The 53,510-nt window shown below is 59.4% G+C and carries 48 protein-coding genes and 1 tRNA gene; 10 read left to right on the top strand and 39 right to left on the bottom strand.

Annotated features, from left to right (window positions below; translation table 11 throughout):
* Nucleotides 1–120: 120 nt before the first annotated feature.
* On the bottom strand, nt 121–1,791 hold the full coding sequence (locus DXX99_RS08275) for an ATP-binding protein (RefSeq protein WP_115793026.1): 1,671 nt from the start codon (nt 1,789–1,791) through the stop codon (nt 121–123).
* Between the two features lie 26 nt (nt 1,792–1,817).
* A complete protein-coding gene (locus DXX99_RS08270) occupies nt 1,818–2,696 on the bottom strand; it encodes an N-acetylmuramoyl-L-alanine amidase family protein (protein ID WP_115793025.1) in 879 nt (292 codons plus the stop codon).
* Between the two features lie 163 nt (nt 2,697–2,859).
* Between DXX99_RS08270 and DXX99_RS08265 the strand changes: the two genes are divergently transcribed.
* On the top strand, nt 2,860–3,480 hold the full coding sequence (locus DXX99_RS08265) for a L,D-transpeptidase family protein (RefSeq protein WP_115793024.1): 621 nt from the start codon (nt 2,860–2,862) through the stop codon (nt 3,478–3,480).
* Here the strand turns inward: DXX99_RS08265 and DXX99_RS08260 are convergent.
* The 17 genes from DXX99_RS08260 to DXX99_RS08180 all read right to left on the bottom strand — a co-directional run bounded on the left by DXX99_RS08260 (nt 3,477) and on the right by DXX99_RS08180 (nt 22,034).
* Nucleotides 3,477–4,376: a quinate 5-dehydrogenase gene (locus tag DXX99_RS08260; protein ID WP_115793023.1), complete on the bottom strand. Its 900-nt coding sequence runs from the start codon at nt 4,374–4,376 to the stop codon at nt 3,477–3,479. The two genes, DXX99_RS08265 and DXX99_RS08260, sit on opposite strands and share 4 nt — an antisense overlap.
* A gap of 15 nt (nt 4,377–4,391) precedes the next feature.
* Nucleotides 4,392–5,570: a S41 family peptidase gene (locus tag DXX99_RS08255; RefSeq protein ID WP_115793022.1), complete on the bottom strand. Its 1,179-nt coding sequence runs from the start codon at nt 5,568–5,570 to the stop codon at nt 4,392–4,394.
* 105 nt (nt 5,571–5,675) lie between these two features.
* The gene (locus tag DXX99_RS08250; RefSeq protein WP_115793021.1) at nt 5,676–6,794 is read right to left on the bottom strand and encodes a murein hydrolase activator EnvC family protein; all 1,119 of its coding nucleotides are present in this window, start codon (nt 6,792–6,794) and stop codon (nt 5,676–5,678) included.
* A gap of 12 nt (nt 6,795–6,806) precedes the next feature.
* Nucleotides 6,807–7,697 carry a permease-like cell division protein FtsX gene (ftsX, locus tag DXX99_RS08245; RefSeq protein ID WP_115793020.1) on the bottom strand — a complete coding sequence of 297 codons (891 nt, stop codon included), beginning with the start codon at nt 7,695–7,697 and terminating at the stop codon, nt 6,807–6,809.
* The gene (gene ftsE / locus DXX99_RS08240) at nt 7,687–8,376 is read right to left on the bottom strand and encodes a cell division ATP-binding protein FtsE (RefSeq protein ID WP_115793030.1); all 690 of its coding nucleotides are present in this window, start codon (nt 8,374–8,376) and stop codon (nt 7,687–7,689) included. Before ftsE ends, ftsX begins: the two co-directional genes overlap by 11 nt.
* A 109-nt stretch (nt 8,377–8,485) precedes the next feature.
* Nucleotides 8,486–9,442: a transketolase family protein gene (locus tag DXX99_RS08235; RefSeq protein ID WP_115793019.1), complete on the bottom strand. Its 957-nt coding sequence runs from the start codon at nt 9,440–9,442 to the stop codon at nt 8,486–8,488.
* A gap of 12 nt (nt 9,443–9,454) precedes the next feature.
* The gene (locus DXX99_RS08230) at nt 9,455–10,276 is read right to left on the bottom strand and encodes a transketolase (RefSeq protein WP_115793018.1); all 822 of its coding nucleotides are present in this window, start codon (nt 10,274–10,276) and stop codon (nt 9,455–9,457) included.
* Between the two features lie 17 nt (nt 10,277–10,293).
* Nucleotides 10,294–11,157: a YitT family protein gene (locus tag DXX99_RS08225; protein WP_115793017.1), complete on the bottom strand. Its 864-nt coding sequence runs from the start codon at nt 11,155–11,157 to the stop codon at nt 10,294–10,296.
* Between the two features lie 12 nt (nt 11,158–11,169).
* Nucleotides 11,170–12,304 (bottom strand): peptide chain release factor 2 gene (prfB, locus tag DXX99_RS08220; RefSeq protein ID WP_115793016.1). Its coding sequence is split into 2 segments (ribosomal slippage): nt 11,170–12,234 and nt 12,236–12,304, totalling 1,134 coding nucleotides; the frame shifts between segments, so codons are not numbered across the junction.
* Nucleotides 12,305–12,308: 4 nt separating this feature from the next.
* Nucleotides 12,309–14,975: a preprotein translocase subunit SecA gene (gene secA / locus DXX99_RS08215; protein WP_115793015.1), complete on the bottom strand. Its 2,667-nt coding sequence runs from the start codon at nt 14,973–14,975 to the stop codon at nt 12,309–12,311.
* 80 nt (nt 14,976–15,055) lie between these two features.
* Nucleotides 15,056–15,709: a hypothetical protein gene (locus DXX99_RS08210; RefSeq protein ID WP_115793014.1), complete on the bottom strand. Its 654-nt coding sequence runs from the start codon at nt 15,707–15,709 to the stop codon at nt 15,056–15,058.
* 12 nt (nt 15,710–15,721) lie between these two features.
* Nucleotides 15,722–16,252, bottom strand: coding sequence for a ribosome hibernation-promoting factor, HPF/YfiA family (gene hpf, locus DXX99_RS08205; RefSeq protein WP_115793029.1), 531 nt, complete (start codon nt 16,250–16,252; stop codon nt 15,722–15,724).
* Nucleotides 16,253–16,332: 80 nt separating this feature from the next.
* Nucleotides 16,333–17,034: a ComF family protein gene (locus DXX99_RS08200; RefSeq protein WP_165847783.1), complete on the bottom strand. Its 702-nt coding sequence runs from the start codon at nt 17,032–17,034 to the stop codon at nt 16,333–16,335.
* A 16-nt stretch (nt 17,035–17,050) separates the two neighbouring features.
* Entirely contained in the window at nt 17,051–18,763 is a 1,713-nt protein-coding gene (locus tag DXX99_RS08195; protein ID WP_134642975.1) for a sensor domain-containing diguanylate cyclase, read from the bottom strand.
* 111 nt (nt 18,764–18,874) lie between these two features.
* On the bottom strand, nt 18,875–19,246 hold the full coding sequence (locus DXX99_RS08190; protein WP_165847782.1) for a YlbF/YmcA family competence regulator: 372 nt from the start codon (nt 19,244–19,246) through the stop codon (nt 18,875–18,877).
* Nucleotides 19,247–19,378: 132 nt separating this feature from the next.
* Complete coding sequence (locus tag DXX99_RS08185) at nt 19,379–20,890, bottom strand: GAF and HD-GYP domain-containing protein (protein ID WP_115793010.1); 1,512 nt, start codon at nt 20,888–20,890, stop codon at nt 19,379–19,381.
* On the bottom strand, nt 20,871–22,034 hold the full coding sequence (locus tag DXX99_RS08180; protein WP_115793009.1) for a DUF2225 domain-containing protein: 1,164 nt from the start codon (nt 22,032–22,034) through the stop codon (nt 20,871–20,873). Before DXX99_RS08180 ends, DXX99_RS08185 begins: the two co-directional genes overlap by 20 nt.
* 257 nt (nt 22,035–22,291) lie before the next feature.
* On the opposite strand from DXX99_RS08180, the gene DXX99_RS08175 reads away from it, so the two are divergent.
* The 3 genes from DXX99_RS08175 (at nt 22,292) to pstA (ending at nt 25,045) form a co-directional block, all read left to right on the top strand.
* A complete protein-coding gene (locus DXX99_RS08175) occupies nt 22,292–23,164 on the top strand; it encodes a phosphate ABC transporter substrate-binding protein (protein ID WP_165847781.1) in 873 nt (290 codons plus the stop codon).
* 112 nt (nt 23,165–23,276) lie between these two features.
* Nucleotides 23,277–24,164 carry a phosphate ABC transporter permease subunit PstC gene (pstC, locus tag DXX99_RS08170; RefSeq protein ID WP_115793028.1) on the top strand — a complete coding sequence of 296 codons (888 nt, stop codon included), beginning with the start codon at nt 23,277–23,279 and terminating at the stop codon, nt 24,162–24,164.
* Nucleotides 24,161–25,045, top strand: coding sequence for a phosphate ABC transporter permease PstA (gene pstA / locus DXX99_RS08165; RefSeq protein ID WP_115793007.1), 885 nt, complete (start codon nt 24,161–24,163; stop codon nt 25,043–25,045). Before pstC ends, pstA begins: the two co-directional genes overlap by 4 nt.
* Here pstA and DXX99_RS08160 read toward each other — a convergent pair.
* A complete protein-coding gene (locus DXX99_RS08160) occupies nt 24,980–26,248 on the bottom strand; it encodes a SpoVR family protein (protein WP_115793006.1) in 1,269 nt (422 codons plus the stop codon). The two genes, pstA and DXX99_RS08160, sit on opposite strands and share 66 nt — an antisense overlap.
* A 120-nt stretch (nt 26,249–26,368) precedes the next feature.
* Between DXX99_RS08160 and DXX99_RS08155 the strand changes: the two genes are divergently transcribed.
* Nucleotides 26,369–28,180 carry a DUF342 domain-containing protein gene (locus DXX99_RS08155; RefSeq protein ID WP_115793005.1) on the top strand — a complete coding sequence of 604 codons (1,812 nt, stop codon included), beginning with the start codon at nt 26,369–26,371 and terminating at the stop codon, nt 28,178–28,180.
* Here the strand turns inward: DXX99_RS08155 and glgA are convergent.
* Both glgA and galT read right to left on the bottom strand, forming a co-directional pair.
* Entirely contained in the window at nt 28,177–29,667 is a 1,491-nt protein-coding gene (glgA, locus tag DXX99_RS08150; protein ID WP_115793004.1) for a glycogen synthase GlgA, read from the bottom strand. The two genes, DXX99_RS08155 and glgA, sit on opposite strands and share 4 nt — an antisense overlap.
* Nucleotides 29,660–30,685 (bottom strand): galactose-1-phosphate uridylyltransferase, encoded by a 1,026-nt coding sequence (gene galT / locus DXX99_RS08145; protein WP_115793003.1) that lies wholly within the window; start codon nt 30,683–30,685, stop codon nt 29,660–29,662. Before galT ends, glgA begins: the two co-directional genes overlap by 8 nt.
* Before the next feature lie 178 nt (nt 30,686–30,863).
* Here galT and DXX99_RS08140 point away from each other — a divergent pair, with 178 nt between their 5' ends.
* Nucleotides 30,864–31,475 (top strand): septum site-determining protein MinC, encoded by a 612-nt coding sequence (locus DXX99_RS08140; RefSeq protein ID WP_115793002.1) that lies wholly within the window; start codon nt 30,864–30,866, stop codon nt 31,473–31,475.
* On the opposite strand, the gene DXX99_RS08135 is transcribed toward DXX99_RS08140, so the two are convergent.
* Nucleotides 31,466–32,008, bottom strand: a complete 543-nt coding sequence (locus tag DXX99_RS08135) for an NUDIX domain-containing protein (RefSeq protein ID WP_115793001.1) — start codon at nt 32,006–32,008, stop codon at nt 31,466–31,468. The genes DXX99_RS08140 and DXX99_RS08135 overlap by 10 nt on opposite strands.
* A complete protein-coding gene (locus tag DXX99_RS08130; RefSeq protein ID WP_115793000.1) occupies nt 31,992–32,609 on the bottom strand; it encodes a DUF3786 domain-containing protein in 618 nt (205 codons plus the stop codon). Before DXX99_RS08130 ends, DXX99_RS08135 begins: the two co-directional genes overlap by 17 nt.
* A gap of 129 nt (nt 32,610–32,738) precedes the next feature.
* Between DXX99_RS08130 and DXX99_RS08125 the strand changes: the two genes are divergently transcribed.
* The gene (locus tag DXX99_RS08125; protein ID WP_115792999.1) at nt 32,739–33,191 is read left to right on the top strand and encodes an Hsp20/alpha crystallin family protein; all 453 of its coding nucleotides are present in this window, start codon (nt 32,739–32,741) and stop codon (nt 33,189–33,191) included.
* Between the two features lie 26 nt (nt 33,192–33,217).
* On the opposite strand, the gene DXX99_RS08120 is transcribed toward DXX99_RS08125, so the two are convergent.
* The 14 genes from DXX99_RS08120 to DXX99_RS08055 all read right to left on the bottom strand — a co-directional run bounded on the left by DXX99_RS08120 (nt 33,218) and on the right by DXX99_RS08055 (nt 50,591).
* Nucleotides 33,218–33,949, bottom strand: coding sequence for a type 1 glutamine amidotransferase (locus DXX99_RS08120; RefSeq protein ID WP_115792998.1), 732 nt, complete (start codon nt 33,947–33,949; stop codon nt 33,218–33,220).
* Complete coding sequence (locus tag DXX99_RS08115) at nt 33,921–35,312, bottom strand: Mur ligase family protein (protein ID WP_115792997.1); 1,392 nt, start codon at nt 35,310–35,312, stop codon at nt 33,921–33,923. Before DXX99_RS08115 ends, DXX99_RS08120 begins: the two co-directional genes overlap by 29 nt.
* Nucleotides 35,313–35,322: 10 nt before the next feature.
* Nucleotides 35,323–38,130 carry a ribonucleotide reductase N-terminal alpha domain-containing protein gene (locus DXX99_RS08110; RefSeq protein ID WP_205664674.1) on the bottom strand — a complete coding sequence of 936 codons (2,808 nt, stop codon included), beginning with the start codon at nt 38,128–38,130 and terminating at the stop codon, nt 35,323–35,325.
* Between the two features lie 80 nt (nt 38,131–38,210).
* Nucleotides 38,211–38,804 carry a DedA family protein gene (locus tag DXX99_RS08105; protein WP_115792995.1) on the bottom strand — a complete coding sequence of 198 codons (594 nt, stop codon included), beginning with the start codon at nt 38,802–38,804 and terminating at the stop codon, nt 38,211–38,213.
* A gap of 14 nt (nt 38,805–38,818) precedes the next feature.
* Nucleotides 38,819–40,576, bottom strand: a complete 1,758-nt coding sequence (pyk, locus tag DXX99_RS08100; RefSeq protein WP_115793027.1) for a pyruvate kinase — start codon at nt 40,574–40,576, stop codon at nt 38,819–38,821.
* A gap of 22 nt (nt 40,577–40,598) precedes the next feature.
* Nucleotides 40,599–41,561 (bottom strand): 6-phosphofructokinase, encoded by a 963-nt coding sequence (gene pfkA / locus DXX99_RS08095; RefSeq protein WP_115792994.1) that lies wholly within the window; start codon nt 41,559–41,561, stop codon nt 40,599–40,601.
* Nucleotides 41,549–42,529, bottom strand: a complete 981-nt coding sequence (locus DXX99_RS08090) for an acetyl-CoA carboxylase carboxyltransferase subunit alpha (RefSeq protein ID WP_115792993.1) — start codon at nt 42,527–42,529, stop codon at nt 41,549–41,551. Before DXX99_RS08090 ends, pfkA begins: the two co-directional genes overlap by 13 nt.
* A 19-nt stretch (nt 42,530–42,548) precedes the next feature.
* Nucleotides 42,549–43,349: an acetyl-CoA carboxylase, carboxyltransferase subunit beta gene (gene accD, locus DXX99_RS08085; RefSeq protein ID WP_338065875.1), complete on the bottom strand. Its 801-nt coding sequence runs from the start codon at nt 43,347–43,349 to the stop codon at nt 42,549–42,551.
* A 54-nt stretch (nt 43,350–43,403) separates the two neighbouring features.
* A complete protein-coding gene (locus DXX99_RS08080) occupies nt 43,404–43,592 on the bottom strand; it encodes a glutamate decarboxylase (RefSeq protein WP_115792991.1) in 189 nt (62 codons plus the stop codon).
* 26 nt (nt 43,593–43,618) lie between these two features.
* On the bottom strand, nt 43,619–43,855 hold the full coding sequence (gene mtrB / locus DXX99_RS08075) for a trp RNA-binding attenuation protein MtrB (protein WP_205664673.1): 237 nt from the start codon (nt 43,853–43,855) through the stop codon (nt 43,619–43,621).
* A 65-nt stretch (nt 43,856–43,920) separates the two neighbouring features.
* A complete protein-coding gene (locus tag DXX99_RS08070; protein WP_240610877.1) occupies nt 43,921–47,331 on the bottom strand; it encodes a DNA polymerase III subunit alpha in 3,411 nt (1,136 codons plus the stop codon).
* Between the two features lie 36 nt (nt 47,332–47,367).
* Nucleotides 47,368–48,108: an NlpC/P60 family protein gene (locus DXX99_RS08065; protein ID WP_115792989.1), complete on the bottom strand. Its 741-nt coding sequence runs from the start codon at nt 48,106–48,108 to the stop codon at nt 47,368–47,370.
* A gap of 4 nt (nt 48,109–48,112) precedes the next feature.
* Nucleotides 48,113–48,571, bottom strand: coding sequence for a tRNA (uridine(34)/cytosine(34)/5-carboxymethylaminomethyluridine(34)-2'-O)-methyltransferase TrmL (trmL, locus tag DXX99_RS08060; protein WP_115792988.1), 459 nt, complete (start codon nt 48,569–48,571; stop codon nt 48,113–48,115).
* Nucleotides 48,572–48,641: 70 nt separating this feature from the next.
* On the bottom strand, nt 48,642–50,591 hold the full coding sequence (locus DXX99_RS08055; RefSeq protein WP_115792987.1) for a glycoside hydrolase family 15 protein: 1,950 nt from the start codon (nt 50,589–50,591) through the stop codon (nt 48,642–48,644).
* Nucleotides 50,592–50,688: 97 nt separating this feature from the next.
* On the opposite strand from DXX99_RS08055, the gene DXX99_RS08050 reads away from it, so the two are divergent.
* From DXX99_RS08050 to DXX99_RS08040, 3 genes are all read left to right on the top strand, one after another.
* A complete protein-coding gene (locus tag DXX99_RS08050) occupies nt 50,689–51,435 on the top strand; it encodes a DUF4912 domain-containing protein (RefSeq protein WP_115792986.1) in 747 nt (248 codons plus the stop codon).
* A complete protein-coding gene (locus DXX99_RS08045; RefSeq protein WP_115792985.1) occupies nt 51,436–53,022 on the top strand; it encodes a glycoside hydrolase family 57 protein in 1,587 nt (528 codons plus the stop codon).
* Between the two features lie 122 nt (nt 53,023–53,144).
* Nucleotides 53,145–53,219: transfer RNA gene (locus tag DXX99_RS08040), tRNA-Ala, on the top strand.
* A 151-nt stretch (nt 53,220–53,370) separates the two neighbouring features.
* On the opposite strand, the gene DXX99_RS08035 is transcribed toward DXX99_RS08040, so the two are convergent.
* On the bottom strand, nt 53,371–53,510 hold a 140-nt coding region (locus tag DXX99_RS08035; protein ID WP_476692342.1), incomplete at its 5' end, for an EF-Tu C-terminal domain-related protein.

The following is a 53,510-nucleotide window of genomic DNA, read 5'->3' as shown; positions in this document are numbered from 1 at the left end:
GACCTCACCCTCCTGAGTGGTTGGATTGTCAACTACTCGTCCCTGGCAAAAGGACGGTGAGGTCTCTTCTTCTTTTTCTCCTCCCTCGGCTCCTGCAAGAACTCCTACGGTAACTTTACACTAACAGTCTTCTTCTTTGGGCACCTTTCGGGGAACCTTTATCCTGAACTTGCTTCCTTTCCCTTCTTCGCTTTCCACCTCTATACGCCCGCCGTGCATTTTCGCTATCTGGTAGCTTACGGCCAAACCTAGCCCTGTGCCCCCTCGCCGGGTGGTGAAAAAGGCCTCCCCAAGGCGGGGAAAGTGCTCCGGCGGGATGCCCACCCCCGTGTCTTCCACCTCGATTACCACCCACTCATCTCCTTCGGGGTAAAGCCGGAAAAACAGCTTACCGCCCTGAGGCATGGCCTGCAGCGCGTTCTGGGCCAGGTTCAGAACCGCCTGCTTGATAAGATCCGGATCGGCCAAGATCACGGGAGTGCCGGGGTGGGAGTCGTAGCTCACCTCGACATGGGCGGCTTTAGCCTGGAGCTCCACCATAAGAACAATATCCTTCAGCAAAACATTGAGATCGGTCGGCACTGGATGGTAATCTCGGGGACGAGCAAAATAGAGAAAGTTACGGATTATCCTCACCGTACGGTCGAGCTCCCCCAGCACCACTTCCAGGTAGCGCCTTTCCGGATCTTGATCGTCCCGTTTTTCGTAAAGGAGCTGGAGCACCCCCTTGATGGAAGTCAAGGGATTGCGGATCTCGTGAAAAAGGGTCGTGGCCAGCTTCCCCATGGCGGAATCGCCGGTGTCCAAAGCAGAAGCGGCATCCTCTACCCGTCTTCCTACCAGGCTGTAAGCCCGGAGGTAAGCTCGCGAGATTTCCTGCTGGAGGTAATCCCTCACCGCCTCCAGTATATTCCTGCCAGCCAACTCGTCCGGACGAGAAGCCTTGTGGCGCGCCAGCCCCGCCGCCTGACGAAGTTGCAGATAGCTGAATTTAAAGCGCTGGCTCACCTCTTTCAAGGTGGCACCCAGGGGAGCTTCGCCCAACCCCGCCACCAACACCCCTACGGGGTACCTGGCCCCGAAGAACTCCAGGAAAACGGGCGCCGCTCCCAACAGGAGCCCGCCGGGGCAAGGGAGATAAATAGAGCGCCTCTCCCCTACCGCCCTTATTCCGCTAAGCCAGTGGGCGTAGCGGCAGAGGGAAAAACCCCGGTCCCCGGTGATCGTCAGCAGGGTCCGGCAGTAGGGGCTGTCTACGTATTCCCACTCGTTTTCTGGGTGAAACTCCGGGAAATGGCGGGGCAAAAGAAGGATGACCGCCGTGCCCAGAGACTCCTTAAGCAGACTCAGGAGCCTGTCCAAAGCCTCTTTGCCTAAACCTCTGGGGAGATCCACTCGCAAGGGAGTAACCAACCCGGAAGAAGAAAAGAAAGGGGCAGCGTCGTCCGGGATCCCTTTAGGGATCTGCCTCCGGACGGCCGCCACCCGCAAAAGATTGGCTACCCGTACCTTTATCTCTTCCGGCTGGGGCGGAAGGAAGTCATCCACCTCTTCTACAGGCGGTGGAGGAGAAACGGCGTTCTTCTCCACCACTGCCACCAGCGCTGGTGTTTTCTGCTTGATCTCCCGGCAGAGCCGCCAGTTCCCATCCTCCGCCCTTTCCCTACTAAGAATCACCAGATCAGCTTCTTCCCAGTCTTCCCCAACGCGTGCCCCGAACTCTTGCACCAAAATACCGATCAGTCTTTCCTCCAGCTCCTTCTCCGAAGGAAGAAGTATTTTAACCGTCAAAGGTGCTTAAACCTCCCTGCTTGAGACTAGGAGGAGAAGTACCGCTCCAAACCGTCCGCCAAAGCCTTGGCCGCCTTCGCCTGAAACTCGGGAGTCTTAAGGAGTGACTCCTCGTAGGGGTTAGAAATAAAACCTATCTCCACTAGAGCTGCCGGCATCTGGGTGTACTTGGTCACGAAGAAGTTGGCCGTGCGCACCCCCAGATCCGGCAGCTGGAGCTCTCCAACCAGAGCTTTTTGTAGACACTGAGCCAAGCGGCAGCTTTCCTCAGGATTGCCCCCAACCGGGCAGTACCAGGTGCTGAGTCCAGCGACCGAAGAATCGGTAGAAGCGTTGGCATGGACGGAGAGGAAGACATCGGCCCCCCAGTCGTTGGCCATCCTGACCCGGGCACGAAGCCCCACGTCCGTATCTCTGTCCCGGGTGAGAAGCACCTGCGCCCCGCGCTCCCTGAGCCTCACCGCCAGCAGCCGGGCCACCCCTAAAGTGAACTCCTTTTCCTGGAATCCGGTGGGGCCAACGGCGCCGGGATCGGAGCCCCCGTGGCCCGGGTCAAGGGCTATCTTCTTCCCCGCCAGTGCCGAGGGGATGAGGCGCTCTTCTCCTCCGCGGCTGGGAGCAGCTTCTCCCAGGGGACGCGCCAGCCAGCCGGCGATGAAAGCCCGCCGACCGTCGGGCAAAACCACGTTGTACCAGCCCCGCGCCTCCCCTATCACCGCCAGCAACGTGCCCCGGCTAACCTGCCCGATCACCGGATAATCCGTGCCCGGGCCCGCCCGCAAATTGACCACCGAACCGCTGACCTCTACCCGGGTGGCAGCACGGGCCACCAGAGGAAGAGCGAGTAAGAAGAGAAGGAACAGAGGGACGCCAGAGAGGAGCCGCCTTCCGAACCATGGTCCCATGCCGGTACTCCACCTCCTTTCTCTAACGCGGTAAAGTTTTGTATCTGTTATTCGGCACCGCTCGACAAAACCCTTCCCCGCGAAGACAAAACTTTCCTGGTAAGAGGCGAACGTCTTCCGGAGAATAAAAGGGCAGGAAGAAGTCCAACGGAGGGAATCGGAGTTGAAAGGTTTTTTACTGGCCCTAATGCTTCTTTACCTGCCGACGGGGAATTCTGAGGCCAATCCTTCCCTCTTCCTGGTAGTGGACACCTGGCAGTGCCGTCTTCTGGTCTTCAGCGAAGACCGCCTGGTAAAAATCTACCCGGTAGCCGTCGGCAAAGCAGGGACCCCCACGCCGGTAGGCAGCTGGCGCGTCATCCGCAAGGCGATGAACTGGGGTTCCGGCTTCGGCACCCGCTGGATAGGGCTCGATGTCCCTTGGGGAATTTACGGCCTGCACGGCACCAACAAGCCCTGGAGCATAGGGCGGCACGAAAGCCAGGGATGCATCCGGATGTTCAACCGAGACATAGAAGAGCTTTACCCCCGCGTGCAGCCGGGAACACCGGTTATAGTGGTGGGCGAGATTTTGCGGGGACCCCGCGTCTTGCGGGAAGGGGATTGCGGCAGCGATGTCATGGAGGTGCAGCGGGTGCTCCAGCGCCAAGGCTTTTACGCTGGCCCCATTAGTGGCCGCTTCGATGCCCGGACAAAGGAGGCGGTGCGCCGCTTTCAGCAGCACTACCGCCTTCCCTCGCTAGGCGAAGTGGACGAAAAAACTTACGAACTTTTGGGGCTTTAGTTCAGCACTCTCACGGTGGGGGTCAGGTTCAGCCGACGGATGAGTTCCAGATACTCTTCGGGGCGGGCCTCCTCCCAGCGCTTGCCCAGGATGGCCAGGAACATCGCTTCCAGAACATTGGTGCCGAAGGAACGCCCCTCTATCACGGGAGTGGTGGTCACGAGCATCCGGACGCCCCGCTCTCTTAAGAGGGCCTCATCCTCCTTGGTGGTGGTATTGGTGAGGATGATTTTGCCCTCCAGGCGAGGCGGGAGGTAGCGTCTTATATAGTGAAAGTCGCCGGCTATAACCTCCCCCCAAGCGAAGAAGCGCTCATACTTCGGCTTAGGAGCCTCCTGCTTCTTGCCTGTGGGGTAGATCCACTTGAAGGGGAGCATGCCTACCACGGGTAGGACGAAGTGAGCCAGAAAAGCCACCGTGCGCAGGCTGTAAAGAGGGATGGGGATGCCCAGCGCGAAGATGAGGTCGCCGAAACAGACCCGCGCGCCTTTCTCTACCAGAGCCTCAGCCATGCCGAAGCGATCCACTGCGCTTACCAGGAGAACTTTCTGTCCGGGGTACATTATCCCCTCCCGGAAGAGGTGTTTTACCACCTCCCGCTCCAGCGTGTGCTTGAGCCCGGAGCCGTCGCATACGGGGGTATGTTTAACCGCCCTTAAAAGCTTGAGCCCGTCCCTTACCGGATACCTTTTCCCTCCCGCCACCAGGTAAACATCGATGCCTCCTAAACCGATAGCGTCTACTTTACCGTCGAGCTCCTTCAGCAGGCTTATGGCCCGCTCCAGGCTGCCGTCCGTCCCCTTTCGGCTTATGAGGAAGCGCTCACCCAGGAGTTCCACTTCTACGGTATGATCCCGACGGGATGAGCCTAGGCTCACACTCACTACCTTTTTCATGCTCCTTACCTTCTTTTAGCTGGCCTTTAGTCCGAGCTTTCGCCCGGCAGTCTGAGAGATTTTTTGGAGGAGTATTTCCTGCGCCTTGGAGAGCTGCAGGTCGGTGGAAGCGTCCGACGGCTGCTCCACTTTAACATCAGGTTCCACCCCGATTTTATTGATATCGTGTTTAAGCGGCGTTAGATAGCGGGCCGTGGTAAGCTTGAGCCCGGCACCGTTGCGCAGGGGATAAACGGTCTGCACCACCCCCTTACCGAAGGTTCGCGTACCCACCAAGACTCCGGAACGGGTTTCTTTTATGGCCGCCGCCACGATCTCCGCCGCACTGGCGCTGTTACCGTTAACCAGCACCACCAAGGGGAGGTCTATGCGGCGCCCGCTGGCCCGGTAGACACTGGTTTCCCGATTGCGGTAGTCGATATAAACCACCGGACCCGCCGGCACGAAGAACTCCGCCACCTTCACCGCCGCCTCGAGTTCCCCGCCAGGGTTGTTGCGCAGATCCAGGATGAGTCCCGCTGCACCCTTTTCCTGAAGCTCTTTCAGCGCCTGGGCCAGCTCCTCCGGCGTGCGCTCCGTGAACTGGCTTATGGCCACATAGCCCACTTTGTCGGCTAACATTTTCGCCTCCACAGTGGGCACAGCGATTTCCTCCCGCCGGAGAGTGAGTTCAAAGGAGCCCTTTTGCGGGCGGTAGAGGGTTAAGGTAACCTCGGTTCCCACCGGCCCTCTTATCAAGCCCACCGCCGTTTCCAAGTCTATCCCCTTGGTCTGCCGCCCATTTATAGAAGTAATAACATCCCCCGGCTCTATCCCCGCCCTGCCTGCCGGGGTATTGGGGAAAGTGCGCAGGACGGTGAGCTGCTGATCCTTGAGCCCCACCACCAGGCCCACCCCACCGAAACTTCCCCTTATCTGCTCGCGCAGCTGGGCGAAGGTAGAAGGATCGAGGTAGGCCGAGTAAGGGTCGTGCAAAGACCCCACCGCCCCCTTTATCGCCCCCTCTATGAGCCGCGACCAGCTGACCTCTTCCACATAGTTTTGGCGGATAAGACGCATGACTTCCAGAAGGTTGGCCAGTTCCCCGCTCCTGCGGGCTCCCAAACCCAGGTAAAGCCCTACTCCCAGACCCAGGAGGAAGAAGATCAACGCCAGGATAACGCTCAAAAACCAGCGTTTGTTCGAGTTATACACTTTCGCCAAAAACCTCCTACCCCGTTACCATCTCTGCATTTTCAAAATAAAATACTCGCTCCCTCTGCTTTTAAGAGCTTGTGGAGCGAGTGCTACTTTCTAAAATTATACGTAGCCGGTGGGATCCTGCGGAACGCCGTTCACTCTCACCTCAAAATGGAGGTGCGGGCCGGTAGCCAAACCGGTAGCCCCCACCGAGCCTATGCGCTGGCCCTTCTTCACTTCCTGCCCTTCGCTTACCGCCGCGGCCGAGAGGTGAGCGTAGAGGGTAGCAAGTCCTCCGCCGTGATCGATCATCACCACCAGCCCATAGCCCCGGAGAGTGCCCACATAGATGACCGTTCCGTCCTGAGCGGCCACCACCGGCGCCCCGGTAGGAGCGGGAATGTCGATGCCGGAGTGGAAGCGGATATCGCCCAGTATGGGATGACGGCGGTAGCCGAAGCCGGAAGATATGGAATAGTAGCCGGGAACCGGCCAGAGCAGGGCCCCTTCGGCCCGGCTCGTCCGATGAGCTCTTGTCAGGGCGATCTGACGGAGAATCTCCCTTTCCTGCGCCTCCAGAGCGTCAAGCTCCGCCTGGAGCCTGCTGAGCTCGCTCTGGGCCTGAGCCAGCAGAGCCTTTTTTTCCTCTTGCCGGGCAGCCAGCGTCCTTATAACCGCTTCTTGCTGATTACGCAAGGTCAGCAGGCGCTGGTGCTGAGCCTGCACCCTGGCTTTATAGGCCTCAAGCTCCGCACGCTGGGCCTTAATTTCTTTAACCAGCGCGGCATCAAAGGCCAGAACATGGCGCAGCAGCTCCAGCCGGGTGATGAAATCGCTGAAGCTGTTGGCCCCCAAGAGCACTTCCAGGTAGCTTACCTGTCCCTCTTCGTAGAGGCTGCGCAGCCGCATGTTAAAAACCTCTTCTGCTTCCCGCAAGCGCGCCTCGGCAAGCCTGACCTGCTCCTCCGCCCTTTTGAGCTCCTCTTCCACCTGCTGGAGTTCTTTCTCTAGCGCCTGCCGCTCTCTCTCTTTGGCCTCGATGGAAGCGTTGAGGGAGGAAAGCTGGGCGCTGAGGCTTTCTATGGTCATCTTGGTAGCATTGGCTTCCCGGCGCTTCTCCTGAATCTTGTTGCGGGTCTGCTGCAGGTGATCGGTCAAGCTCTCTCCCCAGGCGGTGGACCAGAAAAAGGTAGTTAAACTCAAAGTCACCAGAAGTGCGAAGGCGACGAGACGGCGCACGCTCTCCCCCCTTCAAACCGCCAAGAAGCGGCGTACAGAGATAAACGAGGAAATCCCTCCCAACAAAACCCCGCTAAAAAGCAGGGAAAGATACAAGGTGATCAAGGTTCTGGCTTCGCTTACCGGGCGGAAAAAGAACAAGGTTGTCTCCTCCAGGTGCCAGAGCAGGGACCAGTAGCCCCAAGCCAGGAAACCGGTGGCTAGGCCGGCGCCCAAAAAGCCTATGAGCAACCCTTCGCACACGAAGGGGCCACGCACAAACCAGTTGGTGGCCCCCAAGAGCTTCATGATACTTATCTCCTCGCCCCGGCTGAGGATGGAGAGACGGATGGTGGTCACAGTGAGAAAAACGGCCGCTACCGCAAAGAGCAGCACCAAACCCGCCGCCGCCCAGCGTATCCAGTTGGTGACGCGCAACAGCTTCTCCACCACCCCTTCGCCGTAACGAACTTTTTCTACTCCCGGCAGGGCGGCTGCCTCTTTGGCTATGAGGGGCACGAGCTGAGGCTGCTTGGGGAACAGGCGAAAGGAGTCGGGCAGAGGGTTGTTCTTGTCCAGACCCCGCAAAAGGTCGCTGTTCTCCCCCAGCTCCCGGCGCAGCTTCTCCAGAGCCTCCTGGCGCGAGACGAATTCCACTTTAGCCACGCCTTCTATCTGAGCCAACTTCCGGGCCAGTTCCTCGCGCTCGGCTGACTTGAGCCCGTCTTTAAGAAAGACGGCAATTTCCAAACCTTTTTCCACCGTGCGTGCGAAGTGAGCAGCATTGAGGGCCAGAAGAACGATGAAACCCAGAAGGAAAACCGCCACCGCTATCATGCCCACGGCAGAGGTGGCCAGCCAAAGGTTGCGCACCAGGTTGACGATCGCCTCTTTAACCCAGCGCCAGAAGAACCTAAGTGCCATAACGGTAATTCCCCCAGGCCGGAAGTTCCTCGGTCAGGCGTCCCTCCTGTAGGCTTATCACTCGCTTGCCCACGGCGTTTACCAGGTCCCAGGCGTGGGTCACCATGAGCACAGTAGTTCCTTCCTCATTAATTTTAAGAAGAAGCTGAAGTAAGTCCCAGGAGGTCTGGGGATCTAGGTTCCCCGTAGGCTCGTCAGCCATGAGAAGGAAGGGGCGGTTAACCAAGGCTCGCGCTATGGCCACCCGCTGCTGTTCACCGCCGGAGAGTTGGTGGGGAAAGCAGCGGGCTTTGTCGGCCAATCCCACTCTGGCCAAAACCTCCGGCACCCGTTTGCGGATTTCCCGCCACGAAGCTCCGGCTATCTCTAGCGCCAGGGCCACATTTTCAAAGACTGTCTTACGGGGCAAGAGGCGAAAATCCTGAAAGACCATGCCGATACGCCGGCGCAGGTTGGCTACCTCACTCGGGCGCAAGCGCGCCACGTTCCTTCCGTTCACCAGCACCTGCCCGCGCGTGGGCAACTCCTCCCGGCAAATGAGCTTGGTGAGGGTGGTTTTGCCCGCACCGCTCGGACCCACAACGAAGACGAATTCCCCCCGCTCTATGCTGAAACTCACGTCGACCAGAGCCCGTACCCCGTTAGGATAAATCTTGGTAACATTGCAAAATTTTATCAAAGGAACCACCTCCCGGGCGCGGGGGTTTTTCTCTTTATTCGACATCGGGAAGGCGACTCCTTTCTTTACGGTCGTAAACAAATATACATTTCATCGAAAGTTAAAGGGGCTAGAAGGGGGAGAAGCTCTTCTTGCGCTCAAGGACCTCCTTAACCGCTTCTGCCAGATGGGTGGGGGTTAGACCATATTTTTCTAGTAACTCCTCCGGCTTACCCGACTCGCCGAAAACATCCCTTATGCCCACCCGCTTTAAGGGGACGGGGCACTCTTCGCCCAGGATCTCTGCTACCGCACTGCCCAGGCCCCCGATAATGCTGTGCTCCTCCGCCGTGACCACCGCCTTCGTTTCCAGGGCCGCCCGGACCACCGCGGCAACGTCGAGGGGCTTGAGCGTGTGCATGTCGAGCACCCGCACCTCTATTCCCTCAGCGGCCAAAGCCTGCGCCGCCTCCAAGGCCTGGGCTACCATAATGCCCGTGGCTATTATGGTGGCATCTTTTCCTTCGCGCAGGCACACGGCCTCTCCGGGCCGGAAGACAAAGTCCGGGGCGTGAATTACGGGCACGGGAGCCCTTCCCAGGCGGATGTAAACAGGCCCGTCGATCTCCAAAGCCGCTCGGACAGCACCAAAGGTCTCCACCGCGTCAGCGGGAACGAAGACGGTCATCCCCGGCAAGGCCCGCATTAAGGCCAAATCCTCTATGGCCTGGTGGGAAGCCCCGTCTTCTCCTACCGTTATCCCGGCGTGGCTGGCACCGATTTTGACGTTGAGCCGAGGGTAGGCGATACTCTGCCTTATCTGATCAAAAGCCCGCCCTGCCGCAAAAACGGCAAAGGTGGAACAAAAAGGTATCTTGCCGGCCGCCGCCAGGCCCGCAGCCACGCCGAACATGTTCTGCTCCGCCACCCCGAAGTCGAAGAAGCGCTCAGGGAAACGCTTTTTAAAGAGGATGGTTTTGGTCGACTTGGCCAGATCGGCATCCAGAACCACTATCTCCGGCCGCTCCTCGCCCAGTTCCACCAGTGCTTTGCCATAAGCATCCCGCGTCGCGATCTTTTCCGCCACGCTTCCTCCTCCTTATTCCAGCTCGGCCAAGGCTACTTCCGCCTGCTCCGGTTTGGGAGCTACCCCGTGCCAATCTACCTGATTTTCCATGAAGGAAACTCCCTTGCCTTTGACCGTCCGGGCGATGATCATGCTCGGCTTGCCTTTGACCTCCTGAGCTCTGGCCACCGCGTCCAGAATCTCACCGAAGTCGTGCCCATTTATCTCCTGCACGTGCCAACCAAAGGCCCGCCACTTCTCCGCCAAGGGCTCGAGGTTCATTACCTCCGCCACCGGCCCGTCTATCTGTAGCCCGTTGTAGTCCAAGAAAGCGATGAGGTTGTCCAGCCGGTAGTGGGCCGCCGCCATGGCCGCTTCCCAGACCTGCCCCTCCTGGCACTCTCCGTCCCCCAAGAGGACGTAGACCCGGTAGCTCCTGTTGTCAAGACGAGCGGCCAGAGCCATGCCCACTCCCACCGACAGGCCCTGGCCTAGAGAACCGGTGGACATCTCCACTCCTGGCAACTTGCGCATGTCGGGATGCCCCTGAAGCCGGCTCCCCAGCTTGCGCAAGGTTAAAAGCTCCGCCAGCGGGAAGAAACCGCGCTCGGCCAAAGCCGCGTAAAGTAAGGGGGCGGCGTGCCCCTTGGAAAGGATAAAGCGGTCGCGATCGGGATCGCTGGGGTTGCTAGGGTTGAGCCGCAAAACGGCGAAGTAAAGAGCGGTCACTATGTCGGTGGCCGAAAGGGAGCCCCCCGGGTGACCCGATCCTGCTGCCGCCGTCATCCTTATGATGTGCCGCCTTATCTCTTTGGCCTTCGCCTTCAGTTGCTCAATCAATTCCTCCCGATTCATCGCCTTCCCTTCCCCTTTCAATAGATTTTCTTGTCGAGCTCCTTAAACCCTTCCCCTATCACCTCGTGCACGTCGGCCAGGATGATAAAGGCCCTAGGATCTATCCGGTAAACCGTCTCTTTGAGGCGCGGCACCTCCGAACGGGAAACCACCGCCAGAAGCAGGGTGCGCGCTTTACCCGTATAGCCTCCCCGTCCCTCCCATAGGGTCACCCCCCGATCGAGATCCTGGAGCACGGCTTGGGCGATGGCAGCATGTTTGTCCGAAATTATGAGGAAGGCTTTGGCGTCGCTTATACCCTCCTGAATGAGATCGATGACCCAGGAAGAGACAAAGAGTGATAAAAGGGCGTACATGGCTAGTTCAGCCGAGCGGAAGGCTATCCCCGCCGTAGCCACCACCGCTCCGTCCACCAGGAAAAGAAGTTGTCCCACGTTGACCCCGGTGTAGCTACGGAGAATAACGGCCATTAGAGCCGTGCCGCCGGTAGAGCCCCTGCCCCGGTAAACAAGGGCCAGGCCAAGCCCCACCACTACTCCACCATAAAGGCTGGCCAGAAGGGTATCGTGGGTGAGGGCGGAGACGACCGGCGCCAGCGAGTCCACTGCCAAAGAGAGAACCACGGTCCCTAGAACGGAGCGGAAGCCCACTCCCCAGCCGAGGCGCCAAAACCCCCAAATAAAAATGGGGACGTTTAAAGCCAGCATTACCGCCCCCACCGGTAGATGTAAAGTATAGTGCAGAACCGTAGCTAAGCCGCTTACCCCTCCGGCGGCGATCCTGTTGGGAACCAGGAAAAGATCGAGACCCAGCGCCATGACCACCGTACCCGCAAGGATAAGCACAATGTCCCGGCCGATATCCTTCCAGTTATCCCGCACCGCCCAACCCCGCTATCTCATTCCTGCTGCTTTGGCCGCCTCAGCCCGCTTCCGAGCCTCCATCTTCAAGTAGGCCCGGATGAAATCGTCGATATCTCCGTCGAGCACCGCCTGGATATCACGCCGCTCCACACCGGTACGGTGGTCCTTGACCAAGGTGTAAGGGTGAAGCACGTAGGTGCGGATCTGGTTACCCCACGCGATCTCCTTAACTTCTCCCCGCAGGGCCGCCAGCTCCTTTTCCCGCTCCTTCATCTTCAGATCTAGAAGGCGGGCGCGCAAAATCTCCATGGCCGCCGCCTTGTTGGCCGACTGCGAACGCTCGCTCTGGCAGGTGACCGTTATCCCCGTGGGCAGGTGGGTGATCCTCACCGCCGTTTCCGTCTTGTTCACGTGCTGGCCGCCGGCGCCGCTGGCCCGGAAAGTATCGATCCGCAGCTCCTCCGGCGCTATCTTCACTTCCGCGTCGTCCTTGACCGCGGGCAGGACGTCCACCGAGGCGAAAGAGGTGTGCCGCCGGCCGCTGGCGTCAAAGGGGGAGATGCGGATCAGCCGATGTACCCCTCTTTCCGCCTTGAGGTAGCCGTAGGCCCTGGTACCTATGACCTCGAAAGTGACGCTTTTTATCCCTGCCTCCTCGCCGGTCAGGAGATCCAGGGTCCGGATGCGATAGCCGTGCGCCTCGGCCCAGCGGGCGTACATGCGCAGGAGCATGGCCACCCAGTCCTGAGCATCGGTTCCCCCAGCCCCGGCGTGCAAGGAAACAATGGCGTTGGAAGCGTCGTAAGGCCCGGAAAGGAGCAGCTCCACTTCCAGGTCTTCAATTTCACCGGCCAGCTTTTTTACGTCCTGGGCTAACTCCGCCAAAACTTGAGCGTCCCCTTCTTCCGCCGCCAGCTCCAGGAGCACAGAGAGCTCCTCGTACCCCTCCCGCAGGCGGTAGAAGCGGCCGAGGCACTGACGCAGAGAAGCTACTTCCTGCATCACCGCCTGGGCCCGGGCAAGATCGCGCCAGAAATCAGGCGCTTCCATCTCTTTTTCCAAAAAAGCCAGGCGCTTCTCTTTCTGGGCAAGGTCAAAGAGAGTCCTCGAGGTACTTGAGCCTCTCCGCCAGCACCTCGAGTTCCCTCTCTAGCTCGGTGACCATTCTTCTAGCTCACCTCTCGACCGCAACATTTTTTGTACTTCTTGCCGCTACCGCAAGGGCACGGGTCGTTACGCCCCACCTTTTTCTCCCGTCGCACCGTGCGCGAAGGCTTCTCTTCCTCCGAGCGGTTCTCCACCATGACCCGCCGCTCCACCGCCGGTGCCACCTTCAGGCGGAAGAGGTAACGCACCGTGTCCTCCTGGATGGCGGCTATCATGTTCTGGAACATCTGGTAGCTCTCCAGCTTGTATTCCACCAGCGGGTCCCGCTGCCCATAAGCCCTGAGGCCAATGCCCTCCCGCAGACGATCCATGGCGTCCAAGTGATCCATCCACTTCTCATCCACCAGACGCAACAGGAGCAGGCGCTCCAGCTCCCGCATGGTTTCCGGACCGAGCTCCGCTTCCCGCCGCTCGTAAAACTCCAGCGCCCGCGAGGTCAAAAGATCCCGCAGAGCCTCCCGCCGCAGCCCCTCGAGCTCCTTCGGATCCACACCGGAAGGCAGGAAAACCTGCGCCGCGTACTCGGCCAAGCCATTCAGGTCCCACTCCTCCGGATGCACCCCCTCGGGGCAGTAGGTAGCCACCGCCCTGGCCACCACCTCTTCTATCATACCCCTTACCACTTCGCGCAGATTCTCCCCTGCCAACACCCGGCGCCGCTGAGCGTAGATGACCTCTCTTTGCTGGTTAAGCACGTCATCGTACTCCAGCACGTGTTTGCGCAAAGAAAAGTTGCGCTGCTCCACCCGCTTCTGCGCCGACTCGATGGCCCGGGTGAGAAGCGGATGTTCGATGGGCGTATCCTCGTCTATCCCCAGCCGGGTGGCCAGGTTGGCTATAGTCTCGCCGCCAAAGAGGCGCAGGAGATCGTCCTCCAGAGAAAGGAAGAACTGGGTAGACCCTGGATCACCCTGACGACCGCAGCGGCCGCGGAGCTGGTTGTCGATGCGACGGCTTTCGTGCCGCTCCGTACCGATGATGTGCAGGCCCCCCAAGGCCACCACCTTCTTGCGCTCCTCTTCGGTTAAGCGGGTCTTCTCTTCCAGAATCTCCTTGAATACCCGCCGTGCCTCGGCCTCCTCCGGCGTCTTCGGGGGGCCGTATTCGGTGGCCGCCGCTATGAGCTCCGGCGAGTAGCCGCGCCGGCGCATCTCCTCCTTGGCCAGAAAGACCGGGTTGCCGCCCAGGAGGATGTCGGTACCGCGCCCCGCCATGTTGGTGGCAATGGTGACTGCTCCCAGCCTGCCCGCCTGCGCCACTATCTCGGCTTCCCGCTCGTGGTGCTTGGCGTTGAGTACATTGTGGGGTATGCCCCTCTTTTGCAGCATACGGCTCAAGATTTCCGACTTTTCGATGGAAGTGGTGCCCACCAACACCGGCTGGCCCTTGGCGTGCCGGCGAGCGATCTCCTCCACCACTGCTCTGAACTTGGCCTCTTCGGTCTTGAAAACCACATCGGGCAGGTCCTGCCGGATCATGGGCTTGTGGGTGGGGATCACCACCACGTCCATCCCGTATATCTTGCGGAACTCCTCTTCCTCCGTGGCCGCTGTGCCGGTCATGCCGGCCAGCTTCTCGTACATCCGGAAGTAGTTCTGCAAGGTGATGGTGGCCAGCGTCTGCGACTCCCGCTCGATCTTCAGGCCCTCCTTGGCCTCGATGGCCTGGTGCAAACCGTCGCTGTAACGCCGCCCGTACATCAGCCGTCCGGTGAATTCGTCTACAATGATGACCTGCCCGTCTTTCACCACATAGTCCCGGTCACGCTTCATCAGGGCGTGGGCCTTCAAGGCCTGCTGCAAGTGGTGCATAAGTTCCAAGTTGCGCTCATCGCACAGGTTATCGATCTTAAGCCACTTCTCTACTTTGGCCACACCCGATTCGGTGACCGCCACCGTGCGCGTCTTCTCGTCCACCGTGTAGTCCTCGCCCGGGACCAGGCGCGGTGCTATGCGAGCAAAGGTGTAGTAAAGGTCGGTAGGCTTGGAAGAAGGACCGGAAATAATAAGCGGTGTGCGCGCCTCGTCGATGAGGATGGAGTCCACCTCGTCGATAATGGCGTAGTAAAGCTCGCGCTGCACCAGCTCCGAAGGGTCGACGGCCAGGTTATCTCTTAGGTAGTCGAAGCCGAACTCGTTGTTGGTGCCGTAGACTATATCCGACTGGTAGGCTTTCTTACGTTCCGCCGTGCCTAAGCCCTGGACAATTACCCCCACCGAAAGCCCCAGGAAGCGGTAGATCTGCCCCATCCACTCGGCATCGCGTCGCGCCAGGTAGTCGTTAACGGTGACGATATGCACCCCGCGGCCCGTGAGGGCATTGAGGTAAGCCGGCAAAGTGGCTACCAAGGTCTTACCTTCGCCCGTCTTCATCTCGGCGATGCGCCCCTGATGGAGCACGATGCCCCCCATGAGCTGCACATCGAAGTGGCGCATCCCCAGCACCCGCCGGGCCGTCTCGCGAACCACCGCAAAGGCCTCGTACAAAAGTTCGTCTAAAGTGGCCCCCCGCGCCAGACGCTCCTTGAACTCTTGCGTCTTGGCCGCCAGCTCCTCGTCCGAAAGCTTCTGCACTTCCGGCTCCAGCTCATTGATGCGGGCCACCATGCCCCGCAGGCGCTTGATCTCCCGCGCGTTGTCGTCCAGAAGATGAGCCAAAAGCTTAAGCATAATTTTCCCTCCATGGCCTCTAGGCCCTTAAGACCGATTTTCATTCTAGCACTTTCCCGAGGCCATGTTCAACCAGGGCTTTATAAAGCTCCCAGCCGACGGTCGACCGCATCCAGAACGGCCCGGACAACGCCTTCGAGTTCCTTGCCTTCTTCCAGGGCACTGCCCACCAAGAACTCCTCCCCCCAAGCGGAGGAAAGGATCACCCCCACCAGCACCACCCGCCTTCCCCCCAAGGAAACGGTGGTAAGGTCCCCCAGGAGCAAGGAATATTCCGGAGGCAAAGTCTGCTGGAGGGCGGAAAGGGCGGCCTGAGCCACCAAGCGGCGGCGGCTATGCTCGTGGGCTGGGCCGGAGGCCCGGCCCAGCAACACCTTTTCCCCCTCCTTGATTTTCACCTGAACCTCCATGCGGTAGCCCTCTAAATTCACCTGCAGGCCCGCCAGGAGAAAGCGGCGCTCGGGTGAAGAGGGTAAACTTTCTCCGGTTTCGGGAACGGGCAGGGAGTTGATATTAATCTTTTCCGGCTCTACCGTCACCCCGTAAAATTTCTCTAACATATTACGCACCTCCTCCCGCACCGCAGACTGGTCGGCCGAGGAAGCCACCAGCAGGTGGATGGCCTCTACCTCCTCCGCCGGCGTGAGGAGCACCTGAACGCAGATCACCCCTGGTATCTGGCGCAAGAACTCTTCACATGCAGATTTTTGTGAAGCCGGCAACTTTCCCGCCATCTTAAGCCTCCGCTAAATTTCGGGTTCGATGAGACCGTAATTACCATCCTTGCGACGGTAGACCACGTTCACCTGCTCGGTTTCGGCGTTGGTGAAGACGAAGAAGTTATGCCCCAAAAGGTTCATCTGCAAAATGGCCTCTTTAACACTCATCGGCTTCCAGGCGAAGCGCTTGACCTTCACTACCTTGAACTCTTCTTCCTCCCTTTCGGCAGGCTCCGAGGGGGGAGCGGAAGGGGCAGCCGGCCCTTCCACCCGGCGCCGCAACCACTTGCCCTTGTAGCGCTCGATCTGCCGCTCAAGCTTATCCACCACTAGATCGATGGCCGCATACATGTCGTGCGTGGCCTCCTCCCCCCGGAGGATCATCCCATTCATATTTATGGTAACTTCCACCTTGTGGTTTTCCCGCTCCAGGGAGAGGACTACCTGGGCTTCTCCCAGGTGGTTGGCGAAACGCTCGAGCTTCCCTAGCCTCTTCTCCACATACTGCCGCAAGGCTTCGGTGACCTCAACATTTTTTCCTCTCACGGTGATACGCACCTTCACTCACCCTCTTTCTCCAATTTCCTTTTGAAAAGGATTCCGCAAAGCGAAACAATTTCCTTGTTAAATCCCAGATCTCAAGTAAAGATTCTGGCCGCCGCCAGCACCAGCCCCAGAACTTCCGCCGCACCACCGGCCAGCAAGGCTTCGGCTGCGGCCGTGAGAGTGCTCCCGGTGGTGAAAACGTCGTCCACTAGCAAGACCACTGCTCCCCCAAGCTTCGGGTTCTGGCAGACACCAAAGGAGCCCCGCAAGTTCAAAAGCCGCTCGCCCCTTCCTAGTCCCGTCTGAGGGGGAGTAGGTATCTCCTTCTTCAGCCAGCGGCAAAGCGGCAGACCCAGCCGCCAGGCCAGCTCTCGTGCCAAAAGTTCCGCCTGGTCAAAGCCTCTTTGGCGCCGCCGCTCAGGACTGGTGGGAACTGGTACCACCACCCTTGCCCTTTGGTAGGCCGGTTCTCTGGTCACCACCTCGGCCAGCAGCCCTCCTAAGTATTCAACCCCCTCCCTCTTTCTTTCGTACTTCAGGCGGCGAATGGCCTGCTTCAAAGCTCCCTCGTAAGGACCCGCCGCCCGGCAAAGGGTAAAGGGGCGGGAGTAAATCCGGCAGTCAAGGCAAATCTCCCCTTCCCCGAAGCGGCCGCAGACGGGGCAAAAGGGGAGGGTACGGGCGGTTTCCAAAAAAGATAGGCAGTCGCGGCAAACAACCCCTTCTTTTTCCCGATTCCCGCAAAGGAGACACCCCCCGGGCGGGAAGAGGAGATCGACCAGCCCCCGGCCCAAAAACTTGAGCCAGAATTTACTCCCACTGATAAAAGAACTTCACCCCCCTTATTCCTGCGGCCGCCACCACTTGATTGCCTCCGCGCGCCTTGGCCTCCGCCAGGGCTTTCTCCGCTTTGTGCAGGAGGGTATGGAAATCCCCTCCGTCCGCCGGGAACACCGCTACCGCCCCGCTCACCCGCAGGCGCAGAGGGGAAAAACTGCCTTCCACGGCGAAGTGCCTTTTCTCCACCTCTTGCCTTATTTTCTCCGCCGTCTCCCAAGCCACCTTCTCCGCCGCCCCTCTAAGCCATACGGCGAAACAGTCTCCTCCGTAACGGGCCACCACGCTACCGGATCCCACCACCCGCCGTATGAGCCGGCCCAATTCCCGCAAGACGGCGTCCCCTACCAGAGGACCGTAATGACAGTTGAGCGAGCGTAAAGAGTCTACGTCTACGAGCAGTAGTGCCGCCGGTTCGTTCCCCTCGGCTGCCTGTCGGCACTCCTCCCGCAAGTAATCGAGAAAGAAGCGGCGGTTCCAAACCTCCTCCAGCATGGAGTCGCTCCTAGTCGTGCGGTACCATCTTCGCCACCAGACGAACTGGGCCAAAGTTAAGGCCAGCCGGTCGGCCACCAGGCTTAGGAGCGAAAAAGACGAGGGGGAAAGAAGAAGTAAGCTCTTACCCCCCAGGAAGAGCACCCCCACCGCTTCCTCTCCCGCCTGCAAAGGAAAACCCAGGGCGACCCGCTCGGCGCGAAAAAAATCCTCCTCCTGGCGCAGGCGCGGGTCGCTCTGGGCGTCGCTCGTCGCCACCGGCTCGCCCAGGGCTACCGCCTCCCCCAAAAAACCCTCGCCCGGCCGGAACTTTATGGGCTGGGCTAAGGAGCAAAAAGGTCCCACCCCGGCCACCCAGACGAAGGGGCCGTGTTCTTGCCAGCGCACCCATACCGCTCCGGTGCGGAAAGGGAGGACCGGCTGCAAAAGCTCCAAGGCGTAAGTGCAGGCTTCTTCGGCCGACTGCTTCTCCTTTAAACCCTCCGTCAAGCGGCGCAGCAAGGCAAACTCCCGGTATTGCTGCTGGCAGGCGAGACACCAGCGGAGCAAAACCTGGAAGGCCAGTACAGAAAGGAATACCAGGGGAACCAACCAAAAGCTTATCCGGCTCCAGAGCACTGCCATGACGTAACCCACCGGCAGGGTGAAAAGGTAGGAAAGGGCATCCCAGTAAAGCACTTCCCGCCAGGGACCGGAGAGGCTACGGCGCCCCCAACGGCAGTAAAACCCTACGAGGAGATGGTTGAAGGTAAAGTAAGCGAGGGTAAAAAGGAGAACGGCGGGAAAATGATGAGGGCTCAAAAGCGGGCGCTCGGCACCCCCCACCCACCGGAAGATCTGAAAGGCCAAAAAGAAAGAAAGGATAACCTGCCCGGCGTTGAAAAGCGTGGTACGCCAGCTTTCCCCGCAGGTCAAACGGTGCCCCACAAGGGTAGCTACCCCGCCCAGCCACAGGACGGCTGGCATCCCACCGGCAAAAAAGGAAGCCAAGGCTAAAGCCCAGGTGGCGGTCAGGCGCCCACCGGAGACAGGAACCCCCAGGCCTTCCGCTGCCAACCATAGGAGCAAGAGAAAAAGAAGCTCCACTACTAGGTCCTGGTTAAGGCTTTTGGCCGTGCGGACCAAAAGCCAAGCTCCCGCACCCACAACCCCCCAGACGTAAAGGACGAAAAGCCCGCGACGCCCCCACATACCAACCCACCGAGGAAAAATTTCGACAAAAAAGGTATTTACCCTGCCGGTGAAAAGCAAAAACTCCCGCCTTGGCGGACGGGAGTTTCCTCCTTCGAGTGGAAGGGAAACCTACTCCTCACAGCCGCTGCAGCCGGCGCAACCGCCTCCGCAACCGCCATACAGAGCGTGGCTTATGATTTGGTTCACCTGCTGGAGCACCTTTTCGAAACGCTCCTGCGCTTCCAGGAAGCGGATGATGTGTGGATTAGCACTCATCCGCTCGCGCACCGAACGGAAGGCCTCTTCCTGCTCGGCGGAAGGCTCCATACCCTGAAGTCTGGCCCACTCTAGCTCCTGGCGGCAGTTCTGGAACTCCTCGATGAGTGCCCGCGCCGCCGGGTCTTCTAGCATGGCCCGCTCAGCTTCCCTTACTTCCCGCAGCTCTTCGCACTCACTCAGAGCTGCTCCCAGCTCCAAAGCTTTGGTTAACACCAACGACACCCGGTTCACCTCCCCCCTGCCGGACCCCTTCCCTTCTCCGCCCTGGATCCGGCGGGGTCCCTGATGAGCTAAAGTTACCCCCATTATAGTGGCTACCTACCCTCCTTGACAAGCGAAATTAACTCCGTCTATTCAACCCTGCTCCACACATTTAAAGCCATAGAATCCAAAACCTTCAATAGGAGGGATATCATACCCCCCCCCCCTGGAAATAGCTTCTTTCACAGAAGCCGAAGGTAAAGAAAGAAAAGCTTTTACTACCGAAGGATCGAACTGGATGCCAGCGCAGCGCCGGAGTTCTCTGACAGCCTCCTCGTGCCCCAAACTGCGGCGATAGGGACGCTGGGAAGTCATGGCGTCGTAAGCATCGGCCACCCGGATGATGCGGGCTAAGAGAGGAATCCTCTCCCCCCTCAGCCCTGCCGGGTATCCTCCGCCGGCCACATCCTCGTGGTGGTGCCGCACGGCCAGAACGGTCTCCTCATCCATGCCCACTTTGGCCAGGATTTCGGCCCCTACCACCGGGTGCTTCTTTATCTCCTCCCACTCTTCCGGGTCAAGCGGACCGGGCTTGACCAGCACCGCATCGCGCACCGCTATCTTCCCTATGTCATGTACTAGGCCCACGAGGTAAGCCTTATCTACCAGCTCCCGGGAAAGCCCCATAGCGGCGGCTATCTCCCTCGCCAGAGCTCCCACCCGCCAGGAGTGCCCCGCCGTGTAGGGATCACGCGCCTCGAGGGCAAAGCTCAGGGCCTCCAGAAGATGCCGGTGCAATTCTTCCCTCCGCCGCACCAGGAGCGCGTTGCGTACGGCCAGGCCCGTGCAGATCCCGAAGGCGTAGAGGAGCTCTATCTCCTCTTTTCTCCAGGTACGCTCCTTCACATCGTATATGGAGAGGGTGCCCAAGACTTCGTTTTTAAACTTCACCGGTATTATTACCCCGCTCTTGATCTCCCTGAAGAAGCAGGGGAAGAAAGAAGTTAGTCCCCCTCTCGGCGGCCATATAACGGGTTTCCCCTCCTTAAAAACCTCCCCGGCCACCGTGCCCTCCACCGGCGCTTCCTTTACCTCCGCCGGAATCTTTTCGACTTCTATCCCCCAGGCGGCGACCAAGCGCAGCTTACCCGACGCGGCATCGTAAAGGCGCAAAAGGGTGTACTCAACTCCAATAAGCCTGGCACTCCACCGTACCACATAGTCCAGTACCTGCTGGAGTTCTAAACGCTCGGCCAACAATAGAAGTACGCCTAAAAGCTTTTGCCAAGCCGCTCCGCGCCATGCTATCCGCCGGTACCCGGCCTCCCGCTGCCAGAGCCTCTGAAACCGCGACAGGATTTCTTCTATCAGGTCTTCCTCGAGGTAAGAAGCGCTCTCATCGCGGAGGAGGGCGATCTGCCAAGCGGGAGCCGGATCGGGAAGTTTTAGACGGAATCTAACCTCCTCCCTCCTAGCACCGGAAGGTGGAGAAGAGACCACCCGGATCTCTTTCCCGGTGTCCTCCCTTACCGCCCTCGCAGCCGAAGCTGCGCCCAGCTTCACCAGGGCCTCCAGGAAGGGGGTGATTGCCCGCTCCGAGTCGAGCCTTCCCGCTAAAGCGAGTTCCAATAGTTTAAGGCAGCCTTCAACCGTCTTCCTTGCCAATCTCCCGCTCCCCCTCTCGCCGCAGCTCGTACCACCGCTCCCGGGTGCGCTGCAAGATGCGAGGCTGGGCTTCCTTATGGGGGTGGTGAAGGATCAGGCTCCACCACCGGGCCGCCTCCGCCCGGTCTCCCAGACGAAAGCTCAGCTCCCCCAGGAGGTAAAGCAAGTTGAGCTCCGCTTCCGGTCCTCCCAGACGCTCCTCCTCGAAAGCCGCCCGCAAATGACCCCTCGCTTTTTCCAGGTATTCCTTCTCTTCTTCCTCTTTGCCGGCCAGGCGGTAAAGCCAGGCTATTTTAAGGTAGACTTTTCCCAGTAAGCTCTTCCTCACTCCGGCCGCTGCAGCGCAGGAGGCCACGCGCAAAAAAGCGGTTAAGGCCGTATCCCAGTCGCGCCTCCCCCAGAAATCCTTTCCCTCGTTCCCTAAACCTTTTAAACAGTTTTCCACCTGGGGGCGGAAGCGGGCCGGCACCTCCGCCACCTCCTCGGTAAAAGCAAAGCCGCAGTAGGGGCAGACTACCGCTTCGTAAAAGAGGGCGTTCAGCTCCCCAGCGTAGTGGGGACAAAAGTCGGTGTCCATCCTTTCCACTCGGAGAAAGCGAGACTTCAAAACCACCGAAGTGAAATTGCTCCGGCAGAAGGGGCAGGTGAAGCTTTTGTGGTAGAAAGGCTCCTCCTTTCCGGGCGCAGCTTCCGGAACAGCCTCCAGAGGAGCCCCTTTCTCCTCCGCTGGCGGAGGCACTATCCGGTTGAAGGACCCCCCCTGACGCTGAAGTTCCTCAGCCAGATAATAAAGCAAGCTCACTCCCTCCTCAGGACGGGAAAGGAGCAAAGCCCGGAAATTCTCCCTTCCTATGATCAGTACCACTGCTTCGTCCAAGGCCCGCGCGGCGACATCCTCTTCCACTCCTAAAAGACTCAAAATTCCTAAAATTGTACCGGGGCCCCCTACCTCGGTCCTGCCCCGGCCGGTAACCATGACCCTTCCCTGCAAGACGACAATCCCTTCTTCTACCGGCAGGCCTTCCCCTTTCCTTGCGGCTACCACCTTAACGTGCCCGGCAAGGGTCGACAGGAAAGTGCCGCTTAGAACATGTAAAGGGGGTACGCGTCTAAGAATCGAAGTCAGCTGCTCACTCTGCTTCAACTTTACTTCTACCTCCGCCTTGTTTTACCTCTTTTTGCCTTTTAATCGGTGGAGGTAGAAGAAACTTAAGCGTTGAAAGCACTCCATCCGGTTAATCCTAAATTAATGAGGATTTAACCTGAGCTTAACACATCCGCAGTACAATGGCATCGGAATGGAAGCAAAACGTGACAGGAAGGAGGGGAGGTAAAAAGAAAAATTCTCCGAAGGTGCCAAAATGCGGCTCTAAAACCAACTGAGGAGGGGAATCATTGTCCATGAGAAAATGGTGGACGGTAGCGGCGATTGCATGTCTTCTGCTGGTCAGCGTAGCTAGGTGCGTGAGCAAGAAGGAACCGGGGACAAGCGCAACTCAAACAGAGCTTAAGGGAACCATAACGGTGGTCGGTTCCACCGCCTTACAACCGCTGATAGAAGAGGCCGCCAAGCGCTTCATGGCCAAACATCCCGGTGTGCAGATCACCGTCCAGGGCGGCGGCAGCGGCACAGGCCTAAGCCAAGTGAGCCAGGGAGCCTGCGACATAGGCGCTTCCGACATCTTCGCGGAGGAGAAGTCGGGGATCGACGCCTCGGCCCTCAAAGACCATAAGATCTGCGTGCAAGCTTTTGCCGTCGTGGTCAACCCCGACGTCAAAGGGGTGGATAACTTAACCAAGAAGCAGATCCAGGATATTTTTACCGGGAAGATTACTAACTGGAAGGAAGTCGGCGGTCCGGATCTCAAGATCGCGGTCATCAACCGACCCCAGGGTTCGGGAACCAGGGCCACCTTCATCAAGCGCGTGATGGACGGGAAGGAGCCAACTAAGGGAGTAGCCGAATCGGACTCCAGCGGTGCCATCCACAAAATGGTGAGTGAAACCCCCGGGGCCATAAGCTACCTGGGCGTCGGATATCTGGACAGCAAGGTGAAGGCCCTGAAGATCGACGGCGCCGCCCCCACTGAGAAGGACATTTCCGAAGGCAAGTATCCTTTCTGGTCCTACGGGCATCTCTACACCAAGGGGGAGCCCAAGCCGGTGGTCAAGGCCTTCATCGACTACATTTTAAGCAGCGAGTTCCAGCAGGGCCCAGTTAAGGAGATGCATTACTTCCCCATCACCTCCATGAAGGTGGAGTACAAGCCCTAAAAGATCCTCTTCCGGGAAGGCAGCGGGGGAGGTATCATGTATACAAAGGCCTTCCCCCGCCTTATTTTTCTTGCAAAAATTTACTGAAAGGAGGTTATGGGCGATAGGGAGGCTGCGCTCCGGTTTAAGAAGGGAGATCTGGGGATATAGTCTTACGGTACCCGCTGCGGCTCTCACCATACTGGCTACCATTGCCATCATAGCCTTTCTGACCTGGAAGGGGCTGTCCCTTTTTCTCGTTCACAAGGTTCCCCTGAGCAACGTTTTCAGCACCGCCTGGCACCCAGAACGCCCGGCAGCAGAGGGCGGCCCGCAGGTCGGCATTCTCAACTTTTTCTACGGCTCCGTGGTAGTCTCCGTTCTGGCCACCCTTCTCTCCACTCCTTTCGGCGTCGCGGTGGCCGTTTTCATTTCGGAGATCGCGCCCAAAGTGGGGCAGCGAGTGCTTCAGCCAGTCATAGAGCTCCTGGCAGGCATACCTTCGGTGGTTTACGGGTGGATAGGCTTAAGCGTGCTCGTCCCCTTTATCCGCAACCACCTGGGAGGTACGGGATTCAGCCTGTTGGCCGGTGTGCTGGTTCTCTCTGTAATGATCCTGCCCACCATCACCAGCGTGGCTACCGACTCCCTGCGTTCCCTCTCCCACATCTTGCGAGAGACAGCCTATGCCTTGGGAGCCACCCGCTGGCAGATGATCAGGCTGGTGCTGTTACCGGCCGCCCGCACCGGCATCCTCACCGGCGTGGTACTCGCCCTAGCCAGAGCCTTCGGCGAAGCTCTGGCGGTGCAGATGGTCATAGGGAACATTCCTAACACCCCTACTTCACTCCTGATTCCCATCATTACCCTCACCAGCGGCATCACCATGTACATGGGAAACACGGTGCAGGGATCCTTGTGGAATGACGCCCTGTGGTTCATGGGGCTTATCCTGCTCGTAACCTCGTTCTTCTTCATCATCCTGGTGCGCTACGTAGGTAAGTGGGGGGTAGCTAAATGACTGCCCATTTTAAAGATCGGTTGGCCACTTTGGCTTTTTGGCTGGCTGCCGGAGTGGTGGTGGCCGTCCTGGCTTTTCTTCTAGGCTACATCATGCTTCATGGCCTCAAGGTCATCGACTGGAAGTTTCTCACCAGTGAACCGGAAACCATAAGGGCCGGCGGGGGGATAGGCCCCAACATCTTTAACTCCTTCTACTTGCTCTTTTTATCCCTCATAATAGTAGCTCCCCTGGGTGTTCTGGCGGGAATATACCTCTCGGAGTACGCCAGGGAAAACGCCCTCACCCGCTCCATCCGGTTGAGCATCGAGACGCTGGCCTCTTTGCCCTCCATCGTGGTGGGGCTTTTCGGACTCCTGCTCTTCGTCACCACCCTGGGCTTGGGCTATTCTCTCCTGGCCGGCGCTCTGGCCCTCACCATCATCAACCTCCCTCTGATGGTGAGAATAACGGAGGAAGCCCTGCGCGCCGTGCCCCACGACCTGCGGGAGGCCAGCCTGAGCCTGGGAGCCACCAAGTGGCAGACCATCTGCCGCGTGGTCCTGCCTTCCGCCCTTCCGGGACTGCTCACCGGGATCATACTGGCCTCCGGGCGCATACTGGGAGAAGCGGCTGCCCTTATCTTCACCGCCGGCCTCACCACACCCAGGCTCGATTTCAGCCAGTGGGATATCACCAGCCCCACCTGTCCCTGGAATCCGCTGCGCCCTGGGGAGACTCTGGCCGTGCACATCTGGAAGGTAAACTCCGAAGCCCTCATCCCCGATGTCCGGCGAGTAGCCGACGGCTCCTCCGCCGTGCTGGTGATCATCGTGCTACTCTTCAATTTCCTGGCCCGCTGGCTGGCCCGTCGCGCCTCCCTCCGCCTTACGGGTCAGTGATTGGCGAACCACCCGATGACCGGTGTAGGTGAAGCGCACCCGCCTGCCTTCCAGTACCGTTTCTAGGTGCACCGGCCGGCGCCAGAGACGGTAAACGTGGGGAAGGGCGCGTTCCAGATGGTAGACGTCGAGCTCCCGGCCGTCAAAGACGTGCACCAGATAAAGCTCCCCCCTTCCCCCGTAATTACCGTCCTTGGCCACCAAATAAGGAAAACCCCCGTGGGTAAGCCTTTTGATTAGCGCTTCCTTGACCTTCTCCGCCCCACCACCAACTGGCCGCCACGCCTCGCCCACCAGCCGGTAAAGGGAGAGGCCGAGTTCCTCTACCAGCTTAGGAGTTAGGTAGTTCCGGATCAGGGAAAGATCGTCCTCGAGCAGGCGCACCTCGAAAAGCTTGTCTCTACCGTAGCGCCGCTCGATATCTTCGAGTATTCTAAGGCCCACGAGGTAAGGATTAATGCCCGTCGAACCGGGGCTTAAGAGCTTTGCCTGCAAGCGGGCAAACTCCACCGCTTCTTTAAACTCCAGTTCCAGCCGCCTCAGCAGGCGCACGTGCCAGTAGGTAGCCCACCCCTCGTTGAGTATCTTGGTAGTAAACTGGGGCCAGAAGTAAAGGCTTTCCTCCCGCACCATGCTCAGAACGTCCCTTTCCCAGTCCTCCAGCTCGGGCGCGTAGCGCACCAAGAAAAGCAAGAGGTCCTTCCCCTCTTCACTCCCCAAATAGGGGTCCACGTGCTCCTGCAGGACTAAAGCTGCGTCCAGCAACTCCTCCAGGCGGCTCCCGTATTTCTCGGCGTAAGAGCGGAGGCAGCGGGCGTGGCAGCTCATGCGCACGTGCCAGTCGCCGGATAGAGAGCGGAAGTGGAGATTGTGCTTAAAAAAGTCGCTGTGAGCCAGGGCATGGGCTACCACCAACTTGTGCTCCACCGGTCTGTTGCCGGCGTAAAGAAAAGCGTAGCAGGGATTGGTGTTAACCACCATCTCGTAGACGCGGTTGAGCCCCAAATCATAGCGCCACTTGAGGCGCTGATAGGCCTTTCCGAAGCTCCAGTGGGAAAAGCGGGTGAGCATTCCGTAGGCCCCCAGGGTCTGCAGCACGAAGGAAGGGCAGAGTTCAAAGCGCATGGGGTAAAAGTCCAGGCCCTCCTCGCGCGCCAGCTGGCTCAACTCCAGTACCACCTTCTCCAGCTCCGCTTCCCTCACCGACCAAGCCCCCCCAAGACATCTTTATTCCCGGCCCGCCCAGCCTATGCCAGCTACTCTAGCAGGAAAAGCGCACCTTTTGTCGAATTTTCGCAAAAATGCCCTGCAAGGAGAAGAGGTATGGCCGGAGAACGGGAACTGGGAGGACAGGCCTATATCAAGGAAGGACGCCTCTTTGTGCGCTCACCCGGCGGAGCCCCCGCCCTCATCATCCCTGGGGAAAAGGTGAAGGTCAAGGTGAACGGCGAAGAGAAAAGTGAGCCCGTTCCAGTCAGGGAAGAAGATCGGGTAGAGATCATCCTCCCACCGCCGGAAGAAGAGCCGGGAAAAGTGGAGGTCATCGTATCCCGGGACAAGCTGCAGGCCTTCCTGGAGGTCAAACCCACACAGCGCATCTCCTACTTTCTCCCCGATACTCCTCCCCAGGCCGCTTTAGTGATAAAGCCAGAAACGAAAGTAGAAGCGTTATTCCCCCTGGACAGAAAGGCTCTGGCCAGGCTACTGGAAGAAAGAGGAGTTAAAAAGGGGATCAAAGAAGAGGTAATTGAGGAGCTTTACCAGAACCCCCGGCCGGGGCGGTTTCTCATCGCCGTTGGGCAGCCCCCCTCCCCACCCCAGGATGAGGAAGTGGAGATTAGGTGCTGCCCTCAAGAAGCGGGGAAACCGGTGATCAGGGAAAACGGAACCGTGGACTATCGCGAGCTGCAACGCTTCCCCTCGGTAACCGCCGGCAGTATCTTAGGGGTGAAGAAGCCCGGAGTACCGGGTGAGCCGGGATGGGGTGTGGATGGTCAGCCCATACCCCCGCGCCCCCCGCGGGAAGCGGTCTTGGAGGCGGGCCCCGGTGCCCAACTCGCCCCTGACGGCTTAAGCGTGATCGCCGTAAGCGATGGTAGGCCGGTTTACCGACGACGCGGGCCAGGCCACTATTACTTCGCCGTAGAGCCGCTTCTGAAAATCCAGGGAGACGTAAACTTAGAGACGGGGAACATCAGGTTTGCCGGCAATGTTCGCATTACAGGAAACGTGGCCGAAGGCATGCAAATTAGGGCCGGGAGAAGTGTGTGGGTGGAAGGGGAGATAGCCAACGCGCTCATCGAGGCTAAAGGAGACGTTACGGTGGGAAACGTCATCGCCAGCACCATACGCGCCGGCGGCCCGACGGCCTTCTACGCCAAGCTCAATTCCCTTTTGCTGGAATTTCTCTCCCTTGCTCAGGAAGCCTTGCAGGCTACGGAAGACTTACAAAAACACGCTACTTCTTCGAACCGACCCTTGAAAGCAGGAACAGCCTTTCTACTCCTGCTCGAGAGGAAATACTCCCACTTGCTTCTCGTCCTCAAGGAAATCGGCCGGCAGGTGGAGTCGGCCGTGCGCCAGAAGATGGAGCTTCCCCCCGGTCTTATCGCCGCCTTGCAGGAGGTTCAGCAGGCGCTGGCCGCGATCCGCTTCTCTCCCCCGGAAGACTTGAAAGATCTGCGGCAGGCGGTGGGGAAACTTCTCAGTGCCCAGCAGGAAGTGGAAATGCAGGCCACCGGAACCAAAGCGCGCATCGTGGCCCGCTACGCGCTCAACAGCCTCCTGGAGGCTACCGGCGACATTCTGGTGATCGGTCAGGGAGCCTACAACTCCATCCTGCGCTCCGGCGGCAAGGTGCGGATCGACGGGATACTGCGCGGCGGCAAGGCCGAAGCCCTGGAGGAGATAGCGGTCAACATAGCCGGCTCCGACCTGGGGGTGAAGACCGTTATAAGCGCCCCCACCCCTCAGAAGATCAAGCTGAAAAAGGCCTACCCCGGGGTAGTGATTCAGGTGGGCAAGCAGACGGTGGAAATTGCCTCCCCCTTGAGGGAGATAAAGGTAGAGCTCTCCTCCTCCGGCCGCCTAGAGGTCATCGGGCTCAGCTGGTCACCGGAGAAGGAATCGGTCTAAGCTATACGGATCGCCGCTAGGCGTCTGTTCAGCGCCTCCTGGTAAAGCTGCAGGTACTCCACCGCCGAACGAGCCCAGGAAAAATCGCAGGACATGGCGTTGCGCATAAGTCGCCGCCAGGAATCGGGCTGGTCGCGGTAAAGCTTCAAGGCTCGGGCAATAGCCCTATAAAATTCCCTGGCGTTATATTCTTTAAACACGAAGCCGTTGCCCGAAAGGGTTACGGGATCGAACTCCTGGACGGTGTCGGCCAGCCCGCCGGTGGCCCGCACCACGGGTATGGTGCCGTACCGCATGGCTATGAGCTGCCCCAGACCGCAAGGCTCAAAGCGGGAGGGCATGAGGAAAATGTCGGCACCGGCGTAAATGCGCTGGGCCAGGACCGGATTAAACCCCAGGTAAAGCCCTACCTTCTGCGGGTAGAGGTGCTTGAGTTCCTCGAAGAGACGGTGGTACTGGGGATCGCCCGTGCCCAGAACCACCAACTGCACTTCCAAGTGCATGAGCTCCGGGGCAATTTCCGCCACCAGGTCCAGCCCCTTCTGGGCTACCAGGCGTGAGACTATCCCCAGAACCGGAACATCTTTCACCGGCAGGCCCATCTCCCGCTGCAGGGCGTACTTGTTCTCCCGCTTGTCCTCCAGAGTGTTCAGATCATAGTTACGGTGCAGGCGCGGGTCGGTTTTAGGGTTGAACTCGTGGTAGTTTATGCCGTTGACGATGCCGTAAAGGTCGCGGGAACGCCGGCGCAGCACCCCGTCCATGCGCTCGCCGTAGGCCGGGGTTTGGATCTCCCGAGCGTAAGTGCGGCTCACCGTGCTTATCACGTCGGCGTAAAGGAGCCCGGCCTTCATGAAGCTGAACTGCCCGTAAAACTCCAGGGCTTCGGGATGATAGTACTCGTCCCCCAGGTTGAAAAGCCGGGCTTTTTCCCAGGGAAAGTTACCCTGGTATTGCAAGTTGTGGATGGTAAAAACGGTAGCGGTATGCTGGTAGAATGGGTGTTCCCGGTAATGGGTGCCCAAGAGCAGAGGGATGGGGCCCGTCTGCCAGTCGTTGCAGTGGATGATGTCCGGCTGCCAGTTGAGCCGGGGAAGCATCTCCAACACCGCCCAGCAGAAAAAGGCGTAGCGCTCGGCGTCGTCGGGAAAGGCGTAAATACCATCTCGCCAGAAGTAGTGGTAGTTTCCTATGAAGTAGACGGGGAGAGAGCGGTGCTCGCCCCGGTAATGCGCCTCGATCTTGCCCTGCCGCAAAACGCAGGTTTCGAGCTTGCCGTCCAGGGGGACAGGGAAATCCATGAGGTAGCTCGTGTCTTCGATATTCTTGTAGTGGGGGATGACCAGGCGCACATCATTGTGACGTTCATCCGGCCCCACGGCTAGCGCTTTGGGCAGCGAACCGGCCACGTCGGCCAGGCCCCCCACCTTGGCGAAGGGCACCGCCTCCGAAGCCACAAAGAGAATCCGCAGCGAGCGGTCAAACAAAGTGGCTCACCATCCTTTCCTCCACTTCCTGCTCCCTTAAAGCTGCCGCCGCCATCTCCGGCGGGGTGGGATTGATGTAGTAACCTGTGCCCAGTTCAAACCCAGCCATGATGGTAAGACGGGGGAGTATCTCTATGTGCCAGTGGTAATCCACGGGTTCGGACACGTTTACCGGAGCGGTGTGCAGAACCAGGTTGAAGGGGGGGTCGAAGACCGTCTGCGCCAGACGGCGCAGGGTGCGCTTGAGCAGCCAGGCCAGATCGCGCACCTCCCCCTCCTCGATAGCCCCGAAGTCGGGCTCGTGCCTTTTAGGGACAAGCCACATCTCAAAGGGAAAACGGGCGGCGTAAGGAACAAAACACAAAAAACACCTGCTCTCCTCCACCACCCTCTCCCCCGCTTCCAGTTCGTAGCGCCAAAGGTCACAGAAAACGCAGCTACCCTTCTCTTCGCGGTAAGCCTTCACGCCCGCGAGCTCCGCCCGAATCTCAGCAGGTACCAGGGGAAGGGCAATGAGCTGGGAATGGGCATGCTCCAGCGAAGCTCCCGCCACCGAGCCCTTGTTCTTAAAGATCTGGATGTACTTGAAGCGCGTGTCCCGGCGCAGATCGAGCAAGCGCGCCCGCCAGGCCCAGATCACCTCGGCAATCTGTGCCTCGCTCTGGTTCACCAGGTTGGGCACGTGCTCCGGCGTCTCGACGATGACCTCGTGCGCCCCCACCCCGCAGCGCCACTGGTAAGGGCCGTGGGGCCGAACGATGTCTTCCTCTTCCACCCGGCAGGCGGGAAACTTGTTGGGCACCACGCGCACCCACCAGCCGGGACGATCGGGCAAAGAGCCGGGGTGACGGAAGGCCATGACTTCCGGGGGAGTGTCCCCTTCGTGTCCCACGCACAAAGGACAGCGCTCCTGCTTCTTGCGTTCAAGGGGGGGACGGTAGTCGGTGGGGCGCTTGGCCCGCTCCGTGCTTACCGCCACCCACCGGTCAACCACCGGGTCTTTCCGCCATTCCGGCAAAGCCCATCTCTCCTTTTCCCCAAGATCATGCCGAAGGCATTATTAATTTACCCGACCCGACCTCTTCCCAGTACACGTCGAGCGGCAAAAAGTACGAGCTTGGGGAAAAAGAAGGGAAAAAGTCCCCCCGAAGCGAAGTCTTTTAAAAAAGACCGAAAAGGAGAAAAGCGGAGGAACCATGTCTCGTTCCGGTATAAGCATAAAGGGAACGCGGGAAGGTTTGGTGATCTTTCTCGACGCCGGCTACGATTTGGAGGAATGGAAGCAGAATCTGAAGCGCCACCTGGAAAGCGCCCGGGGATTTTTCCAGGGGGCCCGCTTCCTCCTGCATCCCCGCAGGGAGCTGCCGGCCGAGCAAGAGAAAGAGATAGTGGAACTGGTTTCTCGGTACGGTCTGATCTACCTGGGGCGCAAAAAGGTGGGGACCGCTCTTGCCACCCGAACACAGCCCCGCCCTCCGGCCGAAGCCAACACCCATCTCTACCGCTCGCACGTGCGAGCAGGGCAGATAGTCAGCGCCGCCGAAAACTTGGTGGTAGTGGGAGATGTTCACCCCGGGGCGCGGGTGGAAGCCGGGGGGAGTGTAATAGTCTGCGGGAACCTCAGAGGAGAAGTGGCAGCGGGAAAAGACGGCAATCCTTCGGCAGTAATCGTGGCCTACCGCTTTGCTCCCTTAAGGCTCAGCATAGCCGGGGTGTCCGCTCCTCCTCCCCCTTCCTCCTTGGTAATGGTGAAAGCCCGGCTGGAGGGAAAAAGTATCCTCCTGGAGCCCCTCTTCCCTCACCGCTGAATAAGGAAATGACTCACCCAGAGGAGGCCACAGATCGACTTGGCATCGACAATCTCGCCTTTTCTCACCAACTCCAAAGCCTGGGACAAAGGCAGGCGCTCCACCCGCAAAAACTCGTCCCGGTCAGGACTTTTCCTTCCCTGATAAAGGTCCTGGGCTAAAAAAAGATGCATCTTTTCGCTGGTGAAGCCCGGCGTGGAGTAAAAGCTCGCCAGATGCTTCCATGTACGCGCTATAAACCCCGTCTCCTCCTCTAACTCCCTCTGGGCACAGGCCTCTGGCTCTTCTCCCTCCTCTATTTTCCCTGCCGGGATCTCCAACAGTTCGCGCCCCACGGGATAGCGGTACTGCCTCACCATGATCACATCTCCCTCCGCCGTCAGGGGTACGATGGCCACCGCCCCGGAGTATTCCACCACTTCTCGGGTGGAGGTGCGCCCGTCGGGCAGCAAAACGGTATCCACCCTAACCCGCAGGATTCTCCCCTGGAAAACCGTCTCCGATTTAAGTCGCTTCTCACAAAGCTTTTCCACCTTCTGAACCCACCCCTTTCCGAGCAGCTGCCAGGTAATTCACACCTAACTGAGCCAGCCACACACAATCCTCAGTGGCAAAGTAAGCAGGGGCTGTGGTGTCGAAAAGAACGGTAGCTTGAGGAGGAAACTCCTCGTCCCCCGCCCAGAGGACATAGGCCAAGGGGAAGCGCGGAAGGGCCCTGAGCGCCACCGCTGCATCTCCCAGGGACAATTCTTCCCCTCCCAATTTCTTCCCCGCCTCTAGCAGGGCTTGGGGGTCGGAGCCGAAAACCTTAAGCAAGGGACGGATCACCCGCTGGTTGAAGGGTATGTGGTAGATGAACCCATTGGGCAACTCTTTAAAGGAGACCCACTCCCCCGCCGGCAGCAGTCCCGCCGCCCGGGTGAGGTAGTGGAGGAGAAGAATTTCCTCAACTACCGGTATCTCCTGGCCAGGGGGTGGAGGAACACGATAAGTCTTGCCAAAGAAGGGCACCACCAGCCGCCCTTCTTCGTCCATGCGCACCCCAGCTTTCCAGGCCATGGTACTCCGTACCCGCCGCTTGAACTCTTCCCGAGCCAGAGTCAGCGCTTCGAGCAAGGGTTGTTGCTTAGTCAAAGCCAGACCACTCCTTAATTCCGTTTAAAGCCTTGCTTTTCGCCGCCTCTTTTCTAAAATCCTGCGCATACCCCTTCCTTCTTGCGGGTATAGTGGAAACAGAAAGCCCGAGAAGGAGGAGCTACGCTGATGGCCTTACGCAGCAGGCGTGATCCCTACGGGGAGATCACCAGCCTGCGGGAGCAGATGAACCGCCTGTGGGATTTCCTTCGCCCCGCCTTAGGCTGGCGAGGAGGAAGCTGGGGAGAAGCTTTCACCCCCCGTGTAGACATCTACCAGACTGAGGACGAAGTGATAGTTACCGCCGAGATACCGGGCCTGGAGTCCAAGGACGACGTCGAAGTGACGGTCACCGAAGACACCATCACCCTTCGAGGGGAGATAAAGCGCGACACTTCTTACACTCAGGAAGGCGTTTACCACGCCGAGCGCTACTACGGCAGCTTCAGCCGCACTTTCAGCCTTCCCGCCGAGGTCAAACCAGAAGAAGCCCGAGCTACCTATCACAACGGTGTCTTAGAGGTGCGTCTGCCCAAAACCGAAGCTGGCAGGCGCCGCTGGGTGAAGGTGCCCATTCAATGAGGGGCCGGAAATTTTACCGGCCCCTTTTAGCTACCTCGCAAGCGGAGGCGGCGCAAGATCACCTCCCGTGCCTTCTTTTCCAGCACATCGGGCAGAGGCGGGAGCATTATCTCCAGGCCCCGGCGAGCAAGCGCCAGGTTTATGAGGTAGTCGGCGAAGGCGGGATTTTTGGGAAGAAGGGGCCCGTGTAAATAGGTACCGAAGACATTCTTGTACCTGGCCCCTTCGGTCCCATCACGGCCGTTGTTACCAAATCCCCGCAACACCCGCCCAAGCGGGCTTACCTGGCCTAGAAAAGTGCGCCCCGAGTGGTTTTCAAAGCCACACAGGATCTGGCTACGTCCCCCGACCTGCACCTTCACTGCCACATCCCCTATAAGCCGGTCTTCACCCGCTTCGGTGTAGAGGTCTAAGATGCCCAGTCCGGGTAGCTTCCTGCCCTCCACCGTCTGATAGTAGTGGCCCAGCAGCTGGTAGCCACCGCAAATAGCCAGAACCACCAGTCCCTCCTCTATTGCCTGACGCAGGTTTGCCAGGCGAGGAAGGAGATCGGTGACCACCAGTTGCTGCTCCCGGTCCGAACCCCCGCCCAGGAAAAGAAAATCCACTTTGGTGAAGTCCACCGACTCGCCAAAGCGCACCTCCAAAAGCCGCACGGGGATTCCACGCCATTGACAACGGCGCAGAAAGACAGCGACGTTACCCCGGTCACCGTAAAGGTTCAGTAGGTCAGGATAGAGATGGCAAACGGTCAGCATCCCTCTCTTCCTTCCCGTAGCGCCTGAGCAACTTCTCCACTGGCCAGAGGGCAGAATAGGTGGCCAAAAAGTATACCGACTTACCCCGCCCCCCTAAGGTCGTGCGTACTCCGTCCTCAAGCCGGGGGAGCACCTCTATTTTGCCCAGGGGAACACCTGCATAGCGCAGCCTCACGGCCATGTCCGCCGCTCTCCTGCCGGAGCAAACGAAAGATAAAACCGTGCTCCGGGGCAAGAGATTCTCCAAATCCACGTCCCATATCCAAGATACGTCTCGACCATCGGCCTCGTTGTCGTTGAGCGCGATAAACACGTCCTTGGTCTCGGAGGACATGCTTAGCAGGCGCAGAGTCTCGTTAAAGCCAGCCGGGTTTTTGACCAGGTTGAGGTAAACGGGGCGCCCCCTGTGGACGAAGCGCTGTAACCTCCCCGTAGCCGGCACGTAGCGGCCGAGCTCCCGGGCAATTACCTCCGGAGAAAGGCCAAGCCACATCCCCACCCCGAAAACAGCCAGGGCATTGTACACGTTGTAAAAGCCCAAGGTGGGAAGCTCACAATCCACCACCTGGTCCCCTACCCTAACCTGGCACGACACGTGCCCATCAAGTATCCTTACCGCCAGGGCTTCTACCTGGGTCGGTGGGCGGGCAAAACCGCAGCCGGGACAATAATAGGCCCCCAGCTGGCTGTAGTGGTAATACTGGTACTGCAGCTCCCGACCGCAGTAGGGGCAGAACCTGGCCTCCCGACAAGACTCCTCCTCTTTGCCCGCACGCACGGGAACACCGATACCGTAGAAGAGTACCGGATGGGAGGTATCGGCCAGCTTCACTACCAGAGGGTCGTCCGCGTTCAGCACCAGCTTGGTCGGAGGGAGCTGCGAAAGCGCCTCCTTAACCAGGGATACAGTACGGTCGAGCTCACCGTAGCGGTCAAGCTGGTCCCGGAAGAAGTTGGTAACCACCACCACCGCTGGCTTAAGATGAGCAGTTACCTTAGAGAAGGCGGCCTCGTCTACCTCCAGCAGGGCCCAATCGCAAGACAGATTTCCTTTCCAGGAAGCAGAGCGGATAAAAGCAGAAGCGAGGCCACTGGCCAGGTTGGCCCCTTCCCGGTTGGTCAACACCCGGTAGCCCAAGGAGGAGAAGATGGAGGCGAGCATGTTGTTGGTGGTGGTCTTGCCGTTGGTCCCCGTCACCACGATTATCCGCGAGTTAAGCTTTTGCGCCCAAGCCTCCAAGGCCTGGGGAAAAAGGTATAAAGCCACCTTTCCAGGAAAGGAAGAGCCCTTTCCCCCTGCCAAACGAGCAAGTTTGACTGTGATCTTTCCCGCCCACAAGGCGGAAAGCATCCTTACCTGCATGATTCCCCCGTTACCCTAAGTGGCAGGGACGACAGGTAGCGGGCAAGAGCAAGGGCTGCTCGCGGCGTGAGCCGGTGCGGTAGACGGTGAGGCCTTTAACTTTCAACTCAAAAGCCTTCCAGAAGATCCGCCCCACCTCCTCCGGGGAAAAATCGGTGGGCAGGTTGATGGTCTTGCTCACGGCATTGTCGGTGTACTGCTGGAAGGTAGCCTGGTGGCGCAGGTGCCACTCCGGGGCTATCTCCAAGGCCGTCTTGAAAAGGCGCCGCATATCCTTGGGCAGGTTAAGCTCCGCGGCGCAAAGCCCCAGGTTCCCCGTCCGGCTAACGGCAGCCATTATTTCCTCACGCTGTGGAGGGGGAAAACTTCGTTCGACATATTCCTGGAACACCTTATCTATTACCAAGAGCTTCTTCCCCCCGAGCACCACCCGAGTGTAGACCAGGGCAAAGACCGGCTCTATACCCGGGCTCACGCCGGCAATGGCGCTGATGGAGCCGGTGGGAGCTATGGTGGTCAAGGTAGCGTTGCGCAGCGGCAGATGAGGGTAGTAAATGGAGTCTTCCCAGGCAGGGAATGTACCCCTTTCTTCGGCCAGTCGCCTGGAAGCTGCCCGCGCCTCTTCCCGGATAAAGCGCATAACCTCCGCCCCCAGCTCCAGGGCCGCTTCGGAGTCGTAAGGGATGCCCAGTTTGAAAAGGGCGTCGGCCCAGCCCATGATCCCCAAGCCCACCTTACGTGTGCGCCGGGTGGCCGCCGCTATGATCGGCACGGGGAAGTTGTTTACCTCGATCACATCGTCCAGAAAGCGCACCGCCAAGTGCACTACCTCGCGCAACTTATCCCAGGAAAACCCGGTACCGTCCACCATGTTGAGCAGGTTTATGGACCCCAGGTTGCAAGACTCGTAAGGAAGAAGGGGCTGTTCCCCGCAGTTGTGCACTACCAGCCCGTTAGCCACAAAAGCGTGAACTACGGGAACCGTCAGGTCGTATACCGTTTCCTCACCGTCGGGGATTAAAGCTTCAAAATGGGCTACAAAGGGCTCTCGGTAAGGGCCGTACCGGAAGCTGGCGACAATTTGGGCCAGCCGCTCGGCTTTGGGGCCGGGCAAAAAGCTTATCTCCCGGTGGAAGGTTACCAGCGACCCGCCACTAACCCGCAGGTCGTAAACCTCCCGGCAACAAGGCTCGGACCGTCCGCGACTGCCGGGTAGGGCGCAAAGCTCCGATCGGCGACTGCCCTGGAAAATCCGGCTGTAAATACCGAAATTGAGGAGAAGCTGCTGCACATCCCGGAGAAAGTCCCGGTCGGCCGACGTGAGCACAACCGCGCACCGGGAGCCGGATCCTTCCTCTATGCGGCCACCGGCACTGAACAGCGCCCGCAGGAATCCCACCTGCATGCCGCGAGAACCGCGGAAAACGGTTTCCGGCACTTTTTTTCCGGCAAGTCCCCACCGCTCGGCCAGTTCCCGCAAGCGCACCGACTGCACGCGAGCTTCGCTCCGCTCAAGGACCGCTGCCGCACCCGCTTTGCAAAGGCGCCCGTCGAGGCCCGGGCGCACCTCCGCACCCACAGCGGCGAATGCAGGTGCGAGCTCTTTCTCTTCGCTGGGGGAACCGAGAGCTGCTTCGTCGGTTCCAACACCTCCGCCCCCGACCAGCCAGCCCAGAGCCAGACCGAGTTCATACGACCCCTCGGTACCGAACCCCCCGGGGCGGTCCAGAATGAAGAGGCGGTCCCCTTTCACCAGATCGCGCGCCGCCACCCACCCTCGTTCAGTCATCACCAGGTGATCGGCCGTTAGCCGCACCTCGAACCCTTCCCGCGTCACCAGTTTGAACACTCTCTTTTTCCCGGTGGCAAAGACGGCGGACGCAGGTACAAAACCCGCCGAACTCACTCGGCTGTCGGCCACTAACACGGGGGGCGCCTCTTGTTGCGCTAAGTCCTTCACACGGACCAGGCCCCGGTCGGTATATACCAGAGTATCACCCGTAACACAGGGGTTGGTGGCTTCGATCCTTCCCAGGGCCGGTGTGGGGTTGGCCCGGTTTATAGCGTCCAGGAACAAGAGCCCCGGTTCGCCGTTGGCGTGCGCGTGCTGCACGATCCAGTCGAAAAGCTCGCGCGCCGGCAGGCGGCGGTAAACCTTGCCCCGGAAGGTGAGTTCCCACTCTCCGGAGCGGGCCAAGGTTTCAAAAAAGGCATCCGGCACCGCCACCGATATGTTGAAGTTCCTGAAAGCCCCCTCCTCTTCTTTGCAGGCCACGAACTCCATGATGTCGGGGTGGTCGGCCCGCAAGATGCCCATGTTGGCTCCCCGGCGCACCCCACCCTGCTTGATCTCCTCGGTGGCGGCGTTGAAGATGCGCATGAAACTCACCGGCCCCGAAGCTACCCCTCCAGTGGAGCGCACCGGATCGCCCTTGGGGCGTAGGCGGGAGAAATCGAAACCTGTGCCGCCCCCGCTTTTATGAATCAAAGCCGCGTATTTCAAAGTCTCGAATATGGATTCGATACTGTCCTCTATGGGCAAAACAAAACAGGCGGCCAGCTGCCCCAGCTCGCGCCCCGCATTGATCAAAGTAGGACTGTTGGGCAGGAAGTCTAGGGAAGCCATCAGATCGAAAAAGCGCCGCGCCCATTCCTCTACCTCTTGCGTTCCGGCCCCGAAACGGGCTTCGGCTTCGGCTATCGCCCGCGCTACTCGCCAGAACATTTCTTCCGGTGTTTCCACCACATTTCCTGCTTCATCCCGCTTCAAGTAGCGCCCTTCTAAAATAATACGGCTGTTGGCGTCTAGTTTAAGCAAACTCTCTCCCCTGCCTTGGCTAAGAAGCTCCAAAGACTTCACCAACATGATAGCTCCACTTCTCTTGGCTAGCAACTCCTTCAGGCCCTGCGCCAGGGGCGGTACTGAAAAACAAACCAGTATACAAAAAGACCGGATATCCCTGCCAGGAACAGGAAGGGTTGCAGCTTCCGCGCAGCCTGCTGCCAGCCGTACTCGAAAAACATGCCCAAGGAAAGGTAAAGAGCTCCCCAGGCAAGAGCAAACACCAGGGTGAGTCCCAGAAAAAGAGCAGGGCTTACCCCGCTGATACCGGCCAAGTAAGGCACGAGATTACCCATTCCCGGCAAGAAGCGACCGAAAAGAACGAAACCAGGAGAGAAGCGGCGCAGGTGAAGGCGGGCCTGCTCCAGGCGCGACAAGGGGAGGCGGAACCAGCGGCCCAAAACGCTAAAGAAATCCTCCCCTACCTTCCTGCCCACCAGATAGGCGATGAGGGAGCCCAAAGCAAAACCGGCCACCGTAGCGGTTAGGGCGGCGGGAAAAGGGAAATACCCCCTAGCCACCAGGAAGCCGGCCAGGATGACTATAATTCCTCCGGGGAAAAGGGGCACCCCCAGTGCCTCCAGGAAACTTCCTAAGACCAAGCCTCCCAGGCCCAGCGCGGAAAGCTTTCCTAAAATTGCCTCTCCCATCGAGATCCCCTTTTCTAGAGTACCCGCGCCGAGCCCCGGTAAATGATACCCCTCTGTCCATCCAGGGTCACTTCTTGGCCGTCCTGCAAGATGGCAGTAGCCCCTTCCACCCCCACGATGACCGGTATGCCGAACTCCAGACCCACTATGGCCGCGTGGGAGGTCAAACCCCCCACCTCGGTGACGATCCCGGCGCACTTCCGAATGGCCGGAATATACTCTTTGTCGGTGGCCGGGGCTACCAAGATGTCCCCCGGCTGCACCTTCTCCAGGGCTTCCTTAGCGGTCTTTGCTATCCTTACCCTTCCCGTTACCGACTTGGCTCCTATACCTATACCCCGTGCCAGCACGTCCCCCACGGTATGCACCTTCAAAAGGTTGGTGGTGCCGTGCACCCCTACGGGCACGCCGGCCGTTATTACCACCAGGTCTCCCGACTTGATGTAGCCGGAGGCCATAGCTGCCCCCACCGCCTCGTCTATCATCTGGTCGGTGTTCTCCATGCGCTCCACCAGGATAGGGTGTACCCCCCAGACCAGGGCCAGACGCCGCATCACCTCCACTCGCGGCGTCGCCGCCAAGATGGGAGCTCGCGGCCGGTACTTGGCCACCATGCGGGCCGTGTAGCCGGTCTGAGTAGCAGTAATTATGGCCGCTGCCCCCAAGTCCCGAGCGGCGGCGCAGGTGGCGAAACTTATGGCGTCGGTCACGGTGTGCTCGGTCTGGGTCGCCCGCTGGCGCTCCAACAAAGCCTCGTAAGGAAAGGCCTCTTCAGCCCGGCCAGCAATGCGAGCCATGGTAGCCACCGTCTCCGCCGGATAGTGCCCGATGGCCGTTTCGGCAGAGAGCATAACCGCGTCGGTGCCGTCCAGGATGGCGTTAGCCACGTCGGCCACCTCGGCCCGGGTGGGGCGTGGGTGCTGGATCATGGACTCCAGCATCTGGGTGGCCGTGATCACCGGCTTGCCGGCGGCGTTAGCCCGGGAGATGATTTCTTTCTGCACTAGGGGAACCTCTTCCAGGGGAATTTCCAGCCCTAAATCCCCCCGGGCCACCATCACCCCATCGGCCACCTTTAAGATGGCGTGCAGGTTTTCCACTCCCTCGTGGTTCTCGATCTTGGCGATGAGCCAAATATCCTCCGCCCCCAGCTCTTCCAGAAGGCGCCGGGCCGCCAGCACATCGTCGGCCCGACGCACGTAAGAAAGGGCCAAAAAATCCACCCGCTCGCTTACGGCAAACTTTATGTCCTCTATGTCCTTCTCGGTGAGGGAGGGCAAGTTGACCTTTACCCCCGGCAGGTTGACCCCCTTGTGGGGAGTGAGCTCCCCGCCCGCCTCCACCCGGCACCTGACCCCGGAAGGAGAGACCTCCTCTACCCGGAGACCGATGAGCCCGTCGGCCAACAGCACCGGATCGCCGGGCTTGAGATCCTCCACGATGCCCGGATAGTTTACCGGCAGCCGGAAGGAGGTGCCCAGAAAGTCACCGGGAACGAGCTCCACCTCTTCTCCTTCTCGGAGCTCCACCTTACCCCCTTGAAGCTCGCCTATTCTTATGCGCGGGCCCCGGATGTCCACCAGGATGCCGAGGTTTTTACCCAGCCGCTGAGCTATTTCCCGCAGAAGCCCGATCCTTCGCCGATGCTCCTCCCGCGTACCATGCGACATGTTTATCCGGGCCACGTCCATGCCCGCTCGGAGCAGGCTCTCGATCACCGCCGGATCCTGACTTGCCGGCCCTATGGTGCAGACTATCTTGGTGTGCCGCAGCATCGCCCAATCCACCCACCTTCTATATGGCCAAGATCTCGGCCAGTTTGTAGGCGGCCTCGTCGATCTTTTTGGTGGTCCTTAGGGCTTCCTCCAGGTCGCAGTGCTTAACCTCCCCCCCCACCAAGCCTACGGCCGCCCTTTTCTCCCCGGCCAGCAGGAGCTCCACCGCCCTTGCCCCCATAATGCTGGCCAGCACCCGGTCGAACACGGTGGGCGTGCCGCCGCGCTGAATGTGACCCAGGATTATAGCCTTGGTTTCCAGTCCCGTGCGCTGCTTGATCTCCTGCGCAATGGCGGGGGCGCTGCCCACCCCTTCCGCCACCACAATTATGCTGTGCCGCTTGCCGCGCCTTATGCCCCGCATAAGGCGCTGGCAGACCGCCTCTATGTCGAAGGGGAACTCGGGGAGCAAAATGGACTCGGCACCCCCCGCCAGCCCGGCCGTCAAAGCGATAAAACCTGTATTGCGTCCCATGACCTCCACCACAAAGGTGCGCTCGTGGGAGGTAGCCGTATCCCTTATCTTGTTTATGGCGTCCACCACGTTGTTTACCGCCGTATCGAAACCTATGGCGTAATCGGTACCCCCGATGTCATTGTCTATGGTAGCCGGCACGCCGATGACGGGAAACCCCGTCTCCCGATGAAAGGTGAGGAGCCCCCTGAAAGTTCCCTCCCCACCTATGCCTATCAGCCCCTCGATACCAGCGCGATGAAGGGAAGCGAAAGCCTCCCGCCGCCCCTCCTCCGTCATGAACTCTTGTGAGCGGGCCGTAAGCAAGATGGTTCCGCCGCGGTGGATGGTGTCGGCCACCGATCCTAGCTCCAAAGGGACGATATCTCCCTCAATGAGACCGGCAAAACCCCGCTTGATTCCCCAGACCTCGCACCCTTCGTAAATCCCCTTGCGCACTATTGCCCTTATAGCAGCGTTCATCCCCGGAGCATCGCCACCGCTGGTAAGTACCCCTATGCGTCGCACTCTTCCCTCTCCCCCCGGTAAAAAGTGGGACCTACGCGGCGGTACTTGGCGTATCTCTGACGGCAGAGTTCGTCTGGCGGGATCCCCTCCAACTCTTCCAGGTGCCGCAGGATGGCTCCCCGCAGGTACTCAGCCGCCCCCTCGCGGTTGCGGTGAGCTCCTCCCAAAGGTTCGGGCACCACCTCGTCTATGAGGCCCAGGGCTAGAAGATCCTGCGCCGTAAGCTTCAGGGCCTCGGCCGCCTCTTTTGCCCGGCTGGCGTCCTTCCAAAGGATGCTGGCGCACCCCTCCGGAGAAATGACCGAAAAGATGGCGTGCTCCTGCATCAAGATTCGGTCCCCTACGGCCAGAGCTAAAGCTCCCCCGCTTCCTCCCTCACCGATAACTACCACTATTATGGGGACGCGCAAGAAGCTCATACGCGCCAGATTCTGGGCAATGGCTACGCTCTGCCCCCGTTCCTCTGCTCCGATGCCGCAGTAGGCGCCGGGGGTATCGATGAAGGTGATGACGGGGCGGCCGAACTTCTCCGCCTGCAACATAAGGCGGAGCGCCTTGCGGAAGCCCTCGGGATGGGGCATGCCGAAGTTGCGGCGCATGTTCTCCCGCGTATCCTTGCCCTTCTGGTGCCCCAGGACCATGACCGGCCTCCCGGCAAACCAGGCTATGCCTCCCACCACGGCCGGGTCATCCCCGTACAGCCGGTCTCCGTGTAGCTCGGTGAACTCCTCGCAGAGCAGGCGGATGTAATCGAGGGTGGTGGGTCGGTCGGGGTGCCGGGCCAGCTGCACCTTTTGCCAGGGAGTGAGGTGGGTGAAGATCTCCCTCTTCAGTTCCTCGGCCCGCTGGCGGAGCTTGGCTATCTCCTCACTGAGGTCCAGACCTTTTTCCTGGCTGAAGGAGGTGAGTTCTGCTATTTTCTCCTCTAGTTCCACCAGCGGCCGCTCGAAGTCCAGGTAAGTGGGCATGGTTTTTTACCGCTCCCTCTCAAGATTTGTACCAGCGCAAAAGACGAACGAGTACCGAACGCATCTGCTTGCGGTGAACTACCATATCGAGCATGCCGCGCTCCAAGAGAAACTCCGCCCGTTGAAAGCCCTCCGGAAGCTTTTGCCTTATGGTCTGCTCTATAACCCGGGGGCCGGTGAAGCCTATGAGTGCTCCCGGCTCGGCCAAAATGACATCCCCTAGCATGCCGAAACTGGCCGCTACCCCGCCGGTGGTTGGATCGGTAAGCACACTTATGTAAGGCACCCTCGCTTGGCTCAGAGCCTCCAGAGCCGCCGCCGTCTTAGCCATCTGCATAAGAGAAACCACTCCCTCCTGCATCCGCGCTCCCCCGGAGGCCACGAAAACCAGGAGCGGCAGGCGCTGAGCCAACGCCGCCTCCGCCGCCCGGGCCAGCTTTTCCCCCACCGCCGCCCCCATGCTCCCCATGATGAAGCGGGAATCGAGTACCCCTATCACCACCGGGTATCCTCCGATGGTGCCCTCCCCGGTAACTATCGCCTCCATAAGCCCGGTGGCCTCCCGGGCCGCCGCCAGCTTCTCCTCATACCCAGGAAAAGCGAGCGGATTGTTCGCCACCAGATCCCGGTCGAATTCTTTAAAACTTCCTTCGTCCAGGGTAAACTGCAGCCGCTCCTGGGCAGTGAGGCGGAAGTGGTAGTTGCACTTCTGGCATACTTTTAGGTTTTTGGCAATGTCCTTGTGGTAGAGGATCTCGCCGCACTGCGGACATTTGACCCACAACCCTTCGGGAAGCTCGCGCTTCTCCTCCGGGCGCAGGGTGACGTACCTGGTTTTCTTAAAGAACAGAGGTATGACCTCCTTCCTTAGGGCTTAGCGCAACCCAAGGAGTTCCAGCGCCTCCTCCACCTCGGCTTCGGGAACCAGCACCTCGTAGGCCTGGCAGTTCCCCTCCGCCCCTACCGGCCGCAGCTTCACCAGGAGGGCTCCGTCTTCGGCCAGGAGCTTCTTTATCCTCTCCGCTTCCCTCTTGTTGGGTGCCAGGTAAACCACCGTCCACATCTTTACCCCACCACCGACGTCTGGCTTTATTCATCGGTGCGCACCCGGCCGTGTTTGGTGAGAATTTCGGCCTTCCCCCGCACCTTTATGGCCGAGGTGTGTTCGGTAAATTGGGCGATCATCACTTCCCCTTTGTCCAGCTTCTCGGTATGGTGGAATTTAGTGTCCCGGCCGCGCGTCAGACCCATGATGGTGACCCCGTTCTCCAGGGCCCGGATCACCACGTAATCGGCCAGCACCCACATCCACTCTTCCTGCTGCATGCCCAATCCCCCCGCCTTTTGGAAAGTATGATAACATGCATATGGGACCAAGCCAAGCTTCAAACTTACCTTTTATTCCACAAAATTTTTATATTCCCTTCTCCTACCAGAGAAACCAGGCAACCTATAGCCGGGGAAAGGACGTTGACCCAGTAATCCTGGGGAACCCGCCGCAAAGCGCTTTCCCCCGGCAGGCGCAGGTATACCGGGCAGGAGCCCCGGTAGCGCCGCAACACTTCCTTAAGTTCCCCCAAGAGGCTACTTTCCTTGTGAGGAAGGTAGAGCACCAGCTGGGCACTTCCTGGATCGAGCACGCTCATCTCGTCTACCACCAGGCGCAACCGCTCTCCTTCATTTCCCCCTTTTTTCCCCTGTACCAGCACCACCGTCTCCGGACGGAGGCAGGCACGGCACTCCTGATAGACCCGGGGGAAGAGCACTGCCTCCACCACTCCGGTCAGGTCCTCCAGGTAGACGGCGGCCATAGGCTCGCCTCGCCGCGTACGCAGGCGCTTCATCCCCACTATCATCCCGCCTACCTTGACCTCCGCGTCTTCCTCCATCTCCGCCAGGTCGGCCACCTGCACATCGGTCAAGAGGCGCAGCAAATCGCGGTACTCGGCCAAGGGGTGCCCGCTTATGTAAAGCCCCAGGAGCTCCTTCTCCATGCGCAGAAGTTCGCGGCGGGGGAACTCTTCTCCGTTGAGCTTGCCAAACTTCGGGCGGTATCCGCCACCGAAATCCTCCACATTGTGGAAAAGGCACATCTGGATATCCCGCTGCTTTTTGGCCTTGGCCCGGCCGGCGATTTTCAGCCCCTCATCTATGCTTTCCAGTATCTCTTTCCGCGTATGCCCCAGGGAGGCGAAAGCCCCTGCCTTGGCTAAACTTTCCAGCACCTTCCGGTTCAGAGCCTTACCACCCACCCGGGCACAGAAATCGGCGAAATCCCGGAAAGGTCCCCCCTCCCTCCGGGCTTCGAGAATGGCCTCCACCGCCCCCTCTCCCACGTTCTTAACTGCCGCTAGGCCGAACCTTATGCCCCCCTCAGGAGTGGGACTGAAATCGCGTTCGCTTTCGTTGATGTCGGGGGGGAAGATTTTTATCCCTAGTCGGCGGCACTCCTCCACGTAAAGCGCCACTTTCTCCGTTCGGTCACGCACCGAGGTCAAAAGCGCCGCCATGTACTCCACCGGGTAGTTGGCCTTGAGGTAGGCCGTCTGGTAAGCCACCAGGGCGTAGGCGGCCGAGTGACTCTTGTTAAAGCCGTAGCCGGCGAAGTACTCCATGCGGTCGAAGATTTCCTCCGCCAGCCTCTCGTCTACTCCCCGCTCCACGCTGCCCTTTACAAAGCGCGAGCGCAGAGCAGCCAGCTCCTCCGGCTTCTTTTTTCCCATGGCCCGGCGTAAAAGGTCGGCCTCGCCTAAGCTGAAACCCGCCAGCCGGCTGGCTATCTGCATCACCTGTTCCTGGTAAACAATGACGCCGTAAGTCTCCCGCAGTATGGGCTCCAGCCAGGGATGGGGATACTCTATCGGCAAAAGGCCGTGCTTGCGCTTAATGAAGTCGTCCACCATCCCACTTCCGAGGGGACCAGGGCGGTAAAGGGCCACCAGAGCGATCAAATCCTCGAAGCAGGAAGGCTGGAGGGAGCGCAAGAGGGTGCGCATACCGCTTGACTCCAACTGGAAAACGCCGATGGTGTCCCCTCGACATAGAAGCTCAAAGGTGGGTGGATCGTCCAAGGGGATCCTCTCCAGATCGAGCTTCTCCCCCCGGCGGTTGATAAGCCGCAGGGCGTCCCGTATGACGGTGAGGGTGCGCAGCCCCAGAAGATCCATCTTCAAAAGCCCGAGCTCCTCCACTCCCTCCTTGGTAAACTGCGTGGCCACTGTGCCATCGGGCATCCGGTGCAGGGGAACCAGGCGGATTAAAGGCTCAGGAGTTATCACCACCCCGGCGGCGTGAGTAGAAGCGTGGCGGGGAATCCCCTCCAGCTTGGCCGCCACGTCCAGAAGCTTTTTAACCTGGGGCTCCTTGTCGTAAAGTTCTTTGAGTTCCGGCGACTCTTCCAAAGCGCGAGCAACCGTCATTCCTGGCTCTCCCGGCACCAGGCGGGCCACGCGGTCCACCTCGGCGTAGGACATTCCCAGCGCCCGGCCGGCATCCCTTATGGCCGCACGGGCCGACAGCTGGGCGAAGGTGGCAATCTGGGCCACGCGGTCGGCGCCGTAGCGCCGCACCACGTACTCCAGAACCTTGTCCCGCATCTCGAAGCAGAAGTCGGTATCGATGTCGGGCAAGGACACCCGCTCAGGATTGAGGAAGCGCTCGAAGAGCAACCCGTACTTTAAAGGGTCGATGTTGGTTATGCCCAGGCAGTAGGCCACCAGGCTTCCCGCCGCCGAGCCCCTGCCCGGCCCCACCATAATGCCGTTGCGCCGGGCGAAGTGAATCACATCCCAGACGATGAGAAAATAGGGAGGGTAACCCATGCGCTCTATGACCTGAAGCTCGTAGGTCAGCCTCTCCTCCACTTCCGGGGGCAAAGGGTCGCCGTAGCGCTGCTTTGCCCCTGCGTAGCAGAGCTCCCGCAGGTAGGAAGCCGGGGTGTGCCCCTCGGGTACGGGAAACTCGGGCAGATGGTACTCGCCGAAGGAAAGTTTCACTTCGCAGCGGGAAGCTATCTCCACCGTGCGGCTCAGGGCATCGGGGTGGTCGGGGAAGAGGCGGGCCATCTCCAGGGCCGATTTGAGGTAGAACTGGTCTGAGCCAAAACGCAGGCGGTCGGGGTCACCCACGCTCTTCCCGGTCTGGATGCAAAGGAGCAAATCTTGTACCTCGGCATCCGCCCTCTCCACGTAGTGCACGTCGTTGGTGACCACCAGGGGGATATCGAGTCGAGAGGCCAGCTTTATCAGTCCCTCGTTGACTAGCTTCTGCTCGGGCAGTCCGTGGTCTTGGAGCTCTAGGAAAAAGTTGTCCTTCCCGAAGATGTCCCGGTACTCCCCCGCCGCCTCCTCCGCCTTCTTGAAGTCCCCGGCGAGCAGGTGCGCGGCCACTTCCCCGGCCAGGCAGGCCGATAGCGCAATCAGGCCTTTGGCCTTCTGGGCCAGCAGGTACTTGTCCACCCGCGGCTTATAATAAAAGCCCTCCAGGAAGGCACGCGAAACTAGCTCTATGAGGTTGCGGTAGCCCTCTTCGTTCTCGGCCAGGAGGACCAGGTGGTAGGGATTGTCGTCCACCTTGGGCGTCCGGTCGGTCATGCTGCGCGGAGCCACGTAAACTTCGCACCCCAGGATAGGCTTTATACTCACTTCCTGGCAGGCTTTGTAAAAGTCCACCACGCCGTACATGACCCCGTGATCGGTTATGGCTAAGGCGCTCTGTCCCAGCTCCTTGGCCCGCTTCACTACATCCTTTATCCGGGCGGCACCGTCGAGCAGGCTGTATTCGGTGTGCAGGTGTAGGTGCACAAAGTCCAAAGGCTCATCCCCCCAGCCAAAACTCTTTTAGAAATAGCGCCGCGCCCCCAGGTAGCGGGAGCGGAAGTAGGGATCGTCCAAAGAGTTAACGCACACCCCTTGGCGGGAGCGGGCGTTAATAAACTTTCCCTCTCCGCAGTAGATGCCCACGTGGCTGGCCCCCGGCGCTACGGTGCTGAAAAAGACCAGATCCCCGGGGCAAAGCGCGGAACCCTCCGTTACCTCCCGGCCCACCGCAAACTGGTCCTCTGCGTCTCGGGGTAGGCGATAGCCGCTGGCCAAGTAAGCGACGTAGGCGAGGCCCGAGCAGTCTATTCCTTCTCGAGTAACCCCTCCCCAGAGGTAAGGGGTGCCCAGAAAAAGGTAAGCCGTAGCCACAACCACCTCTCCCCTTCCCCTTTCCTCCAGTCGGCTCACTGGCCAGAGGGCCTCCGCTTCCACCCAGCCCTCGTATCCGGAAGGGGAAAAAATGTGGCACCGCCTTCCTCGCCGCTCCCGTATCCAGACCGCCGTACCCAGATAAAGGGCGAAAGAGTCGAGCTCTACCTTAGGCTTTATCACCAGCGCCGGCTCCCCTGCGGCGAGGAAGGGGGTGGTAAGTGCCGCTTGCCGCACCCACCCCACCGAGCCGTCGAGCGCTCTTACCCGGCACCAGCCTTTTCTTTCTTCGAGTACCAGCACCGGCTCCCCCAGAAGCGCCTGGGTTACCAGCGGGGAGGAAGCTTCCGGCTCTTCGTGTACTCCCGCAAAAGGAAGGCTTATGACCAACCTTTCACCTCATGCCCGGAAAACCTTGTTGACGCAGGGCTTCATAAAGCACTATCGCTACCGCGTTGGCCAGGTTGAGGGAACGGGCTCCGGGAACCATAGGAATGCGGATCCAGCGATCAGGAAAGGCCTGTAAGATCTCCTCGGGTAAGCCCGTGCTTTCTTTACCGAAAACCAGAAAGGAGCCAGGCGGGTAGCGTACTTGAGTGTACCACCGCTCGGCCCGGGCGGTGGTCAAGAAAAAACAGGCGTCAGGATAAGCCCGGCAGAGCTCAGCGAAGCTGTCGTGGTAGCAAATCTTTACCAGGTGCCAGTAGTCAAGCCCCGCCCGCCGCAGGTGCCGGTCGTCGGTATAAAATCCCAGGGGTCTCACCAGGTGCAAGGTGGCCCCCGTGGCAGCACAGGTCCGTGCTATGTTCCCGGTGTTGGCCGGGATCTCCGGCTCCACCAAAACTATATGCATATCTGGCGCCCCTCAATGCCCCACCCGGTTGCCAAGTTAATGATATCCTTACGCCATAGGGGAGGCAAGACTAAGGAAGAATCTGCCATCTATGCCGGTAAGCATCCACCGCCTCTACCAAGGCGGCGTGCGACCAGGTAAGAGGGGAGACGGAAAGGGGGGCGCCGGTGAAAGGGTGCAGCTGCTCGGGCAGCATGCCGGTGGAACTCCTGTGCCGGGCTACCCAGCACAAAAGCTTTTTAGCCGGGGCCAGCTCCTCCCTACGGCTCGCCCGCACCGTCAGGTATTCGGCCAGCCAGAGGGTGGTGATTATCCACGGATTTCCGGGCACAGTGTCGAAGTCCTCTGTTTGGCGGAAGTAGTAGTCTCCGTGGTAGCGGGCTATCCCCCCTACCGCCGTCTTGACCCTAAGCCCTTCCCCCACCGCCTCCATGGTGGCTACCACCCGCGGGTCGGAAGGCGGAAGCAGGCCGAAGCGCCACACCCCCCAGAGGCTGGCGTCCAAAGTGGGGTCGGGGGACAAGCCCCTGGCGGTGAGGCTGAGCCCCCGCAGGAAGCGGTTTCGCTCCCGGTCGAAAAGGTGCTCCAGCACCCCTTGCTTGACCTCTTCCGCCGCTTGTTTCCAGGCCCGGGCTAAAGACCTCTCCCCCGCCAGAATGGCTAAGTAAGCCGCCGCCCGCAAGGCGGCGTAAACGGTACTGGCGGTAAAGGTAAAAGTGCCGTAGCGCTCCTCCCAAAGGTCGTAACTAGGTAGAGGAAGGCCGGTTTTCTCGTCGCGGTAACATGCCAGAAAAGAAGCCATAGGCTCTACCAGCAAAGAAAACCAGTCCGTTAAATACCCAGAGGCTTCCGGATAAAGGCGTAGGTGCTCCCCCAGGGCCCAAAGGACCAGGGCGGTCTCGTCCTCCTGGATGGGGAGCTTCTCCTCCCCGCCGTGCAGCCAGGCCAGCCAGGAAGAGCCTAGGGTTCCGTCAGGATGGTACTTGTGCCAGAAGAAGCCTTCCTCTTGCCGCAAAACCGAAGCGGCGAAGTTGAAAAAGGCGCGGCTTACCTCCGGGTAACCTGCTCGGTCCAAGGCGTGAGCCACCAGGGCGCCGTCGCGCGGCCAGACATAGGCGTAGTGGTCGCGGTTGGTGACCAGGATGTCGGTGTCCGTGGCAGCCAACACCCCTCCGCGCAGGTCCGTCTGCGCTCGCAAAACCAAGAGGCTGTGCCGGTAAAGCCCAATCAGGTCCTCCGGCAGGTCAGCGAAGTCCTTGCGCCGAGTGCATTTAAGCCAGTGCCGCCAGAAGAGCCGAGTGCGCTCTAGTATCTCGTCCGGCCCCTTGCGCTTCACCCAACCGTCCTTCTCCCGCACCTCCTCCAAACTTCTGCCTGCCACCAGCCAAAAAAAGAAGCTCTTCTCCTCCCCGGCTTCCAGGTAAAAAGAAAAAGCCACCGCGCTGTTTATATCCCCCTGATCGGCTGGGGGACCGGCCAGCTCCCCGTCCTCCGCATCGGCCCGGCTTCCCCCGCCGCCCCGCTTCCGGATGCTGTACTGCTTTACCCCTTCATGTCCGTTCAAAAGCAAAAAATAGCAAGACTTGTAATGCACCAGCCCCTTTGTGGCGGGATCGTAAAAGGCCGTATCGCCCAGGTCGCACCCTCCCAGGTTGAAATCTTGGTAGAAGAAAACCCGGACTTCCCTGGGGTGAGAAGCCAGATTCTTAACCTCTATTCTGCGCACCCATACTTCTCTTTCCCAGTCCACCGCTTCAATAAAGCGCAAAGAGAGCTGCAAAGCAGGGTTGAAGGCCGCGGTCGCTGCCACCAGGGTTTCTTCCTCGTAAAAGCTCCCTATCTCCCAGCCTGCCTCCCCTACCCAGGAAAAATTACCCTCAACCCACACTCCCACCTCGGCTATGCCGTCCAGCAGGTGGTTTTCCTTACCTACATAGGGATAGTAAAGCTCCCGCACCCGGTACCGGGAATCGAGGTTAACCAGCAAACGTCCGTTTCCTAAAATTATCTCTCTAGGCATTCCGCACCTCCAGAGAACCTTTTCCCCTCATTATAAAGCCCAAAGGGCGAGGTCATAATAACAGCAGACCGCCAAGCGAAGCAGGAGGAAGAAAGGCGTGTTTTATTTTTGGCTATTTTTGCTCGGCCTCGGTGTCCTTATCCTTGCTTTGGGGCTTTGGCTGTGGTTCGGGAAGCGCCGGGGAGAAAAAGCGGCCCCGGAACTCCCCCAGCCTGCCCCCTCTTCGCTACCCGATATGGAAATTGGCACGGAGATAGTTTCGCCCGTTCCGGCCGAGATACCCGTTCCCGCTCCTCCGCCGGAGCTCCCCCGGCGCTACGGTGAAGACCGGCTGGTACTTCTGGCCCGCGATCCCTACTGGCTTTTTGCCTACTGGGAACTGAGTGCCACCAAGCAGGAAAAATTTGAGGAAGTTTATGGGGCAGGAAGTTGGAAGGCCTCGCGCCCGGTTCTGCGCCTTTACGATATTACGGATATAGAAGACTTCCGGGGTTTTAACGCCCACTACTTCGTGGATATCCCCATAAACGACGAAGCGGACAACTGGTACATCGAGGTGGGGAAGCCCAACCGTACCTTCTGCGTGGACCTGGGGCGGATCCTACCTTCTGGAACTTTTGTTCCCCTACTTCGTTCCAACCCGGCCCACACCCCACGCGCCTCCCTGTCCGAACGCCTGGATGAGGAGTGGCTGTGGCTGGAGGAGATTTACCGCAGCCTCTATAAGTACCAGTTCGGTCTCGGCTCCCCGCTCATTTTGGAGGAGCTCAAAGCCCGGCTGGGGAGAGAGAAGCTTGGACTGGAAGGAGCTTCGCCCGCGCCCTGGATGGAAGGGGGAAAGTAGATGGCCAAGGGATACCTGGCCCTAGTACTGCACGCCCACCTTCCCTTCGTGCGCCATCCTGAACATGCCTGGTCGTTGGAAGAAAGGTGGCTTTATGAGGCCATAACCGAGTGCTACATTCCTCTTATCTGGGTTATGGAGGGTTTTCTTAAGGATGGGGTGAAGGCTAGGCTCACCCTCTCCCTCTCCCCTACTCTCCTAACAATGCTTACCGATCCCTTTTTGCTAGAGCGGTACCGCCGCCATCTGGAGAAACTCTCCGAGCTTCTGGCCAAAGAAATCGAGCGCACGGCCAACACTCCTTTTGAACGGGTGGTGGCCATGTACCAGAGGCGCTTCGAGCGTCTGCGCCAAACCCTGGAAAGCTATCGCTGGAATCTGGTCGAGGCCTTTCGCCGTTTTAAAGAAGCTGGAATTCTGGAAATAATAACCTGCGCAGCCACGCACGGGTACTTACCCCTGCTCACGGTCAACCCGGCTGCCGTCAAGGCTCAGATCACTGTGGCAGTGGACCTTTATCGCCGGATTTTCGGGCATAACCCCCCTGGTTTCTGGCTGCCGGAGTGCGCTTACTCCCCCGGCATAGACGCCTACCTTAAGGCGCACGGCATAAAGTACTTTTTCCTGGACACCCACGGCGTCCTCTTCGCCTCGCACCGCCCCCGCTTCGGCGTCTTTGCCCCCATTTACTGCCCCAGCGAGGTAGCAGCCTTCGGCCGGGATGTAGAATCCTCTAAGCAGGTCTGGAGTGCCAAGGAAGGTTACCCCGGCGACTTCGACTACCGCGAATACTACCGGGATATAGGCTTCGATCTGGACTACGACTACATCAAGGACTATATCCATCCCGACGGGATAAGGGTGGCTACGGGCTTGAAGTATTACCGCATAACCGGTAAGACGGAGCACAAGGAGCCCTACGTGCCCGAGTGGGCCACGGCCAAAGCCGATATACACGCCGGCAACTTCATGTTTAACCGGGAGCACCAGATCCGCTACCTATGCCGCTTCATGGACCGCCCGCCCATAATCGTGGCCCCTTATGACGCCGAGCTTTTCGGGCACTGGTGGTTCGAAGGGCCTCAGTGGCTTGACTTCTTGGTGCGCAAGATCGTCTTCGACCAGCAGATAATCGAACTCGTCACCCCTTCCGACTACCTCCGGCGCCATCCCTGCAACCAGGTGGCCACCCCTTGCGCCTCCAGCTGGGGAAACAAGGGGTACCACGAAATCTGGCTTTGCGGTGCCAACGACTGGATCTACCGGCACTTACACTGGGCCGCCGACCGCATGACGGAGCTGGCCCGGCGCTACCCGGAAAGTGAAGGGTGGCTCAGAAGAGCCTTAAACCAGGCGGCAAGAGAGCTTCTGCTGGCCCAAGCCAGCGACTGGCCGTTCATCATGGCTACCGGCACCATGGTAGAATACGCCGTCTATCGGGTAAAGAGCCATCTTAACAACTTCTTGGAACTTTACCGACAGATCACCGGAAACCGCCTCAGGCCAGACTTTGTTGAGGAACTGGAGTACCGCCACCCTATCTTTCCCCATATCGACTACCGGATCTACGCCACCCCCGATCCTTAAAAAGGCATCTAGCTTCGGGAAATTGGCGCTTCCGGATTCATCCACCAATTATCGCCACACCCCCTCGGATCAAATGAGGATTGCCTTATCAGATAGAAGTCGGCTATAATTAAGTCGGGCATGGGCCTGTAGCTCAGGGGGAGAGCGCTTGACTCGCATTCAAGAGGTCGAGGGTTCGAATCCCTCCAGGTCCACCATTAAGAAAATCAAGGGTTCCAGGCGTCGGAACCCTTTTATTTTAGGCAGCTATAGTTTTAGGACATCAATCCGGAGCGGCTTACGAAAATTCCCGAACATAAAAAGACCGGGGTTTTAACTTCAGCCCCGGTCTTTTCGTTCTACATCAAATTAGTCTAGGACGCCGGTGACCACGCCGGCCCCTACCGTGCGCCCGCCCTCGCGAATGGCGAAGCGCAGGCCCTCCTCAATGGCGATGGGGGTGATGAGCTCCACCTCCAGACGCACATTGTCCCCGGGCATCACCATCT

The organism is Ammonifex thiophilus (assembly GCF_003368535.1).
Lineage (GTDB): Bacteria > Bacillota > Desulfotomaculia > Desulfotomaculales > Ammonificaceae > Ammonifex > Ammonifex thiophilus.
This window is presented reverse-complemented; position numbering and strand designations above follow the sequence as displayed.

What these genes read in the sequence shown, in the direction of transcription:
- DXX99_RS08270 (WP_115793025.1), bottom strand. Translation starts at nt 2,696, where the DNA reads ATGGGACCATGGTTCGGAAGGCGGCTCCTCTCTGGCGTCCCTCTGTTC.
- DXX99_RS08260 (WP_115793023.1), bottom strand. Translation starts at nt 4,376, where the DNA reads ATGAAAAAGGTAGTGAGTGTGAGCCTAGGCTCATCCCGTCGGGATCAT.
- ftsX (WP_115793020.1), bottom strand. Translation starts at nt 7,697, where the DNA reads ATGGCACTTAGGTTCTTCTGGCGCTGGGTTAAAGAGGCGATCGTCAAC.
- DXX99_RS08230 (WP_115793018.1), bottom strand. Translation starts at nt 10,276, where the DNA reads ATGAATCGGGAGGAATTGATTGAGCAACTGAAGGCGAAGGCCAAAGAG.
- secA (WP_115793015.1), bottom strand. Translation starts at nt 14,975, where the DNA reads ATGCTTAAGCTTTTGGCTCATCTTCTGGACGACAACGCGCGGGAGATC.
- DXX99_RS08210 (WP_115793014.1), bottom strand. Translation starts at nt 15,709, where the DNA reads ATGGCGGGAAAGTTGCCGGCTTCACAAAAATCTGCATGTGAAGAGTTC.
- DXX99_RS08195 (WP_134642975.1), bottom strand. Translation starts at nt 18,763, where the DNA reads ATGTGGGGGCGTCGCGGGCTTTTCGTCCTTTACGTCTGGGGGGTTGTG.
- DXX99_RS08175 (WP_165847781.1), top strand. Translation starts at nt 22,292, where the DNA reads ATGAGAAAATGGTGGACGGTAGCGGCGATTGCATGTCTTCTGCTGGTC.
- pstA (WP_115793007.1), top strand. Translation starts at nt 24,161, where the DNA reads ATGACTGCCCATTTTAAAGATCGGTTGGCCACTTTGGCTTTTTGGCTG.
- DXX99_RS08155 (WP_115793005.1), top strand. Translation starts at nt 26,369, where the DNA reads ATGGCCGGAGAACGGGAACTGGGAGGACAGGCCTATATCAAGGAAGGA.
- DXX99_RS08140 (WP_115793002.1), top strand. Translation starts at nt 30,864, where the DNA reads ATGTCTCGTTCCGGTATAAGCATAAAGGGAACGCGGGAAGGTTTGGTG.
- DXX99_RS08125 (WP_115792999.1), top strand. Translation starts at nt 32,739, where the DNA reads ATGGCCTTACGCAGCAGGCGTGATCCCTACGGGGAGATCACCAGCCTG.
- DXX99_RS08120 (WP_115792998.1), bottom strand. Translation starts at nt 33,949, where the DNA reads ATGCTGACCGTTTGCCATCTCTATCCTGACCTACTGAACCTTTACGGT.
- DXX99_RS08115 (WP_115792997.1), bottom strand. Translation starts at nt 35,312, where the DNA reads ATGCAGGTAAGGATGCTTTCCGCCTTGTGGGCGGGAAAGATCACAGTC.
- DXX99_RS08105 (WP_115792995.1), bottom strand. Translation starts at nt 38,804, where the DNA reads ATGGGAGAGGCAATTTTAGGAAAGCTTTCCGCGCTGGGCCTGGGAGGC.
- DXX99_RS08090 (WP_115792993.1), bottom strand. Translation starts at nt 42,529, where the DNA reads ATGCCCACTTACCTGGACTTCGAGCGGCCGCTGGTGGAACTAGAGGAG.
- DXX99_RS08080 (WP_115792991.1), bottom strand. Translation starts at nt 43,592, where the DNA reads ATGTGGACGGTGGTTTACCTGGCACCCAACAAGAGGGAAGCGGAGAGG.
- mtrB (WP_205664673.1), bottom strand. Translation starts at nt 43,855, where the DNA reads ATGCAGCAGGAAGAGTGGATGTGGGTGCTGGCCGATTACGTGGTGATC.
- trmL (WP_115792988.1), bottom strand. Translation starts at nt 48,571, where the DNA reads ATGCATATAGTTTTGGTGGAGCCGGAGATCCCGGCCAACACCGGGAAC.
- DXX99_RS08055 (WP_115792987.1), bottom strand. Translation starts at nt 50,591, where the DNA reads ATGCCTAGAGAGATAATTTTAGGAAACGGACGTTTGCTGGTTAACCTC.
- DXX99_RS08045 (WP_115792985.1), top strand. Translation starts at nt 51,436, where the DNA reads ATGGCCAAGGGATACCTGGCCCTAGTACTGCACGCCCACCTTCCCTTC.